The 57,671-nt window shown below is 42.5% G+C and carries 59 protein-coding genes (2 of these 59 cut by a window edge); 23 read left to right on the top strand and 36 right to left on the bottom strand.

Annotation, left to right across the window (positions count from 1 at the left end):
• A protein-coding gene (locus GGD38_RS18340) for a hypothetical protein (RefSeq protein ID WP_375297704.1) crosses the window boundary here: on the top strand, window positions 1-429 show its final stretch. Its footprint begins 450 nt before the window's first position; 429 of the gene's 879 nt are visible here — the last part of the coding sequence; its start codon lies off the left edge, out of view; it ends in the stop codon at window positions 427-429.
• 15 nt (window positions 430-444) lie between these two features.
• Here the strand turns inward: GGD38_RS18340 and GGD38_RS18335 are convergent, their stop codons facing one another.
• The 4 genes from GGD38_RS18335 to GGD38_RS18320 form a co-directional block, all read right to left on the bottom strand.
• Window positions 445-657, bottom strand: coding sequence for a hypothetical protein (locus GGD38_RS18335; protein ID WP_375297703.1), 213 nt, complete (start codon window positions 655-657; stop codon window positions 445-447).
• 141 nt (window positions 658-798) lie between these two features.
• Window positions 799-2,607 carry a translational GTPase TypA gene (gene typA / locus GGD38_RS18330; protein WP_375297702.1) on the bottom strand — a complete coding sequence of 603 codons (1,809 nt, stop codon included), beginning with the start codon at window positions 2,605-2,607 and terminating at the stop codon, window positions 799-801.
• Between the two features lie 423 nt (window positions 2,608-3,030).
• Window positions 3,031-4,134 carry an acyltransferase family protein gene (locus GGD38_RS18325; protein WP_375297701.1) on the bottom strand — a complete coding sequence of 368 codons (1,104 nt, stop codon included), beginning with the start codon at window positions 4,132-4,134 and terminating at the stop codon, window positions 3,031-3,033.
• 84 nt (window positions 4,135-4,218) lie between these two features.
• Entirely contained in the window at window positions 4,219-4,443 is a 225-nt protein-coding gene (locus GGD38_RS18320; RefSeq protein WP_375297700.1) for a DUF2905 domain-containing protein, read from the bottom strand.
• Between the two features lie 74 nt (window positions 4,444-4,517).
• Between GGD38_RS18320 and GGD38_RS18315 the strand changes: the two genes are divergently transcribed.
• Window positions 4,518-5,513, top strand: a complete 996-nt coding sequence (locus tag GGD38_RS18315) for an alpha/beta hydrolase (RefSeq protein ID WP_375297699.1) — start codon at window positions 4,518-4,520, stop codon at window positions 5,511-5,513.
• Between the two features lie 80 nt (window positions 5,514-5,593).
• Here the strand turns inward: GGD38_RS18315 and GGD38_RS18310 are convergent, their stop codons facing one another.
• From GGD38_RS18310 to GGD38_RS18300, 3 genes are all read right to left on the bottom strand, one after another.
• On the bottom strand, window positions 5,594-6,037 hold the full coding sequence (locus tag GGD38_RS18310) for a hypothetical protein (RefSeq protein WP_375297698.1): 444 nt from the start codon (window positions 6,035-6,037) through the stop codon (window positions 5,594-5,596).
• A gap of 204 nt (window positions 6,038-6,241) precedes the next feature.
• A complete protein-coding gene (locus GGD38_RS18305) occupies window positions 6,242-6,688 on the bottom strand; it encodes a hypothetical protein (protein WP_375297697.1) in 447 nt (148 codons plus the stop codon).
• A 132-nt stretch (window positions 6,689-6,820) separates the two neighbouring features.
• Window positions 6,821-7,327 (bottom strand): hypothetical protein, encoded by a 507-nt coding sequence (locus GGD38_RS18300; protein ID WP_375297696.1) that lies wholly within the window; start codon window positions 7,325-7,327, stop codon window positions 6,821-6,823.
• Window positions 7,328-7,736: 409 nt separating this feature from the next.
• On the opposite strand from GGD38_RS18300, the gene GGD38_RS18295 reads away from it, so the two are divergent.
• On the top strand, window positions 7,737-8,222 hold the full coding sequence (locus GGD38_RS18295) for a hypothetical protein (RefSeq protein ID WP_375297695.1): 486 nt from the start codon (window positions 7,737-7,739) through the stop codon (window positions 8,220-8,222).
• A gap of 235 nt (window positions 8,223-8,457) precedes the next feature.
• On the opposite strand, the gene GGD38_RS18290 is transcribed toward GGD38_RS18295, so the two are convergent.
• Entirely contained in the window at window positions 8,458-8,964 is a 507-nt protein-coding gene (locus GGD38_RS18290; RefSeq protein WP_375297694.1) for a hypothetical protein, read from the bottom strand.
• 288 nt (window positions 8,965-9,252) lie between these two features.
• Here GGD38_RS18290 and GGD38_RS18285 point away from each other — a divergent pair, with 288 nt between their 5' ends.
• Entirely contained in the window at window positions 9,253-10,155 is a 903-nt protein-coding gene (locus GGD38_RS18285) for a diacylglycerol/lipid kinase family protein (protein WP_375297693.1), read from the top strand.
• Here the strand turns inward: GGD38_RS18285 and GGD38_RS18280 are convergent.
• The 10 genes from GGD38_RS18280 to GGD38_RS18235 form a co-directional block, all read right to left on the bottom strand.
• Window positions 10,145-12,391, bottom strand: a complete 2,247-nt coding sequence (locus tag GGD38_RS18280; RefSeq protein ID WP_375297692.1) for a hypothetical protein — start codon at window positions 12,389-12,391, stop codon at window positions 10,145-10,147. The genes GGD38_RS18285 and GGD38_RS18280 overlap by 11 nt on opposite strands.
• 74 nt (window positions 12,392-12,465) lie before the next feature.
• Window positions 12,466-13,551: a COX15/CtaA family protein gene (locus tag GGD38_RS18275; RefSeq protein ID WP_375297691.1), complete on the bottom strand. Its 1,086-nt coding sequence runs from the start codon at window positions 13,549-13,551 to the stop codon at window positions 12,466-12,468.
• Window positions 13,552-13,774: 223 nt separating this feature from the next.
• Complete coding sequence (locus tag GGD38_RS18270; protein WP_375297690.1) at window positions 13,775-14,182, bottom strand: DsrE family protein; 408 nt, start codon at window positions 14,180-14,182, stop codon at window positions 13,775-13,777.
• A gap of 17 nt (window positions 14,183-14,199) precedes the next feature.
• A complete protein-coding gene (locus GGD38_RS18265; RefSeq protein ID WP_375297689.1) occupies window positions 14,200-15,183 on the bottom strand; it encodes a c-type cytochrome in 984 nt (327 codons plus the stop codon).
• A gap of 116 nt (window positions 15,184-15,299) precedes the next feature.
• Window positions 15,300-15,992, bottom strand: coding sequence for a twin-arginine translocation signal domain-containing protein (locus GGD38_RS18260; RefSeq protein ID WP_375297688.1), 693 nt, complete (start codon window positions 15,990-15,992; stop codon window positions 15,300-15,302).
• Between the two features lie 888 nt (window positions 15,993-16,880).
• A complete protein-coding gene (locus tag GGD38_RS18255; protein WP_375297687.1) occupies window positions 16,881-17,405 on the bottom strand; it encodes a DUF6691 family protein in 525 nt (174 codons plus the stop codon).
• Between the two features lie 10 nt (window positions 17,406-17,415).
• Window positions 17,416-17,985 carry a YeeE/YedE family protein gene (locus tag GGD38_RS18250; protein WP_375297686.1) on the bottom strand — a complete coding sequence of 190 codons (570 nt, stop codon included), beginning with the start codon at window positions 17,983-17,985 and terminating at the stop codon, window positions 17,416-17,418.
• 118 nt (window positions 17,986-18,103) lie between these two features.
• Window positions 18,104-19,522 (bottom strand): rhodanese-like domain-containing protein, encoded by a 1,419-nt coding sequence (locus GGD38_RS18245; RefSeq protein ID WP_375297685.1) that lies wholly within the window; start codon window positions 19,520-19,522, stop codon window positions 18,104-18,106.
• A gap of 93 nt (window positions 19,523-19,615) precedes the next feature.
• Window positions 19,616-20,407 (bottom strand): sulfite exporter TauE/SafE family protein, encoded by a 792-nt coding sequence (locus GGD38_RS18240; RefSeq protein ID WP_375297684.1) that lies wholly within the window; start codon window positions 20,405-20,407, stop codon window positions 19,616-19,618.
• Window positions 20,408-20,681: 274 nt separating this feature from the next.
• Window positions 20,682-21,314, bottom strand: a complete 633-nt coding sequence (locus GGD38_RS18235; protein ID WP_375297683.1) for a Crp/Fnr family transcriptional regulator — start codon at window positions 21,312-21,314, stop codon at window positions 20,682-20,684.
• Window positions 21,315-21,404: 90 nt separating this feature from the next.
• Between GGD38_RS18235 and GGD38_RS18230 the strand changes: the two genes are divergently transcribed.
• Window positions 21,405-22,007, top strand: coding sequence for a ribonuclease HII (locus GGD38_RS18230; RefSeq protein ID WP_375297682.1), 603 nt, complete (start codon window positions 21,405-21,407; stop codon window positions 22,005-22,007).
• 2 nt (window positions 22,008-22,009) lie between these two features.
• Here GGD38_RS18230 and GGD38_RS18225 read toward each other — a convergent pair whose 3' ends face one another.
• Together GGD38_RS18225 and GGD38_RS18220 are read right to left on the bottom strand one after the other, a co-directional pair.
• Window positions 22,010-22,615 carry a GNAT family N-acetyltransferase gene (locus GGD38_RS18225; RefSeq protein WP_375297681.1) on the bottom strand — a complete coding sequence of 202 codons (606 nt, stop codon included), beginning with the start codon at window positions 22,613-22,615 and terminating at the stop codon, window positions 22,010-22,012.
• A gap of 256 nt (window positions 22,616-22,871) precedes the next feature.
• Window positions 22,872-23,492, bottom strand: a complete 621-nt coding sequence (locus GGD38_RS18220; RefSeq protein ID WP_375297680.1) for an L-threonylcarbamoyladenylate synthase — start codon at window positions 23,490-23,492, stop codon at window positions 22,872-22,874.
• A 166-nt stretch (window positions 23,493-23,658) separates the two neighbouring features.
• On the opposite strand from GGD38_RS18220, the gene GGD38_RS18215 reads away from it, so the two are divergent.
• On the top strand, window positions 23,659-24,549 hold the full coding sequence (locus GGD38_RS18215; protein ID WP_375297679.1) for a cupin-like domain-containing protein: 891 nt from the start codon (window positions 23,659-23,661) through the stop codon (window positions 24,547-24,549).
• 643 nt (window positions 24,550-25,192) lie between these two features.
• Here the strand turns inward: GGD38_RS18215 and GGD38_RS18210 are convergent.
• Window positions 25,193-26,281, bottom strand: coding sequence for an acyltransferase family protein (locus GGD38_RS18210; RefSeq protein ID WP_375297678.1), 1,089 nt, complete (start codon window positions 26,279-26,281; stop codon window positions 25,193-25,195).
• A 116-nt stretch (window positions 26,282-26,397) separates the two neighbouring features.
• Complete coding sequence (locus GGD38_RS18205) at window positions 26,398-27,423, bottom strand: 2-oxoacid:ferredoxin oxidoreductase subunit beta (protein WP_375297677.1); 1,026 nt, start codon at window positions 27,421-27,423, stop codon at window positions 26,398-26,400.
• A gap of 165 nt (window positions 27,424-27,588) precedes the next feature.
• On the opposite strand from GGD38_RS18205, the gene GGD38_RS18200 reads away from it, so the two are divergent.
• Together GGD38_RS18200 and GGD38_RS18195 are read left to right on the top strand one after the other, a co-directional pair.
• Window positions 27,589-29,736 carry a S9 family peptidase gene (locus GGD38_RS18200; protein WP_375297676.1) on the top strand — a complete coding sequence of 716 codons (2,148 nt, stop codon included), beginning with the start codon at window positions 27,589-27,591 and terminating at the stop codon, window positions 29,734-29,736.
• A gap of 16 nt (window positions 29,737-29,752) precedes the next feature.
• Window positions 29,753-31,252, top strand: coding sequence for a hypothetical protein (locus tag GGD38_RS18195; protein ID WP_375297675.1), 1,500 nt, complete (start codon window positions 29,753-29,755; stop codon window positions 31,250-31,252).
• 66 nt (window positions 31,253-31,318) lie between these two features.
• On the opposite strand, the gene GGD38_RS18190 is transcribed toward GGD38_RS18195, so the two are convergent.
• The 4 genes from GGD38_RS18190 to GGD38_RS18175 all read right to left on the bottom strand — a co-directional run bounded on the left by GGD38_RS18190 (window position 31,319) and on the right by GGD38_RS18175 (window position 35,051).
• Window positions 31,319-31,882, bottom strand: coding sequence for a porin family protein (locus tag GGD38_RS18190; protein WP_375297674.1), 564 nt, complete (start codon window positions 31,880-31,882; stop codon window positions 31,319-31,321).
• An 81-nt stretch (window positions 31,883-31,963) separates the two neighbouring features.
• Entirely contained in the window at window positions 31,964-33,241 is a 1,278-nt protein-coding gene (locus GGD38_RS18185; protein WP_375297673.1) for a peptidoglycan DD-metalloendopeptidase family protein, read from the bottom strand.
• 209 nt (window positions 33,242-33,450) lie between these two features.
• Window positions 33,451-33,822, bottom strand: coding sequence for a YccF domain-containing protein (locus GGD38_RS18180; protein ID WP_375297672.1), 372 nt, complete (start codon window positions 33,820-33,822; stop codon window positions 33,451-33,453).
• Entirely contained in the window at window positions 33,819-35,051 is a 1,233-nt protein-coding gene (locus tag GGD38_RS18175; protein WP_375297671.1) for a TCR/Tet family MFS transporter, read from the bottom strand. Before GGD38_RS18175 ends, GGD38_RS18180 begins: the two co-directional genes overlap by 4 nt.
• A 102-nt stretch (window positions 35,052-35,153) precedes the next feature.
• On the opposite strand from GGD38_RS18175, the gene GGD38_RS18170 reads away from it, so the two are divergent.
• Together GGD38_RS18170 and GGD38_RS18165 are read left to right on the top strand one after the other, a co-directional pair.
• Entirely contained in the window at window positions 35,154-35,885 is a 732-nt protein-coding gene (locus tag GGD38_RS18170) for a DUF72 domain-containing protein (RefSeq protein ID WP_375297670.1), read from the top strand.
• Window positions 35,886-36,195: 310 nt separating this feature from the next.
• A complete protein-coding gene (locus GGD38_RS18165) occupies window positions 36,196-36,648 on the top strand; it encodes a sensor histidine kinase (RefSeq protein ID WP_375297669.1) in 453 nt (150 codons plus the stop codon).
• A 12-nt stretch (window positions 36,649-36,660) separates the two neighbouring features.
• Here GGD38_RS18165 and GGD38_RS18160 read toward each other — a convergent pair whose 3' ends face one another.
• Together GGD38_RS18160 and GGD38_RS18155 are read right to left on the bottom strand one after the other, a co-directional pair.
• Window positions 36,661-37,593 carry a class I SAM-dependent methyltransferase gene (locus GGD38_RS18160; RefSeq protein WP_375297668.1) on the bottom strand — a complete coding sequence of 311 codons (933 nt, stop codon included), beginning with the start codon at window positions 37,591-37,593 and terminating at the stop codon, window positions 36,661-36,663.
• Between the two features lie 156 nt (window positions 37,594-37,749).
• Window positions 37,750-38,067 (bottom strand): RNA recognition motif domain-containing protein, encoded by a 318-nt coding sequence (locus GGD38_RS18155; RefSeq protein WP_375297667.1) that lies wholly within the window; start codon window positions 38,065-38,067, stop codon window positions 37,750-37,752.
• A 462-nt stretch (window positions 38,068-38,529) separates the two neighbouring features.
• On the opposite strand from GGD38_RS18155, the gene GGD38_RS18150 reads away from it, so the two are divergent.
• The 6 genes from GGD38_RS18150 to GGD38_RS18125 all read left to right on the top strand — a co-directional run bounded on the left by GGD38_RS18150 (window position 38,530) and on the right by GGD38_RS18125 (window position 45,066).
• On the top strand, window positions 38,530-38,982 hold the full coding sequence (locus GGD38_RS18150; protein WP_375297666.1) for a c-type cytochrome: 453 nt from the start codon (window positions 38,530-38,532) through the stop codon (window positions 38,980-38,982).
• Window positions 38,983-39,220: 238 nt separating this feature from the next.
• Window positions 39,221-40,639 (top strand): NADP-dependent phosphogluconate dehydrogenase, encoded by a 1,419-nt coding sequence (gndA, locus tag GGD38_RS18145; protein WP_375297665.1) that lies wholly within the window; start codon window positions 39,221-39,223, stop codon window positions 40,637-40,639.
• A 21-nt stretch (window positions 40,640-40,660) separates the two neighbouring features.
• A complete protein-coding gene (zwf, locus tag GGD38_RS18140; RefSeq protein WP_375297664.1) occupies window positions 40,661-42,202 on the top strand; it encodes a glucose-6-phosphate dehydrogenase in 1,542 nt (513 codons plus the stop codon).
• A gap of 42 nt (window positions 42,203-42,244) precedes the next feature.
• On the top strand, window positions 42,245-42,991 hold the full coding sequence (pgl, locus tag GGD38_RS18135) for a 6-phosphogluconolactonase (RefSeq protein ID WP_375297663.1): 747 nt from the start codon (window positions 42,245-42,247) through the stop codon (window positions 42,989-42,991).
• A gap of 301 nt (window positions 42,992-43,292) precedes the next feature.
• On the top strand, window positions 43,293-44,249 hold the full coding sequence (locus GGD38_RS18130; protein WP_375297662.1) for a glycosyltransferase family 2 protein: 957 nt from the start codon (window positions 43,293-43,295) through the stop codon (window positions 44,247-44,249).
• The gene (locus tag GGD38_RS18125) at window positions 44,215-45,066 is read left to right on the top strand and encodes a polysaccharide deacetylase family protein (RefSeq protein WP_375297661.1); all 852 of its coding nucleotides are present in this window, start codon (window positions 44,215-44,217) and stop codon (window positions 45,064-45,066) included. Before GGD38_RS18130 ends, GGD38_RS18125 begins: the two co-directional genes overlap by 35 nt.
• A 13-nt stretch (window positions 45,067-45,079) precedes the next feature.
• Here the strand turns inward: GGD38_RS18125 and GGD38_RS18120 are convergent, their stop codons facing one another.
• The 3 genes from GGD38_RS18120 to GGD38_RS18110 are packed head-to-tail and all read right to left on the bottom strand — an operon-like array spanning window position 45,080 to window position 47,430.
• The gene (locus GGD38_RS18120) at window positions 45,080-45,490 is read right to left on the bottom strand and encodes a DUF2251 domain-containing protein (RefSeq protein WP_375297660.1); all 411 of its coding nucleotides are present in this window, start codon (window positions 45,488-45,490) and stop codon (window positions 45,080-45,082) included.
• Window positions 45,491-45,497: 7 nt separating this feature from the next.
• Complete coding sequence (locus GGD38_RS18115) at window positions 45,498-45,905, bottom strand: Dabb family protein (protein WP_375297659.1); 408 nt, start codon at window positions 45,903-45,905, stop codon at window positions 45,498-45,500.
• Between the two features lie 22 nt (window positions 45,906-45,927).
• On the bottom strand, window positions 45,928-47,430 hold the full coding sequence (locus tag GGD38_RS18110; protein WP_375297658.1) for a deoxyguanosinetriphosphate triphosphohydrolase: 1,503 nt from the start codon (window positions 47,428-47,430) through the stop codon (window positions 45,928-45,930).
• 106 nt (window positions 47,431-47,536) lie between these two features.
• On the opposite strand from GGD38_RS18110, the gene GGD38_RS18105 reads away from it, so the two are divergent.
• Complete coding sequence (locus tag GGD38_RS18105) at window positions 47,537-47,749, top strand: hypothetical protein (protein WP_375297657.1); 213 nt, start codon at window positions 47,537-47,539, stop codon at window positions 47,747-47,749.
• Between the two features lie 57 nt (window positions 47,750-47,806).
• Here GGD38_RS18105 and GGD38_RS18100 read toward each other — a convergent pair whose 3' ends face one another.
• Both GGD38_RS18100 and GGD38_RS18095 read right to left on the bottom strand, forming a co-directional pair.
• Window positions 47,807-49,594, bottom strand: a complete 1,788-nt coding sequence (locus GGD38_RS18100; protein WP_375297656.1) for an acyl-CoA dehydrogenase family protein — start codon at window positions 49,592-49,594, stop codon at window positions 47,807-47,809.
• A 438-nt stretch (window positions 49,595-50,032) separates the two neighbouring features.
• The gene (locus tag GGD38_RS18095) at window positions 50,033-50,473 is read right to left on the bottom strand and encodes a MarR family winged helix-turn-helix transcriptional regulator (protein ID WP_375297655.1); all 441 of its coding nucleotides are present in this window, start codon (window positions 50,471-50,473) and stop codon (window positions 50,033-50,035) included.
• Window positions 50,474-50,915: 442 nt separating this feature from the next.
• On the opposite strand from GGD38_RS18095, the gene GGD38_RS18090 reads away from it, so the two are divergent.
• The 3 genes from GGD38_RS18090 to GGD38_RS18080 are packed head-to-tail and all read left to right on the top strand — an operon-like array spanning window position 50,916 to window position 53,999.
• Window positions 50,916-51,731 (top strand): alpha/beta fold hydrolase, encoded by an 816-nt coding sequence (locus tag GGD38_RS18090; RefSeq protein ID WP_375297654.1) that lies wholly within the window; start codon window positions 50,916-50,918, stop codon window positions 51,729-51,731.
• Between the two features lie 23 nt (window positions 51,732-51,754).
• On the top strand, window positions 51,755-52,906 hold the full coding sequence (locus tag GGD38_RS18085; protein WP_375297653.1) for a glycosyltransferase: 1,152 nt from the start codon (window positions 51,755-51,757) through the stop codon (window positions 52,904-52,906).
• The gene (locus tag GGD38_RS18080) at window positions 52,875-53,999 is read left to right on the top strand and encodes an ABC transporter permease (RefSeq protein ID WP_375297652.1); all 1,125 of its coding nucleotides are present in this window, start codon (window positions 52,875-52,877) and stop codon (window positions 53,997-53,999) included. Before GGD38_RS18085 ends, GGD38_RS18080 begins: the two co-directional genes overlap by 32 nt.
• Window positions 54,000-54,326: 327 nt before the next feature.
• Here the strand turns inward: GGD38_RS18080 and GGD38_RS18075 are convergent, their stop codons facing one another.
• On the bottom strand, window positions 54,327-54,734 hold the full coding sequence (locus tag GGD38_RS18075; RefSeq protein WP_375297651.1) for a hypothetical protein: 408 nt from the start codon (window positions 54,732-54,734) through the stop codon (window positions 54,327-54,329).
• Between the two features lie 82 nt (window positions 54,735-54,816).
• On the bottom strand, window positions 54,817-55,287 hold the full coding sequence (locus GGD38_RS18070; protein ID WP_132555333.1) for an Lrp/AsnC ligand binding domain-containing protein: 471 nt from the start codon (window positions 55,285-55,287) through the stop codon (window positions 54,817-54,819).
• A gap of 553 nt (window positions 55,288-55,840) precedes the next feature.
• Here GGD38_RS18070 and trmB point away from each other — a divergent pair.
• From trmB to GGD38_RS18055, 3 genes are read left to right on the top strand one after another with little or no spacing between them, the layout of a single operon-like run.
• A complete protein-coding gene (gene trmB / locus GGD38_RS18065; protein ID WP_375297650.1) occupies window positions 55,841-56,554 on the top strand; it encodes a tRNA (guanosine(46)-N7)-methyltransferase TrmB in 714 nt (237 codons plus the stop codon).
• Between the two features lie 25 nt (window positions 56,555-56,579).
• The gene (locus GGD38_RS18060) at window positions 56,580-56,735 is read left to right on the top strand and encodes a DUF5522 domain-containing protein (protein ID WP_375303707.1); all 156 of its coding nucleotides are present in this window, start codon (window positions 56,580-56,582) and stop codon (window positions 56,733-56,735) included.
• Window positions 56,710-57,108, top strand: a complete 399-nt coding sequence (locus GGD38_RS18055; protein WP_375297649.1) for an MGMT family protein — start codon at window positions 56,710-56,712, stop codon at window positions 57,106-57,108. The genes GGD38_RS18060 and GGD38_RS18055 overlap by 26 nt, the downstream gene beginning before the upstream one ends.
• A gap of 175 nt (window positions 57,109-57,283) precedes the next feature.
• On the opposite strand, the gene GGD38_RS18050 is transcribed toward GGD38_RS18055, so the two are convergent.
• A protein-coding gene (locus GGD38_RS18050) for a zinc-binding alcohol dehydrogenase family protein (RefSeq protein ID WP_375297648.1) crosses the window boundary here: on the bottom strand, window positions 57,284-57,671 show its end. It continues 623 nt past the right edge of the window; the window shows 388 of its 1,011 coding nt (coding positions 624-1,011); its start codon lies beyond the right edge, outside the window — the gene reads right to left on this strand; the stop codon is at window positions 57,284-57,286.

Genomic DNA, 57,671 nt, shown 5'->3' with positions numbered 1-57,671 from the left:
ATGAAGCCAACCGATCATATGTGGAATGCAGGGGTAGTATCAACGCCTAATAACCAAAACGGAAAAGATGTTGAGCTGGCCTTACAGATATGTGATGAAATGTGTGCAGGCGGTGTGCCCTTCAGGTTGGTAGAACAATACTCTTTATCTCTGGCCCTTAATCATATTTACACCCTCGGCGACGCCACTCCCTGGATTGCACACTACTGGCGTAACAAAGAAGACTGGGACCCATTTATACTCGCATGGATTGCTGAACAACAGTTCAAGGGTAAGAACTTTGAAGAAATGCTGGCCGGTTTTGCCCAGCTCGATCTAAGCCAGGTGCCGGTGATCATTAAGAGAAAATACACCGCCGTAAAATGGCATCGCGCCGTTGACTGGCTTTTCCCACCACGAAATCATAAATATGTAAAGCGGAATATGTAAGGCTGTTGCGGGGTATCAATGATCGCTTTTCCACCAACGGTAGCCAATATAACCCATGATAATTAATGGAGTAAGGCCCAGGTAAACAATACCCATATTCAATGCCTTGGCGGGTTTTTCGCCCAGTTGCTGCGCAGTTTTGGTGCAGATACTACATTGCGCCGATACATCGGCCGGCAGCACAAAAAACAACATTAACAGTACAAATATTATCACGTGCGCTCTCATAGTAAATCCAATTACGTGGCAAAAATACGATAAAAAGTTGACGCGTAGACAAAGCCTGCCCTCAGTTGGTTGGCGCACAACAAAAAGGGAATTGCTCTTTTGGAACAATTCCCTTTTTTTATTTAAAAGTATTAGCTTCTCTTACGCTTCAGCCTTCATTGACTTAGCCTGTTTCTTTCTTTCTTCTTCATTAAGTATGGTTTTACGCATACGAATGAAGTTAGGCGTAACCTCAATACACTCATCATGCTGAATGTACTCCATGCACTCTTCGAGGGTAAGCTGAATTTTAGGTGCAATGTTAGTTGCAGCATCGCTACCGCTGGCACGCATATTGGTGAGTTTCTTTCCTTCGGTAATTTGCACTACCAGGTCGCCTGGTTTAATATGCTCGCCAATGATCTGACCTGCATATATTTCTTCACCTGGATCAATGAAGAACGAACCTCTATCCTGTAATTTATCGAGTGAATAACCGGTTGAAGCTCCGTTTTCCTTAGCTAACAACACACCGTTGTTACGGCCAGGAATAGCACCTTTCCAGGCTTTATATTCGCTGAAGCGGTGGGCCATTACAGCTTCACCCTGTGTGTTGGTAAGCATTTGCGTACGCAAACCAATTAAACCGCGTGAAGGAATTTCAAACTCCAGGTGTTGCATTTCACCTTTGGTTTCCATCACCAGCATTTCACCTTTACGGCGGGTAACCAGGTCAATTACTTTAGAAGCAAATTCCTGGGGTACATCCACCACAAGGATCTCATATGGTTCAGATTTCTTACCGTCAATTTGTTTTACGATAACCTGGGGTTGACCTACCGTTAACTCATATCCTTCACGACGCATGGTCTCAATCAATACGCCTAAGTGCAGGATACCGCGGCCATATACTACGAAAGCATCGCCGTTGTCGCTATCCATAACCCTTAAGGCCAGGTTCTTTTCAGTTTCTTTCATCAAACGATCGCGCAGGTGGCGGCTCGTTACGAACTTACCATCTTTACCATAGAAAGGTGAGTTGTTGATTGAGAACAACATGTTCATGGTAGGCTCATCAACACTGATAACTGGTAATGCTTCAGGATTTTCAAAATCGGCAATGGTATCGCCAATGTTGAAACCTTCAATACCTACAACAGCGCACAGGTCGCCGGCAACTACTTCAGTTACTTTTTTCTTGCCCATGCCTTCGAACACATACAGTTCTTTTACGCGGGTCTTTTTAATGCTGCCATCACCCTGTACCAGTGAAATGGGCTGATTTTCTTTTATGGTTCCGCGTGATACTCTACCCACGGCAATACGACCCAGGAATGATGAATAATCCAGGGAAGTGATCTGCATTTGCAGGGTACCTTCGCTTACTTTTGGTGGTGGTACATGTTTCAGAATACCATCCAGCAAAGGATTGATATTATCAGTTGGAGTTAATGAATCGTTGAACCAGCCGTTTCTTCCGCTACCGTAATAAGTAGGAAAATCGAGCTGCTCTTCTGTAGCATCGAGGTTGAAGAATAATTCAAATACGGCATCATGTACTTCATCGGGACGGCAGTTTGGCTTATCCACTTTATTGATGATCACAATTGGCCGCAGGTTCAACTGCAATGCTTTTTGTAATACGAAGCGGGTTTGTGGCATGGGGCCTTCAAAGGCATCTACCAGCAAACACACACCATCGGCCATTTTCAGAACACGTTCAACCTCACCACCAAAGTCGGCGTGGCCAGGGGTATCAATTACATTGATCTTTACATCTTTGTATGTTACCGCCGCGTTCTTACTGAAGATGGTGATACCTCTTTCTCTTTCCAGATCATTACTGTCCATGATGAGGTCACCAGTTTCCTGGTTATCACGAAACACTTTGGTAGCGTGTAAAATTTTGTCTACCAGGGTAGTTTTTCCGTGGTCAACGTGGGCAATAATGGCGATGTTTCTGATATCCATAAAATCCTTATTCCTGACAGGAATTGCTTTTTTAATTTCTTAATAATGAATGCCTTAAAATGCTGTAATTTTTGCAATGGCAAACGAGGCGCAAAGGTACGCCAAATCAATGGGCGAGGCAAGCAAATGGGGAAACTTTATGTTTAATTAATTCAGGTTTATAAAGGTTTTTATGGACATAAATCCTTGTAAACCCTCATAAAACGAATTAATTTTTTATGGCAGCATGCTAAACAAATAGCAGTCACGGATTTATAAGCTCCAAATCCCAAATTCCAAGTTCCAAAAAAAAATTCCAAATCTCAAATTCCAAGATCCAAAAGAAATTCCAAATCACAAGATCCAAGTTCTCCTATCGAAATGTTGGGATTTGGAATTTGGAACTTGGGATTTGTTTGGAGCTTGTGATTTGGAATTTGGAATTTATACTTTAATATATATTTTTCTTTTATCTAAATACCAGCCGGCCAGCCAGCAGGCCAGCATAAAACAAACCGCAAAAAGCAGTGAACCCAAATACATACCGGCAAATTTGAATATGTGTTCGTATATAGGTCCATAAATATGTGTACCCCGCATAAGGATGGCCACCACTTCCGACAACAGATAAATGAACAGGGCGTTCTTCCCAAAAACCTCAAAAAAGGTTGCCCAGCGGTCTTTTTGCAGGAAGTCAACGATGTAAATGATCACCGCCAGAATAATGCAATCGAGCCCTATTGCAAGTAGCGCAAATGGGCTGCTCCACAGGTTTTTGTTTATGGGGAACCAATTGTTCCAAACCAATGCAAGCGCCGTTAACCCACAACCGGTTAATGTTAAACGCATCAGCATGCCGGTGTTTTTTCCCGTTAATTGTATATAACGCCCAACAAGATAACCTGCAATTACATTGGTTGTGGCTGGCAGGGTGCCCAAAATGCCATTGGGTTCCCAGGGAATTACCTCGCCATGGTTCATATGGTTTGGCCCCAGTACCCAAAGATCTAACCGCGTTGCTGCATTCCCGGCCATGGTGTATTGCTCACCAGGCACGCCAAACATCAACAGTATGAATTGATACGCTATCAATAAAAACACAGCGGCAATAAAAGCGCCTTTGGGTTTGGCGAAGTATATAAGTAGCGCGGCTATGCAATAGCATAATGCTATCCGTTGCAATACACCCAGCACCCTTGTATCGGAAAATGACTTAAATACAAATCCGCTTTCTTCTTTATGTACAAATGGGAACCAATACAACAAAAAGCCCAGTATAAATAACAACACGGTGCGTTTGAAAATTTTACCCAGTACCTGCGCCTGAGGCATGCTGTACCATTTTTTAACGGCAAAGCATAATGCATTACCAACGGCAAACAGAAAAGAGGGATACACCAGGTCGGCAGGCGTAAAGCCATGCCAGGCAGCGTGTTGCAGGGGAGCATATATCGCCTGCTGATTGCCGGGTGTATTTACAAGGATCATTAAACATATGGTCAATCCACGAAATACATCCAACGCAATGTAGCGGTTGTTTAGGGTCATAGTTACAAGGTCTATAATAGAATAGAAACCAATAGTAATATACGGGTAATTAACAAGGAGGTAACAAATACGTGCAAGCGTTTTCTACAGAAACCTGCGGATTAAACTTACAATTACCGTTATCAGTACACTGAACACAATCATTGTAGTGACAGGAAAATAAAACCGGAAGTTCTCTTTTTCAATACGAATATCCCCGGGCAGGTGGCCTATCCAATGCAGCTTATCGTGAAAGAAATAGATCACCACACCTATTACCACCACGGCGGCGCCAATGAGCATAATATACTTGCCGGTATCGGAATTCATAAAAAAATCATTTTAATTAGCCCCCAATGCTTTCCCAGATAATAAAAAGCTGTTAATTTCAGCCAAATTTACGTATGCGTAAAATAAAATGGCTCCTCATAATTGTGGCAATCCTGGCCATTGCCTATTTCGCAGGACCCAACCCCTCAGCACCTGTATACTCTACTGCCATGCCCCAGGTGCCGGCAGAACCTGCTACTCTTGTAAATTACATTAAACAACAGGAAGCCGCCCATACGGTTAAACCCGATAACGAAGCAAGGGTTGTATGGGCCAACGACTCACTTAAAAACAAAACCGAGTATTCGCTGGTTTACCTGCATGGCTTTACGGCCTCACAAGGTGAAGGCGATCCGGTTCACCGCTACCTGGCCAAAAAGTTTGGTTGCAATTTGTATTTATCGCGCCTGGCCGAGCACGGCATCGATACTACCGAGCCTATGGTGAACCTTACCGCAGATAACCTGTGGGAATCTGCCAAGCAGGCCCTGGCCATTGGAAAACAGCTTGGTAATAAAGTTATATTGGTTGGAACCTCTACCGGCGGCACACTTGCGCTGAAACTGGCAGCCGAGTACCCCGATATATATGCGCTGATCCTTATGTCGCCCAATATTGCCATCAACGACCCCACTGCCTGGATCCTTAACAACCCCTGGGGATTACAAATAGCCAGAATGGTTACAGGCTCAAAATACCTCGATTCGGAAGATAAGCGGGAAGAATTTCGTAAGTACTGGACCTACCATTACCGCATAGAAGCAGCTGTAAACCTCGAAGAGCTGGTTGAAACTTCTATGAAGCAAGAGACCTTTGCACGCGTTAAACAACCTACGCTTACCTTGTATTATTATAAAGATGAAGTACATCAGGATAGTACTGTTAAAGTAAGCGCCATTAAGGAGATGTTCAGCCAGCTGGGCACACCGGCCGATAAGAAACGTGAAAAAGCAATGCCCAATACCGGCAACCATGTTATTGGTTCGTGGATACGGTCACACGACGTTCCTGGTGTTGAAAAAGAAACCGAATTGTTTATGACCGAAGTGCTGGGTATAAAGCCAGTTTAAATCAAAATTCACAAAGCTTACCACATAGAAAAGGGTCCCGCCAATGAAGCGGGACCCTTTTTATTAATGAAACCCTGTTGTTAATGTCTTCCATAATTATTATCTCTACCGTTATTGTTCCTGTTGTTATCGTACCGGTCGTTGTAATCCCTGTCGTTTCCTCTGTTACGATCATCACGGTTAAACCTGTCGTTAGAAATTGTTTTAACCGATACGTTACCTGAACGATTGATATCTACATCGATCAACTGGCCGGGAGCAACAAACATAGAACTGTTGTAGATCACCTTTGTCATTTTTCTAAAACCAAAGCTCTCAGTTTTATAAATGGTGATGGAGTGGTTACCTGAGCGAACGTTATCCATTACAAACGTATTATTCAGGTCGTACATTCTACCATCGATCTTCACCTGCATCTTTGAACGGTCGTTATTTGAGATTGATATTTTTGATGTTTTAGGACCAGGAGCAGCAAAAGTGGTTATACTAAACAATACGGCAATAAGTGTAAAAATCTTTTTCATATACTGTTTCCTCCATTGTTTTTATACAGTAATAGATGGCTTTTAAGCGTGGTCGTTTACTAACGATGTGTTAAAGGGGAAATACAAGCTTAAAGCTGTAAGCCGAAAGTCAAAAGCAAATACAGTTCCTTCTAAAATGCTGCTATAAAAAGAAATGGCCTCCCGTTTTACCAGGAGGCCATTGTTGTTTATTTATAGCGTACGTTATTTGTTAAATCTGCCATCGCGATCGTTATAGTCACGTCCATGGCCATGATCCCTGTCATTATCCCAACGGTCGTTACGGCCATTGCGATCATCACGGTCAAAACGGGTGTCTACCCATACTCTTTCGCCACGGTTGATATTAATGTTCAGCGACTCCCAAGGTTTAACAAAAGTTGTGTTGCTGTACACCATCTGTGGCCTTTTTCTAAACATACCGTAGTTATCTACTTTATACACTTCAATGCGGTGGCGGCCACTTCGGATGTTATCCATTACAAAACCATTGCGATTCATGTTATACTGTTTACCATCGATGAACACCTGTATAAAGGCATCGCTGTTACTGCGGATGGCTAATTTACTATCACTGGGACGAGGGTTTACGTTAGCGGCAAAGATTGTTACGCTGAATAAGATTGCGGCAAGTGTAAAGATCTTTTTCATATACTGTTTCCTCCATTGTTTTTATACAGTAATAGATTGAAAACAGTGTATGTCGTTTACAAACGGTATGTTAAAGAGCTAACGCTTGTTATTTTGCGCCATTAACAATCCTTTAGGAGCTGCGGCACAACCTTATCTTCCTCTGTTGAACTCTTCCATCACTTCCATTTCACCCTGGCAAAGCTTTACTTTCTTCCAGTCTGTTTCGCCTTGTAAATTTATAATGTATATCAATGGGTGATCGGGTGTTTCAATCTCCTGCACTATGTATATTTTATAATCGTAGTAAGTGCTTTTTACAATAGCGCGAATATTACGGGCCAGTTGCTTTTCTTCATAATACTTCATTATATAGCTCAGGTCGCCGCGACTGTTGTACATTGCCCGGTATTGAACGCTGTCGCGAATGAAAACAGCAGTATGGCTTCCGTTGCTATTATGCCATTTCACATCTTGTACATCGCCATATCGACTAACAAAATCGCGCATGGCCCGTACGTTAACATCATTCAAATACTCGCCCCTGGGTTTCAATGTTTTTACATTGGCGGTGGCCAGCGAGTTGCCGCCCTGTTGCGAGTAGGCACAACCGGTTAATGCCACTATAGACATACCGGTGGCGATCAATAATTTTTTCATTGCTATACTTTAATTTGGGTTAAACAATCCATGGCGAATTTATTCGCTTATATAAGAATTTATAATAAAATGGTATTGCGGCCGGTTACATGATAAGCTAAAATTCACTGCTAGACTAGTTCATATGCAATTCAACTGCATTTAAAAGCTCCTTAACCGCCCCGGAACAGCATTTGCAAAATGTTTCACCACGTTACCAATTTGCGGTTAAGGTTATGTTAATAAGGAATTATGGAAATACATGTGCGACACCGACAGTATGCGTACAACTTACACCCCTTCTGCTTAAACCTGCGCTACATCAAGGATTCCATGCTTCTTGTGTAACAAATTCCTTATGCTCAATGGCTTTGTTTTGCTTTGCTATCAGAAACACACAATTAATTACTCAACCTAAAACTTTCATTTTATGCAAAGCAAATCACTAAAACCCATATGGGTCCTTCTACTTGCTACAACAATGGCATGCCTGCAATCATTCACGGCAAAATTGGGCGGCGAGGGCTTTGAGATATATCTCAACAATAAACTAATACTGTGGCAGGCGGTAAATAAACCATTTACGCTCCACAGCCTGCAGTTAGATAAAGCAAACAAAGACGATCAGTTAGTGATCTATTATCACCATTGCGGGTCTACCGGAAAAGACAGAACCATAGCTATTAAAGATGATAAAGGCAATACCATTAAAGAATGGAAGTTTGCCGATGCATCCGGCTCTAACAACAAGGGTATGACGATACCGGTAAAAGAATTGTTACAGCTTGAAAAAAATTATTCTCAAACAAATTTGAACATCGTTTACTTCTCGCAGCAATTGCCCCAGGGCCGAGAACTTTCGGGCTTGAAATTCAATGGTAAAGCTACTGCATACAAAGACAATAAGGGAATATAATAAGAATACAAAATTCCAAATTCCAAATCACAAGTTCCAAATAAATACGAATACAAAATCACAAATACCAAATCACAAGATATAAATACCAAATACCAAATTCCAAGAACCAAAATACAAATACAAAATCCCAAGGTCCAAATTGCAAACTGGAATTTGAACCTTGGGATTTATTTGGAACTTGGAATTTGGAACTTGTGATTTCTTTTGGAGCTTGGATCTTGGAATTTGAGATTTATTTGGTTTTCTTATACTCTTCCAACACTTCCATGTCGCGTTCGCACACACGAACGTTTTTTATTGTAGTGGAATCTTCCAAGTGAACAACATATACCACGGGTTTCATTCTTTCTTCAATTTCATCTACCAGGGTAATGGTATAATCGTAATACTCACTTTTTACCATACCCCTTACATCGCGAGGCATAACATTTTCGTAATACTGCCGTATAGTATATACAAACTCACCCCGGCAGTTGTACACCGTTCTGCACTTGCTCTTGTTTTTTCCGGTATACTTTACTACATACCCGCTTTCAACAACATTCCAATCGGCGTTAACAGCATTGTTGTCGCGTTTTAAAAAGTCGCGCATGGCCTTTACGTGCACTTTATTTATTGGCAGGGTGCTCATATGCAACGACTGTAAATTATCAGTTAACGGTTGCCTGTTAACCTGTTGTGCTGTTACCGCTGCGGAAAACAGCACAATCGAAATACTTGTTACAATTACATTTTTCATGGCTATATTTTTTGGTATTAGATCGGTATTGTTTAAAGCAAAGCAACTTAATTATCGACCACCTGAATTTTTAAATTCGATGAACCCATCGGCTTTTCGGCAACCGTAACAAAAAAGGCAATTATGGCGTTTGGCCTGAAAAATGGTCGTTCGTCGAAAGAAAGGGTGATCAGGAAAAGATTTGGGGCCAGCCAATTAGATAATAAAAATATAAAACGGTTTCAGGGCACATTCATATACAGGTTAACCTATCATGAACGTTATCTTTGCGCTTTGTAATCTGATAACATGCAGCGAAAGATCATCTATCTAATTAACCCAATTTCCGGAACCAAAGGAAAATCGTCCTTAAAGGAGTTGATTGCCCGCGAAACCAGCAAACGTAACATTCCCTTTGAAATACTGCCAACGGCCATTGATGGCGATTATAGCCCTGTTAAATACAAAATAGAAACAGAACAGGTGACTGATGTGGTTATTTGTGGAGGCGATGGCACGGTGAACCAGGTGGTAAAAGGCCTGGCCTCAACCAATGTGCAGTTTGGCATTATTCCCATGGGTTCGGGTAACGGACTGGCGCTGGCAGCCGGTATTCCCAAAGCCAGTGCAAAAGCGCTGGAAATTGTTTTTACCGGCAAAGCCCTTTTAACCGATGGTTTTATGGTAAATGAGCATTTTGCCTGTATGTTATGCGGGCTGGGTTTCGATGCCCAGGTAGCGCATCAGTTTGCCGACCAGCCCAAACGTGGTTTAGGCACTTATGCTTCGCTTACCACCCGCCATTTTTTCAATGCCAAACCATACCCCTTTAGGGTTAATGCCAATAAACTGGAATTTAGTACCGAGGCTTTCTTTTTAAGCGTTGCCAACAGCAACCAGTTTGGCAATAATTTCACCATTGCGCCCCAGGCTGTATTAAGTGATGGGTTACTCGATGTGGTGATCGTTAAAAAAATTGCCAAGCCCCTGCTGTTATTAACTGTTATGCGCCAGGTGTTGGCCGGGCGTATACGACGTATAGAGAACTCGATGAGCTCGCCCGTAATATATTTTCAAACCAGTGAATTATTTATCAGCAATCCGGCTGAGGCGCCCATTCATATTGATGGCGAGCCCTGGGAATGCCAGCGACAATTGCATATTAAAGTGTTACCGCATTATTTTAAACTTATTCATGCCGCTACCGTGTAGTTAATGAATGGCTGTTTTTCATCAGCTGCTGAAACTCGGCAAATGTTTGCTGAATACCAGGATTGCCGAGTGCGCCGGCAATGTTTAATTTTTCGCTTTTGGTAAGATGGAAATTCAACGCTGCGCGGGCATCGCTTTTTTCGGGTATGTATTGAAAGCAAAAATTGAAAAAGTAATTCCCCATCATAGATCGGGCAAGCCCCATAAGGTCGTTCTGGCTATACTCCTGCATTTTAAACCAGTTGTATTCAAGCAACAACATGGGTTTAGTGGCCAGCTCGGTTATATTGGTTGACTCATAAGGATGTTCCCAGCCGCCTGTTTTGCGGTCGCGAATATGAATTAACACTACTCCTGAAGTGTTTTCCCGTATCCATTGCTGAAATACCTGTATATAACGAAGCGCCGTTTCCTGCCCATAATTATCACGTATACCCGCATCCATTACATCAATTACCGGCTCGCTGGGCAACCAAACATTGGGCAACACATAAGGGAATGTTGCGTTCATTCGCAAGGCGGTGAGCATACGCAGGTTCAAAGGGTCCTGCTTTGCAAACAAAGCCTGGTAATCTACCGCATCACAGTCAGAACTTACCATCTGGCTACTGTCGTAAGCCGGCCGCATTAAAAAACTCATGGGCTGGGTACTAACAATCATTTTGCGGCCATCCCGGGTAACCACTGAATTAAATAACATCAATGGAATGCGCGCATTCTTTTCATCATTGTACCAGTCTTTCAACTGATGGTTCAGCATGCCGCGGGTATTCGAATTTAGCTTTTGCTCAAAGGCATAACCGCGGTCTTTAATATATTCATACGGACCTACTTTAAACCGTTGTGCAGGCGCCGCCAGGTCGCGGGCCACAAAAGAAGTGAACAGCGGGTTCAACAGATCGTTGGAGATATCGTTGAGGTATTTTTTGTCCTGCAGGTTAATGTGCTGGCCGGCAGCCCTGGCCCTGCTAAGCTCTCTAAAATAAGAGGCGCCCAGCATTCCGCCCGAAGCACCGGTAATAAGCACCGTTTTGTTCATCAACTCACCATTGGTTATACTATCCAGGTGCTGTAATACATTCATAGTAAAAGTAGCGCTGCGGTTACCACCGCCACTTGTGGTAATGATAAACATCAGCGGCTTTGCCTCTGTTTGCCGCGCTTTCCAATTCTCCAAAATGGAGATCATGTTCTGTTTGTCGGCCTTCATTTTTTCGGGCGTGCACAACGACAACAATGATTCGGATGTATACAGCGGCCGCTGGTCTTTGTTCTTATAATTTAAGCCATACGCTTTGTTACTGGGATCAATGATCTCGTAACGGTATAAGATATTGGTGAAAATAAACAACACAATGAGGAATGGAATGCTCCAGCTTTGCAGAAAATAAGAAAAGGCGCCCGACACGGCAATTAAAATGGCAAAGAACAGGGTAATACCTGCTGCGGCAGGTAGCTGAAACAGTGGATTATCTAACCAAAACCCTAATAATATGAGCACTATAAATGCAATGAATATTGATACCACGGCGGCAAAGTGGTGGCGGCTGAAAATGGTTTCAATGAACTCACGGCTGTAATGCGATACGTCGCGTACTTTTTTGAGCCTGAACATGGCATTCACATACCACTCCACTTTTATTAAACGGCTTTGATTGAGCGTAACCTCATCTTTTTTAAACTGCGCTTTAAATAACTGTGGATTGCTTATAACGGGGGTCAGCCGCCTGATTATATTCTTATCGGCCCTGAAGAAATAGAAAAGGGAAACAACAATAATGAGTACCAGTCCGCTTAAAAAGCCCAGCACCAATATGGCAATTTCGCCATAGGACATTAGTTCTTTATTACGTTCAAAGCCTACCGCTTTTATAAAGTAGAAGATCAGAAATACCAGCGGAATGCCGCCATTGTTGATGCAGTATTTTAAAAAGGGATTACTTGTGGTGGCCAGAAACCTGAAATGCCGGCTGAATAAAATAAAGGTGGTAATATTCCAGCTCATGATGAAAACCCCAATGGCCATACCTACGAACAATGAAGCCACCATGCTTACATTACCCAGGTATTCGGGCGCCAGGTACAGCGAGTCGGCGCCGAAGGTCTTCATGAAAGAACCATTCACAGTGCTGAATAACACGAACCAGAAGATCAGCAGCACCTGAAATTTTTTTAAGTGCAACAAAACCAACTGTACCGGAAACGAATGATATAACCCCTTCCAAAAAAGTTTCATACTAACCCTGGCTTAAAGTGTTAATTGGGCCTTTTTTCCCAATATACTACTAAAACGAAAAGACAGTGCCAAGATTATGAAGGTTGCTTAAAAGTTGGTTTGCGGGTGAGAAATAAGAGGGCAATCAGGCTTAACAGTAATAACATGCCCGTTATTTGGTGCAGCTGTGCATTCCATTCAAAAGTTCCCCAGCGATTGGGAACAATTTTAGTACTGGTTAACACTGAGAAAATTCCCAATATTACCTGTACAAATACGAGGATCGAAGGCCAGCGGCGGGCCTTGCTGAAAATTAAACTCGATGCCGGCTCCCGGAAGAGTTTTACCGAATAAATTATTATCAATAATAATAACGTGTATGCCAGCCCCCTGTGCACAAAGTGAATGGTGATCTTGTTCTCAAAAAAATTGAGCATGGCCGGTTGCTCCCTGAATAAGCCTTCGGGCACCCAGCTGCCATTGATGGTTGGCCAGGTAGGCGCTGCCGTTGCTGCTTTATGACCAGCCATTAGCGCACCAAACATTAATTGCAGAAATACAATAATGATGAGCGCCCAGGTCCATTTGTACAGGTTGGGCAAATTTGCCCGGTTGTGTACGGGAACTTTAAACCGCAACCCCAGCCAAAAGGCATAGCTTATTAACGCCAGGGCAAAAATAAAGTGCATGGCCAGTTTGGTTGGGCGTACGTACACGGCATCGCCGGTGAGGCCACTGGCCACCATTATCCAGCCAATGGCGCCCTGAAAAGCACCAAACAAAAAGAGAAAAAGCAGGGAGCTTATTATTTCTTTTTTTATATACCGTTTGGCTACCAGGTATACAAACCCTACTGCAAATGCCACGGCTATGAGGCGTGCCCACAGGCGGTGGAACCATTCCCAAAAAAAGATGAATTTGAAGTCGGAAAGGGTAAAGTCGGTATTCAGTAACCGGTATTGCGGTGTTTGTTGGTATTTGGTAAATTTCTCAAGCCATTGTGCTTCGTTAAGCGGGGGTAATGCGCCGGTAACCACATCCCATTCGGTAATTGATAATCCAGATCCGGTGAGGCGGGTAACGCCCCCTAAAACTACCTGCACCAATAACATGATCACGCCTAAAAATATCCAGTTGGATACTGCCCGGTTGGCTCGTTGTTCAAAAGATATGGTACTCATTGCGGCGCAAAGATAACGAAGAACAATGTGCCAATGTGATAATTTGCTAATGTGCTAATAAATACAGGGCTTCGCTGCGCTCCGCCTTGTTAACTCGTCAACTTGTTAACTCGTCAACTTGTTAACTATCCTCGGCGATCAACAATAGTTAACCTATTCACCAAACACTTTGCGTTGAACAACCTTTCCCCACTGCATTTCACATTATCACATTAGCTAATTATCACATTACTTTAATGTATCCCCACCCTTCATGCTGCTTGGTAACAATTTCAAAAATCGCATCAGGCACCACATCAACTCCGGGAAGTAATTGAGTTTTATCAACATTATGCCTTTTCATGGTGGCGCCGCACACTTTAAAGCTGGCCTTTTTGTTACTGCTCAGGTCCTGAATGGCATCGGCAACGATCGACTTATCCTTCATGGCCATGGCCAGCGCATCGCCATAAATGGCTACTTCCAATTGCGCGTCTGGCCGCGACTGTGATATTCCCTTTATTTGCCTGATGACCGTTTTATATGCAGCAGTATCGCCGCTGGTTATATCAAACACTACTTTGTATGGTGTTTGTGCCAAAGCCAATACAGGCATCAATAACACAACAATTAACAGGTTATTCTTTTTCATATCGTTATTTTTTACAGTTATTTCTTTCCACTTTCCTTTGCCTTTTTAATAGGGCCAAACGGACCGTACTTATGTTGTAGTTCAGAAAACGTATCACTATATGGACCAAAGGGATGATCAAATGGTTTGGAACTAATTTTCGGCCAGTCTTTCGACAGGTCTTTTCCCGGGCGTGGCTGTGCATTTATAAATGCAGCAACATCCCAGGCCTGTTCATCCGTTAACTGTGAATTACCGTGAGAAACGCCAAAAGGCATATTGTCTTTTACATACCCTGCCATTCGCGACAGGCGGTATAAACCAGCGCCTACATTATAACTATGGGGCCCCCATAATGGCGGATATAAATAACCCACATGAGTTACGGTATCTGGCTGGCCGGCGCCGTTGGCGCCATGGCAAAGCTGGCATTTCTCTATAAATACCAGTTTTCCCTTCACTCCATCAGCAGCCCTAGCGAGGTCTTTTAAAGAAGAAATGCCTGAGCCTAATGGTTTATTACCTTTTGCCACATTGGTACCCAGCCAATGCATATAGGCTACAATAGCACGCATTTCGCGACTATTGGTATCAAGTGGTTTACCATTGAGGCTTCTTTCAATACAATCATTCACCCGTTTATCAATTGTTTCAACGGTACCGCTGCGGTCGCGGTATTTGGGGTAGGTTGATGATACGGCACTGTAATTATTTCCATATGGTTTGGTGCCTGCTGCCAGGTGGCAGTTCTGGCAGTTCATCCCATTGGTAGTATGGGCCACCGTTCCATTAGGGCCCAGGTAATAAGAGGTACGTGCTATGAGGTCGCGTCCATAACGTACCTCAACACCTGCAGTTGTATGTGGAATAGTGTTTGAATCGGGCGCCTGCCAGGGCATTTCAGGCGCTTCGGAAGCAATGATCTTTTGATGTTTATTTATGGCTTTACGATTGGTAACAGTAAGCCAAACTGCGACGGAGATACCTATCGCCAAAAATCCAAATACCATATTACGGTTCATGATGTAGCAAGCTGATCGTTGTGTAGGGTTACAATGTATACCGGGCGCTGCAACGCCCGATATACAAGATGTAACCAATATAAATAAAGGGGGTTAAAGAAAATGCAGGTCAATTATTAACCGGCAAAGCAGTAGGTACATCCTTTTTCCTGCGCACGGCCCAGCGCCCAAACACCCGAAGGCACTAATTGCACATTAGGTAATATACCTGCTATCCACTCTTTTTTAACGGTTTCCGCATCCATCTTCATCATATCGGCAGCTACTGCACTGTAAACAGTGATAGCCATGTTGCATACGCAGAACATTACACCATTATCCTGCAGTTGATTAATAGCAATAGGCACAGCACCAACGCCTGGTATTTTATAATCTTCTTTTGGCTTCCAGAATGGATTAAAAGTGGCCGGTTGTTTAGTTGCAGGGTCATGGGCCTTGAACAATTCACCCAATTTATATTTTTCCCACAGATCGCTTTGAAATGCGTATGGAATGGCATCGTGCCTTAGCACTACTACTACACTACAATCTTTTCCGGGTGTACCGGTGGCTTCATTGGTCAACAAAAAAACCTTTGGCCACGCAAATGGCATTAACTCGTGTGGTTGTGTGGCATCAAACACAATGCGGTGTTTCCCTTTAATTTTATTGAACCATGCTTCCGGATCGGCATGGTCATCTGGCAAAAAAAACTGTTCTGCCTGTGCTTCAAACGGTGCAATTGAAACTGTTCCCAAAGCTGCTGCACCAGCGGCTATTTTTCCTAAAAAGTCGCGGCGCGAAGAGGAGTTTGATTTGTTGGTTTGCATATACAGCCAAATTTTAGTTATAGAAATGAGAGGGCATGGTGGGCATGGATCAATGCTCATTCATGGAGTAGGCACAATGCTACGTTACATCCCCTGTGATGATGCTGTAATGAAATCCCCTGGTATTGAACAATTCCTGAAAACAATTGGCAATCTGCAATTTGCAATTGACAAAGACTGCCGGTTATCGGGCATCCCGATTAATTGCGAATCTGGCCTTTGTCTATTGCCTTTTGCCTATTGTCCATTGTTCTGAATGTGGTTATTCAGTAGATTGGAGACGGTTGGGTTCTCAGGAACTTATAATGTAATAGAAAGGAATAGGTTTTACATGCGATCAATTATAAAGGCAGGAATCTCCGTTCTGTAAAATTTGAGTAACAATCACATAAAATCCGTATTAAAGATAGTTATTCTATGAATTAGCACCCAAATTTTTAAAAAGAAGGCAATATTGCTTAATAAACGATGTTATTCCCTTAAAAAGTTAGCAGTTATAAAATGGCCCAATTTCGTTTAATAAATAAAACTTTTCGTTTAATGAAATGACCATTTCGTTTAACGCCAAACACTTTTTATTAAATGATTTATCCGTTTCGTTTAACGATAACCACTTTTCATGAAATGAAATGGCCATTCTGTTTAACGGGAAACACTATTCATGAAATTATTTATTCACTTCGTTTAACAAAAAACATTTTCCGTGAAATGATTTGTCCGTTCTCTTTAACGAAACGTTCATTTCGTTTAACGAAAAAGACTTTTCATGAAATGATTTGTCCATTCCGTTTAACGCAAAAGGCTTTTCATAAAATGATTTGTTCATTTCGTTTAACGGGAAACACTTTTTGTGAAACGAAATGTACATTCCGTTTCACAAAATTGCCCCTAATGCGGCAATTTATTACGCAGCCTGCCATATACCCAGGTACCGGCTATGGCGCTTAACAAGGTGATAATGATAACGGTAGCACCGGTTCCTATCAATGCGTACAAAGGACCAGGACAAGCGCCCGTTAATGCCCAACCGGCGCCAAATAACAACCCGCCATAAACCTGGCCTTTATTAAATTGCTTGGGATGCAATTCAATGCGCTCGCCATATATGGTTTTCACTTTGAATTTTTTGATGAGCCACACAGAAATGATGCCTGTTACTACAGCACTACCAATAACTCCATACATATGAAAACTTTGCAGCCGGAACATTTCCTGGATGCGGAACCAGGAGATCACTTCAGCTTTCACTAACAGTATTCCAAAAAATAACCCTGCCACCAGGTATTTTAATGAATGGTACCAGGCGTGTTGCATTTGCGACTCATTAATGCAAATAGTATCCAGCGAACGAACTTCAAAATCGGTATTGGTCTCTTTTATAATGGCAGGTTGTTTAATTTCTCTTGTTTCCATAGTAAATACTTTACAGGTTTAAGATGGCGGGTAAAATGAGGTTGGCAGTTATAAAACCACCAATCATAAAACAACAGGTGGCTACCAGCGAAGGCCATTGCAAATTGCTAAGGCCCATAATGGCATGGCCCGATGTACAACCACCGGCATACCTGGTGCCAAAGCCAACTAAAAAGCCGCCGGCTACCATCAATATAAAACCTCGCAACGTTAGCAACGAAGGCCAGTTAAACAGATCGACCGGAACAATAGAAGAGTAATCGTTGATATTATATTGTTGCAGCGTGTTCACCAGCTTTGGGTTTACCACTACCGGTGCACCACTACTCAACCACTGTGTTGCTACTATAGCGCCCAATAATATACCAGCTACAAAAAACAAATTCCAGGCTTCTTTACGCCAGTTGTATTTGAAAAATGGAATATTTGCCGGTATACAGGCAGCGCAAATATGCCGCAGTGACGACGACACGCCAAACGCTTTGTTTCCCATTATCAATAACAACGGTACCGTTAGCCCTATCAATGGGCCGGCCACATACCAGGGCCAGGGTTGTTTAATCCATTCCCAGAATTGCATGATGAATTAATTTTTGTAAAAATGGTCTTTTCAAAAAAAAAGCTGTGCGACATAAATCACACAGCTATAAGTTAATGAAATTTTTTCTATTTTCTACCAAATTGATGCACTATTGCATTTACAGCATAGTGGTAGGACATACACAATCTGTAACCGGGAATTTTCCTGAGTCTTTAATGGCTTTAAATCCGCCTTTTACATCGATGAGGTTTTCAAAACCACGGGCTTTTAAAACAGAAATAAAGATCATGGAACGGTAGCCGCCGGCGCAATGTACATACCATGTCTTATTTTTATCAACCAGTTGCATGCTGTCGTTCACATAATCAAGGCTTGCATTTACTGCGCCTTTTACATGTTCCGATTCGTACTCACTTTGTTTGCGTACATCCAGTATGTTTATATTAGGGTTAGCCTCATATGCAGCCGCCATTTCGGTAACAGGGATTGAAGTAATAGTATCAACTTCTTTATTTGCTTTATTCCATGCAACCAAACCACCTTCTAAATAACCAATTGCATTATCATAACCCACCCTGGCCAAACGGGTAACTACTTCCTCCTGACGTCCTTCATCGGCAACTATCAGTATAGCCTGTTTTATATCAGGTATTAATGCGCCTACCCAGGGAGCAAAGTTACCATCGATACCAATGTTTATTGAGTTGGGAATAAAACCTTTTGCAAAGGTTTGCGGCGCTCTTGTATCAAGAATAAGCGCACCGGTTTCATTGGCAGCAGCTTCAAATGCTTCAACATTTAATGGGTGTGTGCCCTTTTTCAATACTTCATTTATACTTTCATACCCTTGTTTGTTCAACTGCACATTCAATGGAAAGTATTGTGGCGGCGCCATTAAACCAGTAGTCACTTCTTTTATAAACTCGTTCCTGGTCATATTTGCACGCAGGGCATAGTTCGTTTCTTTTTGATGGCCTAAGGTATCCTGTGTTTCCTTGCTCATATTTTTTCCGCAGGCGCTGCCTGCACCGTGTGCAGGATATACGATCAGCGAATCGGGCAAGGGCATTATCTTATTGCGCAACGAATCGAATAACAAACCGGCCAGGTCTTCCTGTGTAAGATGCGCCGCTTTTTGCGCCAGGTCGGGCCGGCCAACATCACCAATGAATAACGTATCGCCGCTAAACAGCGCCACTTCTTTACCCGTTTCATCTTTCAACAAGTAACAGCTGCTTTCCATGGTATGCCCCGGTGTATGCAACACAGTAAAAGTTCCTTTACCTAATTTAAATACTTCGCCATCGGTAGCAATATGCGCGTCGAACGACGGCGTTGCTGTAGGGCCGTATACAATAGTAGCGCCTGTTGCTTTTGCCAGATCGAGGTGACCCGATACAAAATCAGCATGAAAATGGGTTTCAAAAACATACTTTATAGTAGCGCCATTGCGTGCCGCTTTTTGTACATACGGATCAATTTCACGCAGCGGATCAATAACAACCGCTTCTCCTTCGCTTTCTATATAGTATGCACCCTGCGCCAGGCAACCGGTATATATTTGTTCAATCTTCATAATCGTGTAGTTTAATAAAAACGTAAATTCAGTATAATGGTTTTAATAGAATATGACTTTTATCACAAATGAAACTAATGATAAGCAGCGCCCCTAGGCAAAACACAGCTCTTGTATTAAAATAAATAATCCTATAGCCAGCACAAACCAGCCAAACCCTTTTTTTAATGATTGTCCGGGTATTTTATTGCTCAAAGCCGTTCCAACAAAAATGCCCAATACTGCAATGGCAGTAAACGATAACAATTGCCCCCAGTGAATGTTGTAATGTGACAGGGTAGTAAAAAAACCAAAGTAAGAACTAATGGCCATAATGGTTAATGAAGTACCTACTGCTATTTTCATAGGCAACCTGCTTATAAGTACCAGTGCCGGAATGATCAAAAAACCACCACCAGCGCCCAGCAAACCGGTAATGGCGCCAATTAGCAACCCTTGAATTATTAGTCCACCCATACGTTTTTTACCAATGGCCGGCATAGGTGTTTTACTATCTGACCGTATCATAGACACAGCTGCCGCCAGCATTAACAAGGCAAACAGCACCATTAAAAAAACTCCTCTGCTAATGTCCAACGAACCTATGGTAAATAAATGAGGGGGAATAAGCGGAAATAAAAACCAGCGAACAAGAAATACCGATAACAGCGAGGGCAAGCCGAAATAAAGTACTACCTTAAAATCAATCAATTTTTTAAAGTAAGCACGAGCGCCGCCTACCAGGCTACAACTGCCTACTACAAAAAGTGAATATGTTGCTGCCAATTCCGGTTGCACGTGCAACAGGTACACAAATACGGGCACAGTGAGTATTGAACCACCACCGCCTATTAAACCTAGCGATACACCAATTAATACGGCTGCTAAATAACCGGCTATTTCCATTTAAATATATAATTCGGTAAAACAACAACAGACAAGCTTTAATGATCACGTAACAGTTAACCGAGTATTGGCATACTGAACCATGCAATCATTAGGTGAAGGTGCAAGAAATTAAAACGCCGGTAGGTGACGAAGGTCACACTAAGCATGATTATCGTCAAATAAGTTTTTGCGGAGGTAATTACTAAAAGATCATTTCTAATTCTTTCAGCAATAAAACAAACTGCATTAAATTAAGCAGCATTATTGTTTAATGGTCTTTAAAACTTTGCGTTTATAATTGAATAATTTCAATAGCGTTACGATGCAGTTTCAATTTTCCAAATTGTTCCATCTTTTTTAGCAAACGCGAAATAACCTCACGCGAAGAATTCAATTCATTGGCAATTTCCTGGTGGTTGATGGTAAGCAGGTTGGTGCGCATGGTTTCCTGGTGCTTTTTCAAATAGAACTCAAGCCGTTCGTCCATACCGCGAAAAGCAATATGATCAATAGTGCTTAACAATTCTTCAAAGCGTGCGCGATATGTAGAAATCACAAAATAGCTCCAGCTTTTATATTTGGCCATCCATTCTTCCATTAAATGCAGCGGAATGGCTATGATCTCCGTATCCTTTACCGCTTTTGCCATAATGGCGCTGCGTTTGTGTTCAGCCGCACATACCATGGACAATGCACAGGCCTGGCCGGGTTGCAGGTAATACATGAAAAACTCGTTGCCGTCCTCATCTTCCCGGTAAATTTTAACCAGCCCGTTCAAAATTAACATGGTCGACCTGAAATACTGACCGGTTCGCATCAGCTGTTCGTCGGTTTTGAACGCGCGAATTTCGCCCTGCTCCTGAATTTCGAGCTGCAATTCCTTTTCAAATGCCGGAAATCGCAGTGGTATAGTGCTTAATTCCATAATGGGAATGTGATGTGTAAAAAAACAAAGTTGGTAAATAATATTTAAATACGGGCATACCTTATTTTTGAGCTCAAGAACATCACTCCCTTGTTAAAACTCTTTTATCAAACTGAACTTGTTGAAGCCGGCTGCGACGAAGCAGGCCGTGGCTGTTTGGCAGGCCCCGTGTTTGCTGCAGCAGTTATTCTTCCCGAAGGATTTTACCACGAAAAACTCAACGATTCAAAACAGGTAACAGAGGAAGACCGGTACGAATTGCGGTCGTTTATTGAAAAAAATGCCGTTAGTTACCAGGTGGCCATGGTTGACCATGAAGAAATTGACCGCATCAATATTTTAAATGCTTCTTTTAAGGCCATGCACCTGGCCATTGAGAAATTAAAAACTAAAGCCAGATTCCTGATCATTGACGGTAACCGGTTTACCAAATACAAACGGGTTCCTCACGCATGCATTATTCAGGGCGATGCCCATTACGCATCCATAGCGGCGGCCAGCATTTTGGCTAAAACCTACCGCGATGATTTTATGCGTAACCTGCATCCCGATTTTCCGGAATATAAATGGATCACAAACAAAGGCTATGGCACCAAAGAACACCGCAAGGCCATTGAGCAGTTTGGATTAACGCCCTATCACCGCCGGTCGTTCTCATGTACCAATTCCCAGCTGGAGCTGGATATGGAGTAAGCCTAATATAACATTTCAGAAAAAAAGCTTTGTTTTCTTTCCCCCCACTCTTGCCGTAAAATGCTTAAATAAAGCACATCGCGGCGGCGGTTGCCATGTATTATATCAACGCTGCGCAAAACCCCTTCGGGTATCATACCCACTTTTAAATAAGCTGCTTTGGCCCGTTCATTCAAATTATCGACCCGTACTTCAACACGCTCCATTTTCATAACTTCAAAGGCATAGGAAAATAAGGCAAAGAACACAGGCCTTATAATACCTGTACCCATAAACGCTGAGCCCAGCCATACACTGCCAATTTCAACCCTTTTATCGGGAAAGGAAATAGCCATAAAGCTTGCACTGCCACAAATTTCATTACTGTGCTTATCAATAAGAATAAATGGCGCTCTTTTCTCTTCATCCCTTTCCTTCCTCAGCTTTTGGATCCAGCTTTTAAAAACATTCTCATCGCTCAGGTCATTTCTGAAATAGGTCCAAATTGCTTTTTCTTTGGTGAGTGGCAAAAGGCTTTCATAATCTTCCGGAGTAATTAATCGTAATAATACCCTGGGGGTTTCGAGTGTAAAGTTGTCCGGGAAGAATTTCTGGTATTCTGTCTTCATTATGCTAGCAAGCTTTTCGTAAAAATAAGGTCTTAAGTACTTCAAACAATCAGAAGTAAGAGGTATGAGGTAAGAAGCACGAAAAAAGGCATTTAGAGATTCGGAATTTAGAGATTTTGAGATTTGTCAGAAGGCAGGAAATTTATGAAATCTCAAAATCGCGAAATCTCAAAATCAGAAATCTACTCTTACCTCCTATTTCTTACGTCCTACTTCATTTTTTATATAGCAAAAGTTTACCTAATTCATTATAGTTTCATTCGACCTCGGCCGCATCCCACTCCCCGGCTCCCTGTCTTATAAGCACCGGCTCATCGCCTGTACAATCAATAACGGTAGAAGGCACCATGCCGCCAATTCCGCCATCGGCCACAACATCAACCAGCTTTTCAAAATTATCGTGCATGATCTCAGGATCGGTATATTCCTCAACCATGGTTCCCGGCAAAGTTGTACTTAAAATTGGGTGGCCCAGTTCTTTTACAATGGTTCGGGCAATAAGATTATCGGGAATACGCAGGCCTATTGTATTCTTTTTGCTTTGTAAAATTTTAGGCACTTCTTTACTGGCAGGCAGAATGAAAGTATACGGGCCCGGCAAATAGTGTTTTAACATTCTATACATGGGCGTGCTGATGCTTTTTGTATACTGGCTTAAATCGCTTAGATCGTAACATACAAATGAAAGCTGCGCCTTTTGCGGGTCTATGTTTTTGATACGACAAATACGTTCAATCGCTTTGTGTTGAAAGATGTCGCACCCCAAACCATAAATGGTATCGGTGGGATAAACAATAATTCCGCCTTTCGACAAAACATTTACGATTGTCGAAATGTTTCGCGGTTGTGGGTTCTCTGGATGAAGATGTAACAACATAACGGCAAATTATAATTTCTAATGTAAGCCACATAACTCTAACGGCAAAATGTGCGCCTAGCATACACATGCGATATTTAATAAAAATGTTAAAGCCGCTTATATATTCGTTACCCCTTTATGTTGCGGGCATGATTTTAATATTAAATTTGTGCAAACTTATTTCATGCAATTACAACCTGTTGACCGCGTTGCAAAAATCAGCGCAGAAGACTTTCAGCAGTGTTACTATCTGCCATTGAAACCAGTTGTTATTACCAACCTGGCTGAAAACTGGCCCGCCTACGATAAGTGGAACTGGGCTTACTTCAAAGAAATAGTAGGTAGTAAAAGAGTTGGGCTGTATAACAACGTAAAGAGCGACGCCTACACCCCTATTAACACGGCCGACGATTATAAGACCTTTGGTGAGTACGTTGATATGATAAGCCAGGGGCCGGCAGGATGGCGTATATTCCTCTTCAATATTTTTGATCACGCACCCCAGTTAACACAAGATTTTACCTGGCCCGATCACCTGATGAAAGGCTTTGTAAAAAAATACCCCATGCTTTTTGTGGGTGGCGCCACCAGCATTACCCATATGCATTTCGACATCGACATGTCGCACATTTTGCATACCCAGTTTGTGGGACGCAAAAAAGTATTGCTATTCCCATTTGAAGAACAACATAAGCTATACCGTAAGCCTTTTGAAGTGCTGAGCCTGGCCGACTTTTCGAATTACCACCAGGCACACGACAAGCCTAATTATACCCAATTTCCCGCATTGAAGCTGGCCCGGGGTTATGAAGTGGTCCTCAACCATGGCGATACGCTGTTTATGCCCGCGGGTTACTGGCATCATATGGAATACCTTGATAGCGGTTTTGCCATGAGCCTGAGAGCTTTACAATCTTCTTTAACCGGTAAGCTCAAGGGCGCCTGGAACCTGTTTGGAATGCGTAATATTGATACACTCATGAAAAGAACTGCGCCCAAGTGGTGGTATGAGTACAAAAGAACCAGCCTTTTGAAAGCTGCAGGCAAAGAATTGGAGGCTTCAGACGTAAGATAAAAAAGATGGACTTTTTAATTATCATTTGATCTCCCTTAAGAAAACTCTTAAGCGGGCCAGACATTAAAAAATTATAAGAAAATTATTGGAGTTTATAAAAACTGTCTTTATTTTTACCGGGCTATGTGTTGAATAACCTTCTCACCGGCATTGCACCCTGAAACTAATCCAATCTCCCTATTTCCAACCATCCAATTTCTAGTTACTCCAATTTCCAAATAAATTATAATAACTTGTTTTTAAGTACGGATATTAACTTGTTCGTACCGTATATTGTCCGCCACCCTTTTTAATTATATCTCTGTTTACCGTGCTGCTGATCCTTTGTGCCTAGAAACTGCAAATAAAAAGATTGTACCAGTAACTAAAACTAACTGCTTTTACTCCTGTACCAGCAGTCAAATTTAAATTACTAACCGTAGAAGGAGATTTGCCTTGGTATGCAACGGCCATTTTGCTGCATGCAATGATTCGTCACCTTCACTATTATAATATCTGGTTTCTGTCCATCATCCATTGAACCCCATTTGCGATCAAATTATTATATAACAACATATTGCTTAACTTCTTTCTTTTTGTGGTTTCAGAGGTAAGCACAGGCCGGCGATATCCATCGCTGGCTCCTTTTTTTATAGAGGATTAGTTATCCCTTATGTTCTGCCCTTTTATCGGCAGGCTTTACCCAAAACTTTCTGGTAACTGCCACCAGTGGCTTTTCAACATATAGATAAACAAGATAACCTGCTACTACTGTTACCGTAAACAAAACAATGGTAAACAGCAAAGCATTAGAAGTGAGACTCAGCCGCTTTAACAATAAGGCGGTGCCACTTAAAGTAAAAGGATGGAATAAGTATAAAGAGTAAGACGAATTTCCTGCTGCCAAAAACAATTTCTTCAGGCCCGATGCACCGGCCTTTATAAAACCTTCCAAACATAAAAAACCGGCAAACACAAATAACATGGGAATACCCCATAACCAACCCCGGTTGTTTTCCTGGTTGGGTACCTTTAAAACCGCTTCTGTAACAAGCAGCGACACCCCCACAAAACAAAGCAGTATGCCCGTTATAGCATTGGGTTTTATCAGCTTTTTATTAAAAACATAAAAGCAGCCCATACCGTAAATAAATTCCAAATACAAATTATTGGTGGCAAACCAAAAGGGGTACCCACTTACTGAAAATAACAGCCCCACAACTACCATCAGCAACAATATCACCGATGAAACCTGCACAGCTCTATAGGTGCCTTTGTAAATGAACAGGCCAAATATGATGTAAAACAAAAACTCAAAACTAAGCGTCCAGCCATTTGAGTTGAGAAACCTTGTTCCGTTAGGAAATAAAGTGTAGGAAGCCCAAATGCTGGTTTCACCACCCGAAGTATTTATAATTTCGGGCTTGTAGAAAAATATTATTAATGCTATTGTGGTAGTGAGCCAGTAAAGTGGCAGAATTCTTTTTATACGATGAAGTATGAACTGGCCGAAGGTAAGGTTGCGGCCAAATGTAGAAAAGCACATGATATAGCCAGAGATAATAAAAAACAGGTCAACTCCCGAGCCGCCAATTAAAAACCCATTTAAGGCGCCGTTTCCATATTGGCCCCCTTTGATGGAGATATGCAGCAATACTACCAAAATAGCGGCAAGGCCCCGCATAATTTGAATAGATTCAATATTGGTATCATTCGTTTTTCCTAGGGAATACCGGGAGGTTTGTTGCTTCATAGCACATATTAACACGTTGCTGCCGAAAACAAAACGGCCGGAAAGCAAATGCAAACAGTGATCATTGCAGTGCTGCCCGGCCGGTTTTTTATTTACAAATCGTTTAAATAAGATGATTATGCAATGGTCCAGGTTTCTTTACCACGTAACAACTTGTCTAAATTTCCTTTGCCTTTTGCCATTACTTCATCAATTTGCATTTGCATGCCATCTTCATAACAAGGGCGATCGGTTTCATAAAACACCCCAAACGGACGCGGCAAATGATCGGGCAGGCGTGGGTCATCGAACATGCGTACAAGGATCTGCGCTTTGTAGAAATCGTTTTCATCATGCACCCACAAGTCGTTTACAGAACCGCCGTTGTTTAAATCAACGATAACAGGTTTAAAACCATCTAACTTAATTCCTTTGTCCTTATTGGCGCCAAACACTAACGGTTTGCCATGTTCCAGGAAAAGGGTGTTATCAAGCTTTGTCGATTTCTCGGTAAATGTTTCAAACGCACCATCGTTGAAGATGTTACAGTTTTGATAGATCTCGAGGAAAGAAGCGCCTTTATGTTTATGGCTTCTTATCAACGCATCCTGCAGGTGTTTGGGATCGCGGTCCATTGAACGGGCAACGAAGGTTGCATCGGCCCCCATGGCTAAAGCCAGCGGGTTAAATGGATGATCGATACTGCCAAAAGGTGTTGACTTGGTTACTTTATTTTCCTCTGAAGTTGGCGAATACTGCCCTTTTGTTAAACCATAGATCTGGTTATTGAACAACATCACATTCACATCGAAATTGCGACGCAACAAATGAATGGTATGGTTACCGCCAATACTCAATCCATCACCATCACCGGTAACAATCCAAACGCTTAATTCAGGCCTGGCAGCTTTCAGTCCACTCGCAACTGCTGTTGCACGGCCATGAATTGAGTGCATGCCATACGTATTCATATAGTAAGGGAAGCGGCTGCTGCAGCCGATACCGGATATGATAACTATGTTTTCCTTTGGAATACCCAAACCCGGCATTATCTTTTGCACTTGCGCCAAAATGGAGTAGTCGCCACAACCAGGGCACCAACGAACTTCCTGGTCGGTAGCAAAATCTTTTGGCGTTAAAGCGGGCGCTGTAGTTTCACTCATATTATATAGATTACTGCAAAATTATCGCAATAACCAACAATGAGCAAGGATTATTAATAGCTCGAACTGTTAATATGACAATGGTGTGACCACTGATCATAGAATATTGATTTTAAAGGCGAAAATGGGTCTGAATTCGTATTTTCAGCACTCAAAATTCAAAGCATGAGAACGCTTGTATACCTTATTGCACTGCTTATTTCTGCGGCAGCAACGGGTCAAACCAAACAACCTGTTTCTGTTACAGATATGCTTAAAATCAAATCCATTGGCAATGTGGCCCTGTCGCCCGATGGCAACAAAGCTGTTTTTACAGTTACAGCCATTGAAAATGAGGGCGAAAGCAAGTGGGATTATAAATATGTTTCACAGCTTTGGCTTGTGCCAACCGATGGCAATTCAACTCCACGCCAACTTACCACCCGCGAAAGCGCTTCACAACCTGCCTGGAGCCCCGATGGTAAACAATTGGCATTTAGCCGGCTGGCAGATGGCAAACAGCAGATCTTTCTGCTTTCTCTCGATGGTGGCGAAGCCAGGCAATTAACGAAGTTTAAATATGGCGCCAGCGCCCCCAAATGGAGTCCCGATGGCAAACAGCTGCTGTTTGCTGCCAACATTCCCTTGCCCGATCTTATAAAAGATTCTGTATTGAACCCGCTGGGCAAAGTGCCCGACTGGCCTTTTGAAAAACCAGGGTTCAATAACAATGACCAACTAAAGCCCACAAAAGCAAAGGCAAACCCCGATGGTTCCATTGATGAGGTTAGGGCTTACCTTAACAATAACGTGGTTGATAAAAAAGCCCGGGTTATCAATAAACTCAATTTTCAGGATGAGCTCAATATCAACAGCGACCTGGGTTTTATCCATTTCTTTGTTACCGGCACCCAGCCAGGCGATTCACCTGTTGCCGTAACGCATGGCTTTTATTCTTTTGCCACCGCTGATTTCACGCCCGATGGCAAACAGCTTGTTTTATCGGCACACATCGATTCTTTGGAGCACCCTAACCGGTCGCAGGAGAACGAAATTTATTTAGCCAATGCCAATGGAAGCGGTTTGCGCAAGCTGATTGGCAAAAAAGAAATGGCTTATTCCGTTCCACGTATTTCTCCTTCGGGCAAATGGCTGGCATTTCAGATTTCTGAAGAAACATTTGTAAAAGTGCCTCAGCTGGCTATAATGCCGGTAAATGGTTCAGAAAAGGATATGATCATTATTCCTTTCGACCGCTTTAAAGGCAATGTAACCTGGAGCCAGGATGAAAAGTTTTTGTACCTCACCACCGCCAGCAATGGCGGTGTTCCGCTTTACAGGGTGAATGTAAAAACCAAACAGGTTGAACAGCTTACCGACTACAATACGGGCATCAGCAGCTTCGATATAGTTAACAACAAGCTTGTTTTTGTAAAAACAGAAGTGGCCAATCCATTTGAATTATACCTGGCCGATGCCAACGCAAAAAATGAACGCCGCATTAGCAACTTCAATTTCGACTGGCTGCAAAACAAACAACTTTCTTTTCCCGAAAAGAAAACCTTTACCAACGAAAAGGGATTGACCATTGAGTATTGGGTAATGAAACCGGCCAATTATGAGCCCGGAAAAAAATATCCGCTGGTACTTGAAATTCATGGCGGACCTTCAGCCATGTGGGGCCCGGGCGAAAGCAGCATGTGGCACGAGTACCAGTTCTTTTGCAGCAAAGGATATGGCGTGGTGTATTGTAACCCGCGCGGCAGCGGTGGTTATGGCGAGAATTTTTTGCGGGCCAATATCAACGACTGGGGCAACGGCCCATCGGGCGACGTGTTAACTGCATTAGATAAAACCGTAGCCGAGGGCTGGGCCGATACGTCGAAGCTTGTAGTTACCGGTGGTTCCTATGCTGGTTACCTGGTTGCCTGGATCATAGCACACGACCATCGTTTTAAAGCAGCCTGCTCACAACGCGGTGTATACGACCTGAGCACATTTTTTGGTGAAGGCAACGCCTGGCGGCTGGTGCCCAATTATTTTGGCGGCTATCCCTGGGAAGCCGAAGCCAAAGCAAACCTGCAACGCGAATCGCCTATTACCTATGTGCAGGATATTACAACTCCTTATATTATCTTTCACGGCGATAACGACCGGCGCACAGGTTTTGTAGAAAGCGAAATGTTATATCGCAGCCTGAAAGTACTTGGCCGACCGGTTGAATATGTACGGCATCCGAATGCCACACATGAAATAACCCGCAGTGGCGATAACCGGCAACGGATTGACCAAATGTTACGCACCTGGGAGTTTTTTGAGCGTTGGATAAAATAATTAAATAAAGTATATAGTGAACAACAAGCTTCTTCAGTATGGAATACCAGTGCTGGTACTGCTGGTAATTTTCTTTCCCTTATTTCAGACCAATTTTGTTTATTTAGACGATGCTCATCTATTATGGCATAATGAAAAAGAAGTGTCGCTCGATGTTTGGTTCAAACATGGCCGACTTATAAGCGGGCTCACAATAGGAAATCGCTGGGCCAGCATAAACAACATAGATGCAGTAAAACTATCGCGCATTTATTCCATTATAGGATGGCTACTGGCCATTTGTGTATTTGTAAAGGTTGCCACGCAATGGGCGCGTTTGAATTTGATCGATAATCGGGTAGTGCTTGTAGGCGCCGTTTATATTGCATGTAGCCCGTTTGTAGCCATTACCATTGGCTGGGGCGGTACCTGCTTCGCCTTTTGGATAGCTTATACAGCCGGACTTTTAGGCGGTCATATATTGTATACTCAATTAATAAAACACAAACGCTTTCTGTCTATACCTATCCATATACAGTTGCTTGTTCTTTTACTGGGGCTTGTTTCGCTGTTTACTTATCAAATAGGCATTGGCATGTTCCTTATTCCGTTCTTACTGCATTATAACAGCCGCAAGTTTGAGAAACCCGATGCAATACTTATCACCGGTGTAATTTCAATGCTGGTTGTTGTAGGTATTTATTTTCTCCTTTATAAATTACAAATACGGGTTCAAAAACTTGAAATTGCCGAACGTACCGAATTGGAATTAAACGTATTTAAAAAGATCTCTTTCTTTGTTGGCGTACCTACCGCACAAGCTTTCAGCTTTAATATGCTGTTTAGTTTAAGAAGTATTTTCTCGCAGGTGTTTTACATTTTAGCTATTGTGGCATGGGCAGTGCACGCTTTTACTACCGAACGTAATAAACCGGTTGTAAACAAGATCATTTACCTGGCCGTGGTATTTGCCCTGCTTATGCTCATTTACCTGCCCGTAATGGTAACCGTTGAAAACTTTTCTTCGTACCGCACCATGATGGCATTGAACACAGCAGTTACTTTAATGCTCATCAACATGATAGTGCAATGGATAAAACCAGTTTCATGGAAACAGGGCTTTGCCATTGCCGCCATGCTCATTTTTGCGGCTGTGGGTTTTTATAATTTCCGGTCTAACTTTTTGAACCCAATTGTAAAAGAATACCAACTGGTACGTGCCAATGTTGAAAAACAATATACCCCCGGCATTAATAAAGTGTATTTTCTGCGGCCCCCCGAAGATCTTTATAAAGAACAATACAACGTTAATTATTACCGCGATGAATTTGGCGTTCCGCTAACGCATAAAGACTGGGTACCAGAACCACTGGTTAAACAAATAATTTATGAAAAGACCCACGACAAAAGCATTGCCGATAAAGTACAGATAGTAATGTTCGCCCCCGAAGAAGCGGAGAACTTCAATAAGCAGGTGGCGTTAAAAGAACCAAACGCTTTTGCTGTGGATGTTCTGCAAATGTTTAATAATAAGTAATAGGCTGGAATAAAAAAGGGGAGCGCTCATTAAGAACGCTCCCCTTTTTATTTATTAAAACTTCAACTACTTAAACTTGAACGATAAGCCAATTTGACCAACGCGGTTTGAATAGTCGGGCAAATTACGTTTTGAAATATCGGCCAGCCCAATTATGTATCGGCCATAAATGCCTACCTGGCGGGTGATATCAAATCCAAGTCCAATAGCCAACCCTGCATCTGCCTTTTTATAGTATTCATCTACCTCCCATTTATCGTCATCATTTTTATTATTGGCGGCCAGTAAGATCCCTATTTGTGGACCAAAGTCAATATAAAACTGTTTTGTAGCATGAAACTGGAACATGATGGGTATTTGCAAATAACTCAGCGCCAGGGTAAGTTCTTCATTGCCAACTCTATATTGTTGCCCCTGGCCGGAGTATAACAACTCTGGTTGAATGCTCCATTGCGAAGATAGTTTGCTGTTTATAAACACACCAATATGTCCGCTCAGCCTGTTATCGCCATTTAAACCAGCAACATCTGAAATATTCAATCCACCTTTTATACCGACGGAAATTTTTTGTGCCTGTGAGTTTATTGCAAATGCAATAAACATAGCCAGGACTAAAAGATATTTGTTCATGTTTGAAGGGAATTTGTTGATCCCACGCGTTCAAAGCTTATGCCAGTTTACCTTATGCCCAGCCAGCAACTTGTTAATATATCAATTCATGGAAAGGTTTTGTACAACCCCCATATTTACGGTGTTCAATTGTTCCTGCTGTTTAATAACATAATCAGCAAAACGGGTCATTACAGAATCGGGCAACGGTACCGATGGAGGAAATGTTTGTTGTAAGGGGTTTACCTGTTTGCCGTTTTTCCAAAAGCGGTAACATACGTGTGGGCCTGTAGCCAAACCTGTGCTGCCCACATAACCAATAACCTGTCCCTGCCGTACACTTTGCCCGGCCCTAACAGCTTGTTTGGTCATGTGCAGGTATTGGGTTGAATAGGTATCATCATGTTTTACCTTAACATAATTACCATTATTGTTTGAGAATTCCGATTCAACTACAACGCCATCGCCTGTTGAGATAATTGGCGTTCCTTCGGGTGCAGCATAATCGGTACCTAAATGTGTTTTCCATCTTTTTTGTACAGGATGAAAACGCCTTAATGAATAACCTGAAGTTATATGACTGAACTTAAGCGGCGCTTTTAAGAAAGACTTGCGTAAGCTCTTTCCTTTTTCATCATAGTAATCGCCTGCTTCTGTTGTATCGGACTTATAATAGAATGCATAAAATTTTTCACCGTTGTGTGAAAATACGGCCGATTGAATAGCGCCTGTTTCAACCGGTTCGTTTTTTATATAGCGTTGCTCGTATAATATTTTAAAATAGTCGCCATCGTGTATTGAATAAAAATCTACTGTATAGGCGTACAGATCGGCCATCTTCATAGCCAGCGCCGGATCGATACCCGATTTTTTAAATGTTTCATATAACGATCCGTCAATAATGCCCGAAGCAGTTTCAAGGCGTGCAGTTACCTGTCGTTTACCGGTCACTACTTTTACCGAATCGCGCAGGTCGTACATAACATAGTCAACAGCGTTAGGTTGATATACAAAATAATTAACCTTATGGGTGGTGTCTTTTGATGCAAATACTGTGTACTGGGCGCCGGCTTTCATTTTACGTACGTCATATACGTATTTTGATTTTGCCTGCAACCGGGCAATTGTATTGGTATCAACGTTATATAATTCCAGAATGGAGGTCAGGAATTCATTTCGCTGAATAATGCTTTCGGTAACATTAAATGAATCGAGGGGAAGGCCAAACCGGCGCGGAACTATAATAACAGATGAATCTTTTTTTGCCTGGGGTGCTTTTTCTCCCGGTAAAGAAAGGTTCAAGCTGCTCAATACAATTACTGCCACTATCAAGACGGCCATAAGTGAAAAAGCAATGCCCCAATCCCTGTGTGTAAACATATATGTTTAATTGCCGGTTTTGTTAAGCGGCTTGTTAGCGCAAAAACAATGCCCGGCGACGTTTTGACGTATGACTTTTTTCTTCCATTTTAAAGTCAGGCAGTTACAGTCATTAATAAAGCTTGATATATGCCTTGCCGGTATGCAGGCGGCATTTTGACAAGAATCGTAAAAATACGTGTCTTTTAAAATTGAATTAACATCCGCGACTAACCTACTACATTTCTGCTGAAAGGCAAAAGGGAAAGCTCCATTAATTTCAAATGCTGGCGTCCAAAGGGAATTCCGATAATGGTGATATAAAAAATAGCAGCAAATAAAAGGTGAACAATTGCGGTATACAAGCCGCCGCACAACAACCAAATTATATTACATAATAGCGAAAGACATCCTTCGCCACCTTGTTTGGGAACAATACTTTTACCAAAAGGCCATAATACCACCCCGGCTAATTTAAAACATTGCAATCCCCAGGGAATGCCTACAATGCTAAGGCATAATACAAAGCCGCCAACAATATAACCAAGAGCGGCGGCCAGGCCACCAAATATTAACCAAATGAGATTACCAAGCAGGTTCATGATGATGTTTGCATTATATGTTTTTCTTTATAGAAACTCCGGTAAGCAAAAAACGCGCTTGCCAGCATCAATATACCACCCAATACAAATGGCGCTCCCGCAAACTGTACAGGAGCCGACTTATGTGTAAAATAATTAAACAATTGTGTCATCAGCAGTGGGCCAACTATCGATGTCAAACTCATCAAACTGGTAAGTATACCCTGCAACTCACCCTGTGCATTTGGCGGCACATGACTCGATATAGTAGCCTGTAATGCCGGACCGGCAATACCGCCCAGGCAATAAGGTACTAAAAAAACAAACATCATCCACGTTTGAGTGGCAAAAGCAAACAAAAACATGCCTGCCGAATAAAATAACAACCCTATATAAATACTTTTTATGTTACCTAATATTGGATGCACCTTTCCCATAAGCCAGGTTTGTACAAGCGCAACCAGTACACCTACAACACCCAGCGAAAACCCGATCATTTTTTCGCTCCAGTTAAACTTATATACAGTAAAATAGTTCCAGTTACTTTGTACGGCATGTGCAGCAATGTAAACAAACACTAACGACGAAATAAGCCCAACGATACCAGGATATTTTTTCAATTGTAATAAGGAACCTAACGGGTTGGCACGTTTCCAATCGAATTGGCGGCGGTGTTCTTTATCCAGCGACTCAGGTAAAATAAAATAACCATATAACCAGTTCAACAAACAAAGAACGGCGGCTGCATAAAATGGCGCACGTAATCCAAACCCGCCTAACATACCACCTATAACGGGACCAATAATAAAGCCCAGGCCAAAGGCGGCGCCAATCATTCCAAAATTCTTTGCCCTGTTATCGGCATCGCTGATATCGGCAATGTATGCTGAGGCAGTTGTAAAACTGGCGCCCGTTATACCCGAAATTACACGGCCAACAAATAACCAGGCATAGGTAGGTGCAAAGGCCATGAACAAATAATCGATCCCAAAACCAAATAATGAGAACAGTAATACGGGCCGGCGGCCATACTTATCGCTTAACGCACCTAATAAAGGAGCAATGGCATATTGCATGAGCGCATACACCGTTACTAACCATCCGCCATACTTACTTGTTTCGCCGGGTGGCATATGTTTAAGCTCACCAATGAGTTTAGGCATTACAGGAATTATCAACCCCCATCCAATAACATCTACAAGAATAGTGATAAAGATAAACTTCAATGCTGCCGGGCGTGCTGTTTTCATGCTTTATAAGTTGCTGCAAAGTAAATGGCTTTTTTTAACTATGGTGGTATAATTATTTAAGCATGTATAACATTAATAATTTGATACCTGGCTGGTAAAACAATGGCTAACCTGCAATGGCATATAGGATGTTCGGGGTTTCATTATAAAGAATGGAAAGAAGTTTTTTATCCCAAAGGAGTGCCGCAACGTTTATGGCTCGATCATTATTGTAAACATTTCAATACGCTTGAACTAAACGTTACCTTTTACCGGTTTCCGCAATTATCTTTCTTACAAAACTGGCATCAAAAAACACCTGCACAGTTTTCTTTTGCGGTTAAAGCACCGCGGCTTATTACACATTATAAAAAATTCGACGGGGTTGAATCACTGCTGAGCGATTTTTATGGAACTATACAAGAAGGATTAAAAGAAAAACTGGGTTGTGTTTTGTTTCAGTTGCCGGCACAATTATCTTATTCAGATGAATTGTTACAAAGGATCACACATCAGTTGAACCCTTCTTTTATTAATGTAGTTGAATTTCGACACGCATCGTGGTGGCAAACAAAAGTGCGGGAAACACTAAGCGATCATCATATAAGCTTTTGTGGAATCAGTCATCCCCTGTTGCCCAATGAAGTGGTGGCCAATACAGAAAACATCTATTATCGTTTTCATGGGGTTCCGCATTTATATTATTCGACGTATGATAACAGCTTCTTACAACAGGTAGTGAATGCTATAAGTTCTGCTAAACATGCAAAGCAGGCATATGTATATTTCAATAATACTGCTCAAACTGCTGCTATACAAAATGCTCAATTTGTTCAACAACTTATAGCAATATAATTGCGGCATTTTGCCTGTAGTGTTCTTTCCCGCAACCATGTAATGGGTTTACAGCTGGTAAAAACCTGCATTAAATGAAAACATGTATAAGAACAACTTGATTTTTCCTAAAAAATAATAGAAAATAAAAAAGAAGATATCCTCAACTGTCTTTTTCACACTTTTAGTTCGTTAATTTGCCTCGCACTTTTTTATACGACGCCCTGGTTAAGGCACTGATAATTTTAAATCCGTACACTTTTTATCCGTACATCGTTTAAATTTAATTGTACCCTGTGGAGCATTTTAAAGTATATTAAAGTCCGTTTGTATGAAAAGCCTGATGCAATTCACTCACACCGTACCATCTACTCAAACAGTCACAGAACCTGTTCCTCTTCACCGGCTCGTTGATCAACTAATGGTAGGCCTTTTACCTCTTGTTACCGGTAAAAAAAGCTTTATTATTAACGACGTCGACCAAACATTCCAACTTCAAGCCGATGAAAATTTGCTGGCCTATGTGCTGGGTAACCTGTTAAGCGGCGCAATTAATGGAACTGAAAATGTGTGTATCAGGGTTGAGGCGATTTGTAACAAAGATGGGGTGCAGATCCGTGTTCGTAATAACGGCACTTATTTCTACAGCACCGTATCAAATGGATTTTCGCACGTAGTACAGGCAGCCCGGCAACTGGGCGGCAATATCAGCATCTACAATCAACGCAACGAGGGCACCACGCTTGCATTTTCCATGGCAACCCCGGTTCAAACAATTTGCTAGTAGTGATCTAAATTATTTTTTCTGTTTATCAGAGATCTTAAGGCCCTTGTCGTTATAACTTCCCTTAGCGCCCTTTTGCAATAAGGTAAACGACATTGGCGTAGATATTACAGGCGGTAGCAGTCCCAGAAAGCTAATGAACCCTACTTTCTTCAACAGGGGGTATATTTTAACAAGTGTTGCGTGACGTTCTGCAAACTCTTTATCTTCTTCCAAACGCAGGAAAGTATCTTTCATTCCTTTTTGTTGAAAGCTTACATCCATGCCTATATTAGAGGCTATCTTTTTTACTTTAGGTAGTGTTATGAAGTTGAGCGAGCGCCAAAGGCCTTCTTTTGAAACGCCTTTTATTTTACCAATCAATTGTGGAAAACCGGGCACCAGTGGCAAACCATAATGGGGCTCAAATGGTATCACATAATTGGGGCAATGGTGAAGCATCATACCACCATCGGCAAGTACACTTTTAAACTTGTTAAAAGCAAGCTCTATATTTTTCGGTAGCAGATGTTCCACAACATTCACCGAATACAGCAGATCGTATTTGCCATGTACAGCGGGATCAAGATCTTCAGCAATAAGATCGAGGATCAAATTTCCCGGAAGTTTATAATAATCCCAAATGGCATTCTGAATTTGCAGGTTGAATTCAAAACCAATTTCACTGGGTTCAATACCCGTAATATTTACCCCGTTCATGTGCAGCCAGGCAACAAGCATTCCGGGGCCCGACCCAACTTCAAGTATGCGGCCTTCGAGTGTGAATTTAGAAAGCAGCCTCATGCCAAATACCGCCTCTTCTACATAGTTGAAATATTGTTTGCTTATTTCATCCCATGAATAAGTAATGCGGCTTTTAATATAACTTATTAATGCTTCAGATTTAAGCTCATTGGCATAAGCTTTCATCTTCTGTTCATCGAATACGTTTTGATTTACTGGCACTGTATGGGTGGGTTTTTCTTTTTCTAAAGGCGACAAAACTAATCAAATATCGGCATTAATGTATTTTTTGCCGGCTGTGCCATACTATGAGGGCCGTAAACAAAAAAGTCCCGACGGACATGCCGTCGGGACCCAGTTATTTTAAACCCAAAGGGATTAATAACGATTGTTGTAGCTGTTGTTACGGCTGAAAGAGCGTTTTTCGCCGCCACCGCCGTTACCGCTACGCTCTTCACGAGGACGAGCTTCAGCAACTTTGATCTCCCGGCCTTCAACTCTTCCACCATCCAGTTCAGCGATTGCTTTTCTGGCAGCTTCATCGTTAGCCATTTCAACAAAACCGAATCCACGGCTTTTGCCAGTGAATTTATCAGTGATTACACGTGCAGAAGAAACTTCGCCGTATTCAGCAAAAAAGCCTTCCAAATCATCATCAGTAACGTTGAAACTTAAATTTGAAACATAAATGTTCATACTCTTAACTAAAATTGGTTAAAAATTATTAATGGATCTGAGGTAAAGCAGGGAGTAAAAGAAGACTAACAACTATTAGCAGAAATGCGTAGCGAGATATATCGTTCACTTACCATATGCTTGTATCACTCAAATGTGGATGCAAAGATACTCTATTAATATTGAATAACAATCATTATCCTGGTTGCTGGTACGTTAATTTATTCTAACACATGGTTGGCTAAATAAAAACATCTAATGTATTTACAACAGGACCCATTCAATGCACAACATTGTTGTAATTAACAGCTGCTGTTACCGTAAAACATAAGGAATAACAACGTATCGTTCAGGTAAACTGTTATTAACATAGTCACAAAGTACCGCGCCCGTTACAACAACAAGTCGCTTGTCTTATGGTTTGAATCCTGTATCTTGTTTAATCGTTTTTTAACCCGTTTCAATAGCTAAAACACACCTGCTATGTTTTTTAAAAAGAAAATTACGGTTGTGGGCACTTTAGTTGCTTTGGTAGTTTTAGGTATAGCGGCCAGCGCTCCGGCTGACCCTACTTACAAAAACCTGAAAGTACTGCCCAAAAATATCACACATGAACAGCTCGACAGTGTGATGCATCAATTTAACAGATCGCTGAATGTTAAATGTAATTTTTGCCACGCTTCACAAAAAGACAATCCGCGTAAGCTCGATTTTGCAAGCGACGAAAAAGGCGAAAAGAACGTTACGCGCGATATGATGCGCATGACTGAACGCATCAACAAAAAGTTCTTTAAGTTCAAAAAAGAGGAGGGTAAAATTCCACCGGTAGGTTGTATGACCTGTCATAATGGAAACCCCCATCCCGAAGCAATGGCGCCAAAAGAAGAAAAAAAAGGCCCCCCGCCGCCGGCAGCACCACAAAACCCTGCTAATTAATTAACAAAGCAGTTACATTCAATTCCACATTTTACGGTATAAATTATTCAGGCCCGGTTTGTTCATAGTGATCTGTTGAACAAACCGGGCCTTATCTTTATTATTACGAAAACGATTACGTTAGATAAAACCAAACCGCAGCAGGACGGCGCCCTTAATTATTTAATATTTTTCAAATTTCCTAATCCTAAGTCCCCTATTTGCAATTTACCTACTTTTGCACCCTTATCTATTTGCAATGAGCGCACAACAATTTGATTTTGGCATGATTGGCCTCGGCGTTATGGGCAGAAACTTTCTGCTTAATATGGCCGATCACGGCTTCAAAGTAATTGGTTTTGATAAAGACAATCAGAAAACCTCGGCGCTGGAATCAGACGCCACAGCAGGTACTACTGTAAAAGGCGTTGGCTCTTTACAGGATATGATCAACCAGCTGGCTGTTCCCCGAAAGATCATGATGCTGGTGCCCGCCGGCAAACCGGTTGATGATGTTATTGAAAGCCTGCTGCCCCTGGTGCAAAAAGGCGATATCATTATCGATGGCGGTAACAGCCATTTTACCGATACCTTAAGACGTGTTACCTATTTGCAAGGCAAAGGCATTCACTTTATGGGTATTGGTGTATCGGGTGGCGAACAGGGCGCACGTACAGGTCCAAGCATTATGCCCGGCGGCGATCCTGAAGCATATCCTCACGTACGTCCCATGCTGGAAGCCGTTGCCGCAAAAGTTGATTCAATTCCCTGCGTAGCCCACCTGGGTAAAGGCGCAGCCGGTCACTATGTTAAAATGGTGCACAATGGAATTGAATACGCCATCATGCAGCTGATAAGCGAGAGTTACGACCTGTTACATCGTGGCCTCGGTTTAAGCAACGACGAACTGCATACCGTTTTTGATAGCTGGAACAAAGGTGAACTGCGTTCTTTTCTTATTGAAATTACTGCCGACATCTTTTTACAACCCGACGATAAAACGCCCAACCGCCTCGTTGATATGATCCTCGATAAAGCAGGCGCAAAAGGCACTGGTAAATGGACATCACAGGACGCTATGGACCTTGGCGTTCCCATTCCTACCATTGATATGGCTGTTACCATGCGTAACCTCAGTGCCCTGAAAAGCGAGCGGGTTCAGGCTTCTGCATTATACCCTGAAATATCAGGACTGATAAGCGCGCCCAAAGAGCAATTCATTAAACAGGTGCACGATGCCTTGTTATTTGCCACTATCATCAGCTATGCGCAAGGCCTTGCCCAATTGCACAAAGCCAGCACCGAGCTCGATATGCAAATACCTATGCCGCAAGTGGTAAGCGTATGGCGCGGAGGTTGTATTATTCGTTCAACCCTGCTGGGTCTTTTTGGAAACGCATTCAATGCGAACCCGCAGCTGTCGAATTTGTTATTAGATACACAGGTAGCCCAAATATTGCAATCAAAAGCAGCCGGTTTGCGTGCTGTAGCCGCCATGGCCATTCAACATGGAATACCTGCCGGAGCGTTAATGAGCGCGCTGAGCTATTTCGATACATACAGAAGTAAGCAATTGCCCATTAACCTGCTGCAGGCGCAGCGCGATTATTTTGGGGCTCACACTTATCAACGCGTTGACCAGGAAGGTTCATTCCATACCGCCTGGGGCAAAAAATAAAACGATATTTCAATTCAGCATATGACAAACCATAAATGTCCGCCAGCCTCTTTGCTATTCATCTTTGGTGGCAGTGGCGATTTGAACCAGCGTAAACTTTCACCCGCCCTATACAACCTGTTTATCGATAACTGGATGCCTGAAAAATTTCAGATCGTTGGTATTGGCCGTACAGCCTATACCGATGACAGTTTCAGAAAACATCTGCTCGATGGCATTCAGCAGTTCTCGCGCCGCAAGGGCGATCAAAACGGCAAATGGCAGGCGTTCTCAAAAAACCTCTCTTATCTGCAAATGGATGCCGGTAATGAGGCCGACTACCAGAAGATTGCCGAAATCGTTAAGCAAAAAGAGCAGGAGTTTGGCGAGCATCCCAACGTCATTTTTTACATGTCTGTAGCCCCGCACCTGGTACCACAAATTGCCAGCAAGCTGGGCGCATTGAATATTTGTAAGGATACAAGATGCACGCGCATTGTGGTTGAAAAGCCATTTGGCCACGATCTTAAAAGCGCTCATGAGCTGAATGGGTTATTGACCTCCATGTTCGATGAAACCCAGATCTATCGCATAGATCACTACCTGGGTAAAGAAACCGTTCAAAACATTCTGGCATTACGTTTTGCCAATGCATTGTTTGAACCAATCTGGAACAGGAACTATATTGATCATATTCAAATTACGGCTGCCGAAACAGTAGGGCTTGAAGGCCGCGATGATTATTACGAACGCTCCGGCGCCCTGCGCGATATGGTGCAGAACCACATTCTGCAACTATTGTGCATGATTGCCATGGAAGCACCGGTTTCATTCGATGCCAATGAGATCAGAAATAAAAAAGTAGACGTTCTGAACGCCATTCGTAAATACAGCAAAGAAGAAGTACACAAATATGCCGTGCGTGGTCAGTATTCAGATGGCTGGATGCAAGGCAAAAAAGTACCGGGCTATCGTAACGAAGGCAAGGTAAATCCTCAATCGCCCACCGATACCTTTGCCGCTGTAAAATTCCATATCGACAACTGGCGCTGGCAGGATGTACCTTTTTATGTACGCACCGGAAAACGCCTGCATGAAAAGTCGACCATTATCACTGTGCAGTTTAAACCGGCGCCCAATTTTGCATTTCCACAGGAAGCGGCGCTTACCTGGAGGCCCAACAGACTTACCATAAGCATTCAACCCGAAATGGATATCCGCTTACGCTTTCAGGCAAAACGCCCGGGCCAAACGGTTAGCCTGAACCCGGTTGACATGACATTCAATTACAAAGATGCCTACGGCGATGATGATCCTGAAGCATACGAAACCCTGTTGCTCGATGTAATGGAAGGCAACGCTACCCTGTTTATGCGCAGCGACCAGGTTGAAGCAGCATGGAAAGTGGTTATGCCTATTCAGGAAGCCTGGGAAACAAGAGGCCCCGTTGATTTCCCCAATTATGCACCCGACAGCTGGGGACCCGAAGATGCAGAAGCACTTATTGCCCGCGATGGCCGCAACTGGATCACATTACCAAAAGCCCACCAGGGCGTACAGGCCGGAGGTTTAGACAATAAGTAATTATAAAATCAGTAAAAGGTGTGGCATTCCCAACAAGTTGGAATGCCACACCTTACATTTAAAAGTAACATGCTCCATATATACAACACCCCCGAAGAAGTAAGCAAATCCCTCGCAGAATGGATAACACAAGCCATTGAAACCACCCTCAAAAAACAGGATCGGTTTACCTGGGTTGTAACAGGTGGCAATTCGCCCAAACAGCTGTACGAACTGCTGGCTACTTCGCCCTATCGGGAGCGTATTGACTGGAGCAAACTGCATATTTTTTGGGGCGATGAGCGAGCCGTTCCTTTCGACGACAGCCGCAATAATGCAAAAATGACCTTTGAGCATTTGCTCAACAAAGTGCCTGTTTTACGCGAACAGGTACATATTATGGACACTAAGCTTTCGCCCGAAGTTTCGGCCAGTGCCTATGATGCTATTCTTCATCGCTATTTTGGCAACGAAGGCCCCAGCTTCGACCTGGTGCTTAACGGCATGGGCGACGATGGCCATACGTTATCACTATTCCCCCACACCGCGGTAATTCACGAAAAACAAGCCTGGGTAAGCTCCTTCTACCTCGATGCCCAGCAAATGTTCCGAATAACTTTAACTGCCCCCATAGTAAACAGGGCCGCAAAAGTGGCATTTCTCACCTTTGGCGCTAACAAAGCCAACGCTTTATACGAAGTTTTAAAGGGTGCACGCAATATTGACCAATACCCTTCGCAGATCATTCAACCAGGCAGCGGCGAACTGCATTGGTTTGTTGATGAAGCTGCCGCCAGTAAGGTAAAATAACGGAATACAATTATCCCCAAATCATACTACATTATAATTCAACGAAATATAACTTATTGAATAATTCTAATCAATAATTAATAAATTTTTTACTCCTTTTGGATAAATTTTTGCCTTTTTGCATAGGGGAAAGTGCAAATACTTAGTTTTAATGTAGTTATTGTAATGTTAACACCCAAGAGAAACACCCCATATAATTGTATCAACGAAAACTTGCCAGGCATTGCCTTGCAAGCCCATCTTCTTTTGCTACCCGTTTATGCCTCATGCTCTATTACTGCACTCCAAAACCCATTAACGCATGACTAAACTGGTATCCATAATTGTTCCGGTGCATAACGAAAAGGAGAATGTTTCGGTGATGGCAAAAGCCATTAAGCGCGTTTTTGCAGACCTGGATTATCGTTATAACCTGATTTTTGTGGATGATGGCAGCAGTGATTTAACATTACACGAAATAAAGAAGCTGGCCATTCAGGATGAGCATATCAGGTATGTTTCATTTTCACGCAACTTTGGCCATCAGGCTGCCATTAAAGCCGGGCTTGATAAAGCCGATGGAGATTGTGTGATAACGCTGGACGGCGATATGCAACACCCACCCCAGTTAATACCCCAGCTATTGGAGAAATGGGAAGAAGGGTACGATATGGTTTATACAGTTCGCAAAGAAGATAAAAAACTGCCTTTCACAAAAAGAATAACATCCAACCTTTTTTACCGCATCATTAACCGGTTGAGCGATATTAAAATTGAAAAAGGCGCGGCCGATTTCAGGTTAATGAATAGAAATGTGGTTGATGTGCTTAAAAACCTGCAGGAGTTTGAACCCTTCTTTAGAGGACTTGTAAAATGGGCAGGTTTTAAACAGGTGGCTATTGAATACCATCCAGACCAGCGCAAATCGGGGGTAACGAAATATACCTCCAAAAAGATGATAAAGTTTGCCTTACAGGGCATTACTTCTTTTAGTATCAGACCGCTGTATGCAGCCATTTATATTGGCTTTTTGTGTGCAGCCTTCTCAACACTATACATTCCTTACGCTATTTACAGTTATTATTTTGGGTACACTATTTCGGGTTGGACCTCCGTAATAGTGATCATTGTGTTCTTTGGTGGCTTGCAGCTGATGATACTTGGTATCATTGGTATTTATTTAGGCAAGCTGTTTATGCAAAACAAACATCGACCTATTTACATTGTAAAAGAATCAAATATCCATGAACCGTCAGCGATACATATTGATGAGTTTTGATGTAGAGGAGTTTGATATGCCATTAGAGTACGATCAAAGTCTTTCCATTTATGAACAAATGGAAACGGGCTTCAAGGGCCTACAGGCCACCATGTCGGTAATTAATGGTCATGATGCGCCTTGCACATTTTTTACAACTGCTCATTTTGCCAATTGGTTTGCCGACAGCATTAAACAAATGTCGCGCAAACATGAAATAGCTTCTCATACATTCTATCATTCTCAATACAAAACAGCCGATCTTTTACAAAGCAGGCTCGAGCTGGAGAACATAACCGGTCAGCCGGTATATGGGTTAAGAATGCCGCGCATGATGAAAGTGCCTATGCAGGATGTTATTCAGGCTGGTTATAGCTACGATTCTTCAGTGAATCCCACCTGGATTCCCGGACGGTATAATAATCTTTCGCTGCCCCGCACCATGTATTACGATGAAAATATGCTGCGTGTACCCGCTTCGGTGAGTCCGCGCCTGCGTATACCGTTGTTTTGGCTTGCCTTTAAAAATATGCCTTACAGCCTGTTTAAATCACTTTGTATACAAACATTGAAAAAAGACGGTTACCTGTGCCTGTATTTCCATCCCTGGGAGTTTACTGATATTTGGGAGTTTGACTTACCAGGCTACGCCAAAAGATGGAGTGGCGAAAAATTGCAGCAGCGTTTGTACAGGCTTATTAAAGACCTGAAAGCAGAAGGCGAATTTACCACTATGTGGCAAATGGTTTCAGAAGCCAAATCGCTTGAACCACGCCAGCTCAATCAACAGGCAAACGCAGTTAGAGCAATCAAGCAGGAAATTCCCCTGGCAAAATAAAGTAACACTGTATTTATTTAAAAAAGGCGGCTACCATTTCATTGGTAAGCTTCCTTTCTCCTTTTGTCCAAATTGAGTTGGGGGGCGGAAACTCATTGCGGCAGTAACCTCCCTGGTTTTTAAAATCAAATACTGCGTGGCAATAATTATTGATGATAAGACCGCACTGCATCCAGCTTTTTGACCATACGATCCTGATGGTACCTTTCCTTTGCTCTTCAGGCACCTCTTCAATATTGTAAATATGTACGGCGTCTAAAATGGTTTGTTTGCCAGTGCCGGGTTCCACTTCCAATGCATAGAAATAGCCTGTATCAGTATCGTCTTCAAAAACAACGGCAAAATTGTTCTCTTCGTTCGTACATTCAACAAACGTGCTATCACCGGCCATATAGGCCTGCTCCCGCAATAAGTATCCGTTCATTTATAGCTTATTTTGCATCTACCGAATCATACACTATTACTTTGCTCCACAGATGCGAATAGTCTTCAACAAATTTCAGGTGAATGGGATCTACCTGGTAGCTCTGCTGATCGGCGCCATTATCGAACAAACAGAACCATGAAATGGCATAAGTGCGTTCAATAACATCGCGGTTAGTATCTGCCGGCTGGCCAATATGAAATGTTTTAATGGTCTTTACTTTCGACAATTTTGTGAGGCCTTCAATCAGTTTGGCTTTGTCTTCCTTGCTGCCGGTGTTCTTTAACCAAAAATAAACGTGATGTATAAACTTATTTTCTATCATAACAGGATCCCCTTTTTCAGCTAAGGTAACTAATCCGCCGGCAACTACTGCCTTTGAGGTATTGCTAATGAACTCACGTCTGGTTGACATATATTGTAAGCTTTTAGTAAAACTAACGAATTTGCGGGAAGGCAATCCCCGTTATTTTGCGATACACATCTACCGCAAACAGGTCGGTCATACCGGCAATAAAATCAACCACCGACTGAATATCGTTGTACAGCTTCTTTGGATCGTTGGTTATTACAAATTGCTGCGATATTAACTGAAGCAGCTTTCTTGATTTAGCGCTTTGTGGGTTAATAACTGCTGCAAAGAATTCTTTCAACAAACCGCCGATAACGTTATAACCAGCTATTTCTATTTCCACTACTGAACGATGATTATAAATATGCTCAATGGAAAAATCATCAATGGTCTTTATCAGTTGTAATTCGGTTTCGGGTAAATAATCTATCAACGATTTTTGCAATCTTCCCTGCAACAGGTCATCTTCATGCTGCATAAATACATTGGTAACACGATTGATCAGCAGGTTTATCAGTTTGGCGCGCAGGAACTGTACCCGCTGGTTATGGTCGTTAATATCATTGAACACCTGTTCTACGCGGTCGCGCGCATCATAGCCTTCTTCATTATTGAAGAACTGCAGAAAGAGGTCTTTGATAGTATCAATTGAAATAATATTCAGGCGGTGGGCATCTTCAAAATCAATAATGCGGTAACAGATATCATCAGCCGCTTCAACCAGATATACAAACGGATGGCGGGCATAAACATTCTTCCCTACTTCAAGTTGGGGTATACCCAACTCTTTGGCAATATATTTATAGGTATCAACTTCCGAATCGAAGAACCCCGATTTTTTGGTTACCAGTTGTTTCTTATTAAATCCGTTCAGCGAATCGGAAGGATATTTTACAATAGAGGCCAGCGTCGCATAGGTTAATTTAAACCCGCCCGCGGCTTTTTCATTAAAGCTATGCGTAAGCGTTCTGAAAGCATTGGCGTTCCCTTCAAAAAAAAGAAAATCGCGTTGCTGGTTCTCACTCAACAGGTCTTTGAACTGCCGTTCTTCTGAACCGGTAAGTTCTCTGAAAAAGGTCCTTATGGCATCTTCGCCCGAATGCCCGAAGGGCGGGTTGCCAATATCGTGGGCCAGGCAACCGGCAGCAATTACCGAGGGTAATTCGTATTTATAGAACTCGTGGAAATAGTCATTTTCCTGCGGGTATTTTTGAGCTATGGCATCGCCTACCGCTTTGCCCAATGAACGGCCAACGGAAGCCACCTCCAAACTATGGGTTAACCGGTTATGCACAAATACCCCGGGACCGGGCAACGGAAATACCTGGGTTTTGTTTTGCAGGCGGCGAAAGGCGCTTGAAAAAATAAGGCGGTCGTAATCGCGTACAAATGAAGTACGTACGGCATCGGTATAAGCCGTTTTGTGCTCAGAACCACTTCGTTTGCTACTATTGAGTTGTTGCCAGTTCATAATGGCGACAAAAATAACCGAAAATAACTGCCGCCACACAATACACCCAAAGTAGTGACGCCAAACAGGAAATTGTGTGCCTTTACATATTTGGAACCCATTTAATGACAGGTACAAACCCTTAGATTTTATACAAATCCTGCCTGATTTTGGGCAAAAGCTATGCGAATTGCAAGGCAGTTACTATATTGATCCTGATTTTTGCCCTATAAAACTAATCCCTATGCGTATCGTACCGTTCGTTAACAGTTTACTGGTAGTTACTTTTTTGGCCGTTATTGCATCTATGGCTATTATGTTTACCAGCACCGGTTATATTGACAAAGTTACCCACAGCTGTTTTATTCTTCATGTAGCCAGTGCCTTTTTATTGCTGGCCCGCGCCGCGTTTAAACCTGATGAAAGCGAAAGTGAGGGTGAAGGCGAACAGGCATAATAAAAAAGCCTTTTACCCAAAGGCAAAAGGCTTTAATTCACCGTCCTGATAAATTCTTTATAGCGGATACCTGTTGTCGCCAATAAGCTTTGCAGCAATGCGGCGTTTGGCTTCCTTGGTATTAATGGGATCAACCTTGGTAAAACGCTTCAATCCCAGCAGCATCATTCGTTGTTCGTCGCCATCGGCAAATGCATTTATTGCGTCTTTGCCATGTTTATTTATAATGTCGGCTGCATCGTACAACCAGGTCCTTGTTATGTCAAGTTCATACGAAACAGCGGCTTCGCCTTTGCGTTCGGCAAGCTTCATTACGCGTAACAGGGCGCTTTCGGCCGCAAACGTTTGAATGGCCATGTCGGCTATATGCATCAGTATTTCCTGCTCCTGCTCAATCTTCATCATCAACTTTTGAACGGCGCCGCCTGCAGTAAGCAGTATGGCCTTTTTAAAGTTGGCGATTATCTTTTTCTCTTTTGCAAATGCTTCTTCATCGCCACTGCCAAAGTCGGGGATGCTCATCAGTTCCTTTTGCACATTCATGGCACTTGTCATTAGGTCGAGGCGGCCTTTCATGGCGCGCTTCAACACCATATCAACCGTTAACAGGCGATTGATCTCGTTGGTACCTTCATAAATCCGGTTGATGCGGCTATCGCGATAGGCTTTAGAGATAACATACTCATCGCTATATCCATTACCACCATGTATTTGCACACCTTCATCAACAATCAGGTCGAGCACTTCGCTGCCAAATACTTTCAATATGGCGCATTCAATGGCATATTCTTCAGCGCCACCTAACACCGCCTCATTAAATGGTTTGCCAGAGCTCAGCAGTTCATGTTCTTTATCATCTATCCATTTGGCGGTGCGATACAGCGCACTTTCGCATACCCACATAGCAATGGCCATTTCGGCCAGCTTGTTCTTTATGGCACCAAAATTAGCAATGGGTGTTTTAAACTGTTCGCGCGTATTAGCGTATTGAATGGTGGTGGTAGTTGCCCGTTTTGCGCCACCCAGTGCAGCAGCACATAATTTCAACCGGCCTATGTTCAAAATGTTGAATGCAATAATGTGGCCCTTGCCAACTTCGCCCAGCAGGTTTTCAACAGGTACTTTACAATCCTGGAAATACAGTTGAACGGTTGAAGAACCTTTGATACCCATTTTATGTTCTTCGGCGCCCTGGGTAAAACCTTCAAAACCTCTTTCAACAATAAATGCCGAAAACTTATCGCCGTCTATTTTTGCAAATACCGTATACACATCGGCAAAGCCGCCATTGGTGATCCAGCATTTTTGTCCGTTCAGTAAATAATGTTTTCCATCGGCGCTTAAGGTGGCTGTTGTTTTTGCGCCCAGTGCATCGCTACCGCTGTTGGGCTCTGTGAGGCCGTAAGCGCCTTTCCATTCGCCGGTAGCCAGCTTGGGTATATATTTCTCTTTTTGTTGTTCGGTGCCAAAATAAAGGATCGGCAGGGTTCCTATACCCATGTGGGCCGAAACCGCCACAGAAAATGAAAAACCGCCGCCCAGTCCTTCGCCAACCAGGTTGCTGGTAATAAAATCTTTTCCCAACCCACCATATTGTTCGGGAATGCTGGCGCCCAGCAAACCCTGCTCACCGGCTTTGGTAACCAGGGAAGGCATAAGGCCTGGTTCCAGTTTATCAATACGCTCCAGAATAGGCATTACTTCGGTATCCAGAAAAGAAGCGCACATATCTTTTACCATCTGTTGCTCTTCGGAAAAATCTTCCGGAATGAAAGTATCAAAAGGTGAGCTTTCCTTTATCAGCCATTCGCCGCCTTTGAGTGTTTGTTGTGTGGTGGTGCTCATATGAATGTGTTTATGTTGGGATAAAATTGTTTTTCGGCAATCGTTGTGATCGGCAATCGGCAATGGATCGCTATTGTGCAGGCCTCGCCTTCGTGAAACGGCAAACGTGAAACGCGAAAGGCCGCTTACATTCGTGACTCGCGTTTCGTTCGGCAATCGGCAATCGTGAATCGGCAATGGCTCGCTATTGTGCAGCCTCGCTTTCGTGAAACGTGAAAGAGCTATTCGTCGACCATCTGCACAGAAACCCTTTATCAACTCAATCAACTATATCATCTTTTCAACTCCCTAGTCAACTTGTTAACTTGTCAACTCGTTAACTTACTTCCTACTTCTTACCTCATCCTCTTAATACCATCTCCCTTCCTTTATCAACTATATCACCTCTATCAACTTTTCAACTACCTTGTCAACCTGTTAACTTGTCAACTCGTCAACTTACTTCAGATTATCATACACAAGCTGCAATACCTCCCGGCATACATCTATCCTATCGGGCGAAACGCCTTCCAGCGCTTCGTTCAGGGTTTGATTGGCCAGCTCCATGGTTTGCTCCTGTAACTTTTGCGCCTGCTTGGTTAAGTAGATCATGTTCATGCGCCGGTCCGATTCGGACGGTACACGTTTTACTAATTGCAATTTCTCCAGGTTATCTACTAACCGGGTAATGCTTGGTTTATCTCTGAAAGAAGCATTGCCTAGCTCCTGCTGACTGATGCCATCCTGTTTCCACAAATGATACAATACGCTCCACTGTTCAATGGTGATATTAAGATTCGCCGTATTGAACTTCTTTTGCAGCCGCCGGGCTATGGCCGTTGATGCTTTTCCAGTGATAAAACTGTATAACTCGCCTCTCTTGAATTGGTTGTTTGACATATAGTTGTTTATACAACTATCCAAATCTAGGATATTCCTTTCACTTAAGCAAGTTTTTACACGGTAAAATTTTGAATGGTCGTAAATGAACTGTTTTCGGGCAAAACCACTTGACACTAAATTATTAAGTGAGTGAAAATGAAGCATATGAACAGGAATATATTGCAAAAACAGAAGATTGTTTACTAAATAGCGGCCATTGCTTTTAAAATTCTGTTCCCTATTTTCAATATTTTGTCCATTACTTTCAATATTCCAGCGCTTATTTTCAAAATGGCGACCGATACTTTCAATATTATGGCCATTACTTTCAAAATTCAGCATACTATTTTCAGAATATTATTCTGTTTTTTCGACTTTGAACTCCTCTTTTTAGCACTCCCGGTTCTTCTTTTTGAAGAACAAGTTCATTCCATTGCATAAAGAGATATTTTTGGGCCACATGCAAACCGACTTTCTTCCATATCGGTCTTCAAAAATGCACTACTGCCGGTTTGGCAACGGGCAAAAGATATTGTTATGTTTTCACGGGTATGGCGAGTCGGAGGAAACCTTTCATTTTTTAGAGAACTACATTGCTCCTGAATACACCCTGTTTGCCATAGATCTTCCTTTTCATGGAAAAACCCAATGGCAGGAAGGGTTGCGGTTTACCACAACCGATCTGCTGGCCATTATAGAAGCGTTGTGTAAAAAGCATTCACTGGCTGCAAACCAATTCACATTGCTGGGTTATAGTATGGGTGGCAGAGTAGCTTTGCAATTGCTACAGATAATACCCGCTAAAATTGAAAAGACCATTTTGCTGGCGCCCGATGGCCTCAAAGTAAATTTCTGGTACTGGCTGGCTACACAAACTTACATCGGTAACCGCCTGTTTGGGTTTACCATGAAACACCCCGGCTGGTTCTTTTCGCTGCTTAAGGCCGGGAACCGCCTTAAGCTTATCAACCAAAGTGTTTTAAAATTCACCCGTTATTATATTCATGATATAACAGTAAGAAGATTATTATATGAACGCTGGACCTGTATGCGTGCTATTAAACCCAATCTTGCATTTATAAAAAAGCTAATTCAAACGCATCAAATACCTGTAAGATTACTTTATGGTCAATACGACCGCATAATAAGGTATGAACGGGGAGAAAAATTTCGCAAGAGTATCGATTCTTTCTGTACGTTGCATATTATTCAGACAGGCCACCAGGTTTTACAGGAAAAACACGTGAATCAGATAATACAACTAATACAATCATAGAATATATTTCCAAATCCAATTGAATGATGCCGTTTTTCTTTTTCCTGTTCTTTTTGTTCATGGTGGTGTATGCAGTGCTCATAGCCTACTATCATTCTGCATGGAACCGCTTACCCGAATTTGTTTTACCCGAAAAACCGGCATCGGTTCTCATTTCTGTTATTATAGCCGCGCGTAACGAAGAAAATAATATTCAGGGGCTGTTACAATCACTGAATGCCCAGCAGTATCCCAAAGAATTATATGAAGTGATCATCGTTGACGATCATTCAACTGATAGCACCTGGCAACTATTACAACAACAACCCTTTTCATCGATGCAGGTGAAACCATTGCAGTTAAAAGAATTTGTTGAAGAAAATGGAGTAATAGCTTCCTATAAAAAGAAAGCCATAGAAACAGGTATCAATGCAGCAATGGGTACACTCATTGTTACAACCGATGCCGATTGCCGTTTCGATCCGTTGTGGCTGCACACCATTGCTTCTTTTTATGAGGCCAACGATGCCAGGTTCATTGCCGCGCCGGTTACCTTTTACAACCAGCACACATTGCTTTCAGTATTTCAATCACTCGATTTTTTAACCCTGCAGGGAATAACCGCTGCATCAGTTTACAAACGGTTCCACTCTATGTGCAATGGCGCTAACCTGGCTTATGAGCGATCGGCCTTTTATGAAGTGAACGGCTTTAACAATATCGATAATATTGCATCGGGCGATGATATGTTACTGATGCATAAGATCTTTAAGCAATACCCCGACAAGGTATTCTATCTCAAGAACCGCCATGCTATTGTAACCACCGAGCCTGTTAGCACCTGGAAGCAATTCTTTCACCAACGTATTCGCTGGGCCAGCAAGGCCGACAGTTACGACGACAAGCGGATCTTTGTTGTATTGTTGCTTGTATACCTGTTGAATGTTTGCTTTTTAGCAGGCGCCATAGCAGCATTTTTTAAAACCACCTGGCTGGGGCTTGGCCTGCTGTTGTTACTTGCCAAAATATTAATTGAATTTCCATTTGTAAATTCAGTAGCCATCTTTTTTGGCCAGCAGAAGTTAATGAAGTACTTTCCTTTTTTACAACCACTGCATATTGCCTATACCATCATTGCAGGCTGGTTGGGAAAATTTGGACATTATGAGTGGAAAGGAAGGCGCATTAAAAAATAATACAGCTCCCACAAGGACAACCTGGCGTCGGCTTAAACGTAACAAAGGCGCGCTTATTGGCATTACAATAATCGTATTGGCCATACTGGTAGCGCTGTTTGCTTATGTGCTGGCCCCGGATGGTTCGCCCAATGCAAACAGAATGGTGATTGAAATAGGTGGCCAGCAACCAGGTTATACACAAACATTTCTACAATTACCACGCGATAGAAAAATACAAAACACTTCTTTCTTTACACGTTTGTTCTATGGCGAAGAAGACAAATACCAATACATTCCCATTCAAAGCTATCAACAAAACGGCGACAGCCTTATTGTTCAGAAATATATTGATGAAGGTATTACCGAACGGTTAGCGTTTCCTGTTTCACAAACACAGTGGCAGGAAGGGTCACAAAGTGGCCCTTTTAAGGTCACTACAAAAAAGTTTCGACTGGGTAGTGATAAATACGGCCGCGATATTTTGAGCAGACTGCTTGTAGGCGTTCGGGTAAGCCTTGGTGTAGGGTTGGTGACTGTAATTATTTCATTAAGCATTGGCGTTTTACTGGGCGCGCTGGCTGGTTATTTCAGAGGCAAAACCGATGATACAATCATGTGGTTCATCAACGTGATCTGGAGCATTCCTACACTTTTGCTGGTTTTTGCAATCACATTGGTACTCGGAAAAGGCTTTTGGCAGGTGTTTATTGCTATTGGGCTTACCATGTGGGTAAGTGTGGCGCGTATCATTCGCGGACAGGTATTAAGCGTTCGCGAATTGGAATATATTGAGGCCGCAAGAGCGCTTGGTTATTCACATACGCGGATTATTTTTCGTCATGTGCTGCCCAATGTAATGGGCCCGGTAATGGTGGTTGCGGCATCCAACTTTGCATCTGCCATTGTAATTGAAGCTGGTTTAAGTTTTTTGGGTGTAGGCGTTCAACCGCCACAACCAAGCTGGGGACTAATGATCAAAGAAAACTACAACTTCATAATTACACATAACCCAATGCTTGCCCTGGCACCTGGTTTTGCCATTATGTTACTGGTGCTGGCATTCAATATGCTGGGCAATGGCCTTCGGGATGCCTTACAGGTGAAGGAGTAAGAAAGTTAACAAGTTGACGAGGTAACAAGTTGACGAGGGAGTTGAAAAGTTGATAGAGGTGATATAGTTGATAAAGGAAATAGTTTTTAGTTCTTGGTTTTTAGTTGGCGAGATAGCTCAGGCTGTTTTGTATTCGCTTTAGGCCTTCGGCTTTAAGCCTTCAGCTGTATTTCACGTTTTACGTTTGCCGTTTCACGTTTTACGAAAGCGAGGCCCGCATAATAGCGAACCATTGCCGATTGCCGATTCACGATTGCCGGAAACAACTACTACAACAAAAAACCCCGGCAAATTACCAGGGCCTTCATGTATATAATTTCTACTCTTTTATTTTGCTGCGTAACGATAACTACCCTTCCACTGATTGGTATTACATGTTTTTGACGTTACTACTGTTTCAACCACACATGTAACATTTTTGGGTGTTTTGGTAATCAGGATGCTGTTGGCCTCTAACGCATTTTCTATGGTAGTTGTAAAATATGGACTTGAAGAGCCTTCAGCTTTTGCAGTAACTGTTATAGTAGCGCCGCCTGCAGGCATCGTTTCTATTTTCACATATAAAGAGAAGTCGGTGCCAGGTTGTGCAGCATCATTAGCGCCGTTGGCAGGTGTGGTGGCTACCTTTAATTCCTGTTCTCCACATTTGGTGTTATTGTCGTCTTTTTTCTTTTTACAACTTACAGAAACAGCCAATACAAACAGAAAGGACAAGCCGAGGATTAAATTTTTCATGATAGGTAAAGATAAAAGTTATAGTAATGCTATTAAACGCAAAATCCACTTTGAACTACATACCTATGTTACCGAAATATTCTTATTGTGTAAAAACCTGTACGTTACGGCTAAAGCTTTCTTCTAATGAGATAAACGTTTCAGTTCGTTCTATACCCTTTATCTTCTGTAACTCATCGTGTAATACAAACCGTAATTGATTAATGTCTTTACAAACTATCTCAGCAAACATACTGTAATTACCTGTAGTGTAGTTCAATCGTACAATTTCGGGGATACGCTGCAGTTCTTTGGCTACGAAATCATACAGGGAGCTTTTCTCAAGATATATGCCAATAAATGCAATCACATCATATCCGAGCGCTTTTAGGTCCACATTTAATTTAGTACCTTTGACAATACCTGCTTCCTGCAATTTCTTTATACGAACATGGATGGTACCTCCGGAAACGAATAACTTCTTACCAAGATCAGCATAGGAAATTTCAGCATTGTCCATCATCTCATGGATTATCTGCAGATCCAGTTTATCTAAATTCAATTTAGTCGCCATTTTTGCAATCGTTTTTTTACAAAATTCAACCAATGGTGCAAATATTTATATATTATCGAAACTTTCAAAATTTTTCTTGAATAATCTACAATGAATCTGCCAATTTCTTTAATATTGTGCTGTAATAGTTCTTTAAACGACGACAAATACACTGTGGGGTGATGAAATTTGGCAGACATGCCCTCTTGTCTCGAGGGTGGGGAAAAGAGGACAAATTACGCTTTCGGGCGTGGCTAACAACCCCGTGGAGGTTCGAATCCTTCTCCTACAGCACAGATCTTTTTTACACGTTTTTATCTTGTGGAGTGATGAAACTTGGCAGACATGCCCTCTTGTCTCGGGGGTGGGGGTTTGGGATAAACGTGGTGTAATGCCGATTTAGCAATAGATCGACTAGGGTTGACCACTTTAGAATTGCGCCATGGCTAACTACCCCGTGGAGGTTCGAATCCTCCCTCTACAGCTTAATTAAACCCTCAGTAATCATTTACTGAGGGTTTTGTTTTATACGTCGTTTTTTTCCCTTCTTTTTCTCGCCTATTTTTGCCGCTTCATGGGTCAGAAAAAATTACAACGCTTTGCAGAAGTACTCACATTTAAAAATGTGCTGCAATACCCCGAAAATACAGCGGGTACCTGGAAGAACTTTTTTCATAACGATAATCCCATAACGCTCGAACTCGCCTGCGGCAAAGGAGAATATGCAGTTGGTTTGGGCCGGCTGTTTCCTGACCGGAACTTTCTGGGGGTAGACGTGAAAGGAAACCGCATTTGGGTAGGCGCCAAAAAGGCCCTGCAGGAGAACCTTACCAATGTGGGCTTCCTGCGCACCCAAATCGATCGTATTGGTACTTATTTTGCGCCAGGCGAAGTGTCGGAGATATGGCTTACCTTCCCCGATCCGCAGCTAAGAACGTCAAAAGCCAGGAAAAGGCTCACACATCCCAAATTCCTGCGCTTATACCAACAAATAATGAAACCGGGCGGTATAGTTCACCTGAAAACCGATTCGCCCAGTTTGTACCGGTTTACCAAATGGGTGATTGAGTTATACGATCTGCCAGTAATTGCAGACATCGATAATGTATACGCCCAGGATACGGTAAGCGATGTACTACAAATAAAAACGCACTACGAGAGCCTCGATATTGCGCAAAGCAACCGGGTGCATTACCTTCAGTTTATGCTGCCGGCCGAGCCACTGCCCGATAAAGAAAGCGCTTTAAAAATATTATTGCTTGAAGAAGAATCTGACCGAAGGAGTTGATTTTTATTATAACGAACAGGGGTATATGGTGCTTACGGCACAATATCACTTTGAACGGGGTTATTGTTGTGGAAACGGATGCAAGCATTGCCCTTTCGAATATGTAAATGTGCCTGAGCCGCGAAAAAGCCAGCTTTTAAATCAACATACACAAGATGGCAACACCCAAAAAAAACAATAAGTCTGTAAGGGAAAAACTGGCCAGCGTAAACCCATCGGGTAAAAAAGACGATTCTTTCTTTGACCTGGTTTTTGAAGTGACGCGCCAAATTCCCAAAGGCCGTGTTACTTCTTATGGCGCTATTGCTTCGTGCCTGGGCACTAAATTATCGGCCCGAATGGTAGGCTGGGCTATGCATGCCGCCGGTTCGGCAAAACCCAAAGTACCCGCACACCGCGTGGTGAACCGCAATGGTATGCTCACCGGCAAACATCACTTTAACCCACCTTCCCAAATGGCAGCCATGCTAAAAAAAGAAGGCATTAAGGTGAAGAATGATACGGTTGTTGATTTTAAGAAACTTTTCTGGGATCCTTCGACTGAAATGATTTAAGCGCGCAGTCGTGAAACGGCAGTCGTGAATCGGCAATCGGCAATAGCGTCCAAAACTTATGGCCTTGCTACCATAAAAAAATGCCCAACTTCGCATATGCTACATTGGGCAATACCTTTATCAACTCCATCAACTTTATTAACTTTTCAACTCCCTCGTCAACTCGCCAACTAACCTACAACTCCACCATCGCCTTAATAACTCCCGTCTCCGGTTTAAGCCAGCTGGCGAATTCGCTTTTTACCTCATCGAACTTAACCCGATGTGTGATGTAAGTAGCGGGGTTTACCAAACCTTTCTTCATGCTTTGCATAACCAGGTCAAAGTCTTCGCGGGTTGCATTGCGGCTGCTCATCAATGTGGCCTCACGCTTGTGGAATTCAGGATGTGAAAAACTGATCTCATTCTTTTGCAATCCAACCAACACATAGCGGGCGCCATGTGCCATATATTGAAATGCATTATTGATAGCTTTCAAACTACCGGTAGCATCAATTACTACAGTAGGCATATCGTTGTTAGTGATCTCCTGTAAACGTTTTGTTACATCATCGGTAGCTGCG

The organism is Niastella sp. OAS944, from assembly GCA_024809215.1.
Lineage (GTDB): Bacteria > Bacteroidota > Bacteroidia > Chitinophagales > Chitinophagaceae > Niastella.
Note: the sequence above shows the minus strand (reverse complement) of the source record. Positions and strands in the feature narration are given on the sequence as shown.

Excerpts from the sequence above, each read along its gene's own strand:
- GGD38_RS18335 (WP_375297703.1), bottom strand. The coding sequence starts at position 657 with ATGAGAGCGCACGTGATAATATTTGTACTGTTAATGTTGTTTTTTGTG.
- typA (WP_375297702.1), bottom strand. The coding sequence starts at position 2,607 with ATGGATATCAGAAACATCGCCATTATTGCCCACGTTGACCACGGAAAA.
- GGD38_RS18325 (WP_375297701.1), bottom strand. The coding sequence starts at position 4,134 with ATGACCCTAAACAACCGCTACATTGCGTTGGATGTATTTCGTGGATTG.
- GGD38_RS18320 (WP_375297700.1), bottom strand. The coding sequence starts at position 4,443 with ATGAATTCCGATACCGGCAAGTATATTATGCTCATTGGCGCCGCCGTG.
- GGD38_RS18315 (WP_375297699.1), top strand. The coding sequence starts at position 4,518 with ATGCGTAAAATAAAATGGCTCCTCATAATTGTGGCAATCCTGGCCATT.
- GGD38_RS18310 (WP_375297698.1), bottom strand. The coding sequence starts at position 6,037 with ATGAAAAAGATTTTTACACTTATTGCCGTATTGTTTAGTATAACCACT.
- GGD38_RS18305 (WP_375297697.1), bottom strand. The coding sequence starts at position 6,688 with ATGAAAAAGATCTTTACACTTGCCGCAATCTTATTCAGCGTAACAATC.
- GGD38_RS18300 (WP_375297696.1), bottom strand. The coding sequence starts at position 7,327 with ATGAAAAAATTATTGATCGCCACCGGTATGTCTATAGTGGCATTAACC.
- GGD38_RS18295 (WP_375297695.1), top strand. The coding sequence starts at position 7,737 with ATGCAAAGCAAATCACTAAAACCCATATGGGTCCTTCTACTTGCTACA.
- GGD38_RS18290 (WP_375297694.1), bottom strand. The coding sequence starts at position 8,964 with ATGAAAAATGTAATTGTAACAAGTATTTCGATTGTGCTGTTTTCCGCA.
- GGD38_RS18285 (WP_375297693.1), top strand. The coding sequence starts at position 9,253 with ATGCAGCGAAAGATCATCTATCTAATTAACCCAATTTCCGGAACCAAA.
- GGD38_RS18280 (WP_375297692.1), bottom strand. The coding sequence starts at position 12,391 with ATGAAACTTTTTTGGAAGGGGTTATATCATTCGTTTCCGGTACAGTTG.
- GGD38_RS18275 (WP_375297691.1), bottom strand. The coding sequence starts at position 13,551 with ATGAGTACCATATCTTTTGAACAACGAGCCAACCGGGCAGTATCCAAC.
- GGD38_RS18270 (WP_375297690.1), bottom strand. The coding sequence starts at position 14,182 with ATGAAAAAGAATAACCTGTTAATTGTTGTGTTATTGATGCCTGTATTG.
- GGD38_RS18265 (WP_375297689.1), bottom strand. The coding sequence starts at position 15,183 with ATGAACCGTAATATGGTATTTGGATTTTTGGCGATAGGTATCTCCGTC.
- GGD38_RS18260 (WP_375297688.1), bottom strand. The coding sequence starts at position 15,992 with ATGCAAACCAACAAATCAAACTCCTCTTCGCGCCGCGACTTTTTAGGA.
- GGD38_RS18255 (WP_375297687.1), bottom strand. The coding sequence starts at position 17,405 with ATGGAAACAAGAGAAATTAAACAACCTGCCATTATAAAAGAGACCAAT.
- GGD38_RS18250 (WP_375297686.1), bottom strand. The coding sequence starts at position 17,985 with ATGCAATTCTGGGAATGGATTAAACAACCCTGGCCCTGGTATGTGGCC.
- GGD38_RS18245 (WP_375297685.1), bottom strand. The coding sequence starts at position 19,522 with ATGAAGATTGAACAAATATATACCGGTTGCCTGGCGCAGGGTGCATAC.
- GGD38_RS18240 (WP_375297684.1), bottom strand. The coding sequence starts at position 20,407 with ATGGAAATAGCCGGTTATTTAGCAGCCGTATTAATTGGTGTATCGCTA.
- GGD38_RS18235 (WP_375297683.1), bottom strand. The coding sequence starts at position 21,314 with ATGGAATTAAGCACTATACCACTGCGATTTCCGGCATTTGAAAAGGAA.
- GGD38_RS18225 (WP_375297681.1), bottom strand. The coding sequence starts at position 22,615 with ATGAAGACAGAATACCAGAAATTCTTCCCGGACAACTTTACACTCGAA.
- GGD38_RS18220 (WP_375297680.1), bottom strand. The coding sequence starts at position 23,492 with ATGTTGTTACATCTTCATCCAGAGAACCCACAACCGCGAAACATTTCG.
- GGD38_RS18215 (WP_375297679.1), top strand. The coding sequence starts at position 23,659 with ATGCAATTACAACCTGTTGACCGCGTTGCAAAAATCAGCGCAGAAGAC.
- GGD38_RS18210 (WP_375297678.1), bottom strand. The coding sequence starts at position 26,281 with ATGAAGCAACAAACCTCCCGGTATTCCCTAGGAAAAACGAATGATACC.
- GGD38_RS18205 (WP_375297677.1), bottom strand. The coding sequence starts at position 27,423 with ATGAGTGAAACTACAGCGCCCGCTTTAACGCCAAAAGATTTTGCTACC.
- GGD38_RS18200 (WP_375297676.1), top strand. The coding sequence starts at position 27,589 with ATGAGAACGCTTGTATACCTTATTGCACTGCTTATTTCTGCGGCAGCA.
- GGD38_RS18190 (WP_375297674.1), bottom strand. The coding sequence starts at position 31,882 with ATGAACAAATATCTTTTAGTCCTGGCTATGTTTATTGCATTTGCAATA.
- GGD38_RS18185 (WP_375297673.1), bottom strand. The coding sequence starts at position 33,241 with ATGTTTACACACAGGGATTGGGGCATTGCTTTTTCACTTATGGCCGTC.
- GGD38_RS18180 (WP_375297672.1), bottom strand. The coding sequence starts at position 33,822 with ATGAACCTGCTTGGTAATCTCATTTGGTTAATATTTGGTGGCCTGGCC.
- GGD38_RS18175 (WP_375297671.1), bottom strand. The coding sequence starts at position 35,051 with ATGAAAACAGCACGCCCGGCAGCATTGAAGTTTATCTTTATCACTATT.
- GGD38_RS18170 (WP_375297670.1), top strand. The coding sequence starts at position 35,154 with ATGGCTAACCTGCAATGGCATATAGGATGTTCGGGGTTTCATTATAAA.
- GGD38_RS18165 (WP_375297669.1), top strand. The coding sequence starts at position 36,196 with ATGAAAAGCCTGATGCAATTCACTCACACCGTACCATCTACTCAAACA.
- GGD38_RS18155 (WP_375297667.1), bottom strand. The coding sequence starts at position 38,067 with ATGAACATTTATGTTTCAAATTTAAGTTTCAACGTTACTGATGATGAT.
- GGD38_RS18150 (WP_375297666.1), top strand. The coding sequence starts at position 38,530 with ATGTTTTTTAAAAAGAAAATTACGGTTGTGGGCACTTTAGTTGCTTTG.
- gndA (WP_375297665.1), top strand. The coding sequence starts at position 39,221 with ATGAGCGCACAACAATTTGATTTTGGCATGATTGGCCTCGGCGTTATG.
- zwf (WP_375297664.1), top strand. The coding sequence starts at position 40,661 with ATGACAAACCATAAATGTCCGCCAGCCTCTTTGCTATTCATCTTTGGT.
- pgl (WP_375297663.1), top strand. The coding sequence starts at position 42,245 with ATGCCACACCTTACATTTAAAAGTAACATGCTCCATATATACAACACC.
- GGD38_RS18130 (WP_375297662.1), top strand. The coding sequence starts at position 43,293 with ATGACTAAACTGGTATCCATAATTGTTCCGGTGCATAACGAAAAGGAG.
- GGD38_RS18125 (WP_375297661.1), top strand. The coding sequence starts at position 44,215 with ATGAACCGTCAGCGATACATATTGATGAGTTTTGATGTAGAGGAGTTT.
- GGD38_RS18120 (WP_375297660.1), bottom strand. The coding sequence starts at position 45,490 with ATGAACGGATACTTATTGCGGGAGCAGGCCTATATGGCCGGTGATAGC.
- GGD38_RS18115 (WP_375297659.1), bottom strand. The coding sequence starts at position 45,905 with ATGTCAACCAGACGTGAGTTCATTAGCAATACCTCAAAGGCAGTAGTT.
- GGD38_RS18105 (WP_375297657.1), top strand. The coding sequence starts at position 47,537 with ATGCGTATCGTACCGTTCGTTAACAGTTTACTGGTAGTTACTTTTTTG.
- GGD38_RS18100 (WP_375297656.1), bottom strand. The coding sequence starts at position 49,594 with ATGAGCACCACCACACAACAAACACTCAAAGGCGGCGAATGGCTGATA.
- GGD38_RS18095 (WP_375297655.1), bottom strand. The coding sequence starts at position 50,473 with ATGTCAAACAACCAATTCAAGAGAGGCGAGTTATACAGTTTTATCACT.
- GGD38_RS18090 (WP_375297654.1), top strand. The coding sequence starts at position 50,916 with ATGCAAACCGACTTTCTTCCATATCGGTCTTCAAAAATGCACTACTGC.
- GGD38_RS18085 (WP_375297653.1), top strand. The coding sequence starts at position 51,755 with ATGATGCCGTTTTTCTTTTTCCTGTTCTTTTTGTTCATGGTGGTGTAT.
- GGD38_RS18080 (WP_375297652.1), top strand. The coding sequence starts at position 52,875 with ATGAGTGGAAAGGAAGGCGCATTAAAAAATAATACAGCTCCCACAAGG.
- GGD38_RS18075 (WP_375297651.1), bottom strand. The coding sequence starts at position 54,734 with ATGAAAAATTTAATCCTCGGCTTGTCCTTTCTGTTTGTATTGGCTGTT.
- GGD38_RS18070 (WP_132555333.1), bottom strand. The coding sequence starts at position 55,287 with ATGGCGACTAAATTGAATTTAGATAAACTGGATCTGCAGATAATCCAT.
- trmB (WP_375297650.1), top strand. The coding sequence starts at position 55,841 with ATGGGTCAGAAAAAATTACAACGCTTTGCAGAAGTACTCACATTTAAA.
- GGD38_RS18060 (WP_375303707.1), top strand. The coding sequence starts at position 56,580 with ATGGTGCTTACGGCACAATATCACTTTGAACGGGGTTATTGTTGTGGA.
- GGD38_RS18055 (WP_375297649.1), top strand. The coding sequence starts at position 56,710 with ATGGCAACACCCAAAAAAAACAATAAGTCTGTAAGGGAAAAACTGGCC.